The organism is Bacteroides sp. AM37-9 (assembly GCF_003603455.1).
Taxonomy (GTDB): domain Bacteria; phylum Bacteroidota; class Bacteroidia; order Bacteroidales; family Bacteroidaceae; genus Bacteroides; species Bacteroides xylanisolvens.
In genome coordinates, this window is the sequence record NZ_QTNF01000031.1 from 3,143 (window position 1) to 60,813 (window position 57,671).

Annotated in this window: 53 protein-coding genes, 4 tRNA genes, 3 pseudogenes and 1 riboswitch (1 of these 61 cut by a window edge); of the genes and pseudogenes, 24 read left to right on the plus strand and 36 right to left on the minus strand. The window is 43.4% G+C overall.

Going from position 1 to position 57,671, the window contains the following annotated elements; translation table 11 throughout:
* Position 1: 1 nt before the first annotated feature.
* The 5 genes from DW862_RS18815 to nspC form a co-directional block, all read right to left on the minus strand.
* Positions 2-74, minus strand: a tRNA-Gly gene (locus DW862_RS18815).
* Positions 75-93: 19 nt separating this feature from the next.
* A tRNA-Leu gene (locus DW862_RS18820) sits at positions 94-177 on the minus strand.
* Positions 178-200: 23 nt separating this feature from the next.
* Positions 201-282 (minus strand) — tRNA-Leu (locus DW862_RS18825).
* A 34-nt stretch (positions 283-316) separates the two neighbouring features.
* Positions 317-389 (minus strand) — tRNA-Gly (locus DW862_RS18830).
* A 118-nt stretch (positions 390-507) separates the two neighbouring features.
* The gene (nspC, locus tag DW862_RS18835) at positions 508-1,647 is read right to left on the minus strand and encodes a carboxynorspermidine decarboxylase (RefSeq protein WP_087318729.1); all 1,140 of its coding nucleotides are present in this window, start codon (positions 1,645-1,647) and stop codon (positions 508-510) included.
* 176 nt (positions 1,648-1,823) lie between these two features.
* Between nspC and DW862_RS18840 the strand changes: the two genes are divergently transcribed.
* Positions 1,824-2,381 carry an NAD(P)H-dependent oxidoreductase gene (locus DW862_RS18840; protein WP_120069887.1) on the plus strand — a complete coding sequence of 186 codons (558 nt, stop codon included), beginning with the start codon at positions 1,824-1,826 and terminating at the stop codon, positions 2,379-2,381.
* Between the two features lie 270 nt (positions 2,382-2,651).
* Here the strand turns inward: DW862_RS18840 and DW862_RS18845 are convergent, their stop codons facing one another.
* Positions 2,652-3,344 carry a glycine zipper family protein gene (locus tag DW862_RS18845; RefSeq protein ID WP_120069891.1) on the minus strand — a complete coding sequence of 231 codons (693 nt, stop codon included), beginning with the start codon at positions 3,342-3,344 and terminating at the stop codon, positions 2,652-2,654.
* 25 nt (positions 3,345-3,369) lie between these two features.
* Entirely contained in the window at positions 3,370-5,748 is a 2,379-nt protein-coding gene (locus DW862_RS18850) for an ATP-dependent helicase (RefSeq protein WP_120069896.1), read from the minus strand.
* Between the two features lie 146 nt (positions 5,749-5,894).
* Here DW862_RS18850 and DW862_RS18855 point away from each other — a divergent pair, with 146 nt between their 5' ends.
* The 10 genes from DW862_RS18855 (at position 5,895) to DW862_RS18900 (ending at position 16,711) form a co-directional block, all read left to right on the plus strand.
* The gene (locus tag DW862_RS18855) at positions 5,895-7,634 is read left to right on the plus strand and encodes an RHS repeat protein (RefSeq protein ID WP_120069899.1); all 1,740 of its coding nucleotides are present in this window, start codon (positions 5,895-5,897) and stop codon (positions 7,632-7,634) included.
* 75 nt (positions 7,635-7,709) lie between these two features.
* Positions 7,710-8,327 (plus strand): superoxide dismutase, encoded by a 618-nt coding sequence (locus tag DW862_RS18860; RefSeq protein WP_120069903.1) that lies wholly within the window; start codon positions 7,710-7,712, stop codon positions 8,325-8,327.
* A 148-nt stretch (positions 8,328-8,475) separates the two neighbouring features.
* Positions 8,476-10,479 (plus strand): ATP-binding protein, encoded by a 2,004-nt coding sequence (locus DW862_RS18865; RefSeq protein ID WP_120069906.1) that lies wholly within the window; start codon positions 8,476-8,478, stop codon positions 10,477-10,479.
* Positions 10,480-10,514: 35 nt separating this feature from the next.
* Positions 10,515-10,608: riboswitch (TPP riboswitch) on the plus strand.
* A 60-nt stretch (positions 10,609-10,668) separates the two neighbouring features.
* Positions 10,669-10,869, plus strand: a complete 201-nt coding sequence (gene thiS / locus DW862_RS18870; protein WP_008017057.1) for a sulfur carrier protein ThiS — start codon at positions 10,669-10,671, stop codon at positions 10,867-10,869.
* 4 nt (positions 10,870-10,873) lie between these two features.
* Positions 10,874-11,494: a thiamine phosphate synthase gene (locus DW862_RS18875; RefSeq protein WP_008022656.1), complete on the plus strand. Its 621-nt coding sequence runs from the start codon at positions 10,874-10,876 to the stop codon at positions 11,492-11,494.
* Positions 11,495-11,647: 153 nt separating this feature from the next.
* Positions 11,648-12,421 carry a thiazole synthase gene (locus DW862_RS18880; RefSeq protein ID WP_120069909.1) on the plus strand — a complete coding sequence of 258 codons (774 nt, stop codon included), beginning with the start codon at positions 11,648-11,650 and terminating at the stop codon, positions 12,419-12,421.
* Between the two features lie 12 nt (positions 12,422-12,433).
* Entirely contained in the window at positions 12,434-14,131 is a 1,698-nt protein-coding gene (thiC, locus tag DW862_RS18885) for a phosphomethylpyrimidine synthase ThiC (RefSeq protein ID WP_117809620.1), read from the plus strand.
* Positions 14,132-14,218: 87 nt separating this feature from the next.
* Positions 14,219-15,343 (plus strand): 2-iminoacetate synthase ThiH, encoded by a 1,125-nt coding sequence (gene thiH / locus DW862_RS18890; RefSeq protein ID WP_004313167.1) that lies wholly within the window; start codon positions 14,219-14,221, stop codon positions 15,341-15,343.
* 4 nt (positions 15,344-15,347) lie between these two features.
* Positions 15,348-16,040, plus strand: coding sequence for a HesA/MoeB/ThiF family protein (locus tag DW862_RS18895; protein ID WP_118419474.1), 693 nt, complete (start codon positions 15,348-15,350; stop codon positions 16,038-16,040).
* A gap of 62 nt (positions 16,041-16,102) precedes the next feature.
* Positions 16,103-16,711 carry a thiamine phosphate synthase gene (locus DW862_RS18900; RefSeq protein ID WP_004313169.1) on the plus strand — a complete coding sequence of 203 codons (609 nt, stop codon included), beginning with the start codon at positions 16,103-16,105 and terminating at the stop codon, positions 16,709-16,711.
* Positions 16,712-16,854: 143 nt separating this feature from the next.
* Here the strand turns inward: DW862_RS18900 and DW862_RS18905 are convergent, their stop codons facing one another.
* Both DW862_RS18905 and DW862_RS18910 read right to left on the minus strand, forming a co-directional pair.
* Entirely contained in the window at positions 16,855-17,424 is a 570-nt protein-coding gene (locus DW862_RS18905) for a porin family protein (RefSeq protein WP_004313170.1), read from the minus strand.
* A gap of 196 nt (positions 17,425-17,620) precedes the next feature.
* The gene (locus DW862_RS18910; protein WP_004313171.1) at positions 17,621-18,136 is read right to left on the minus strand and encodes an outer membrane beta-barrel protein; all 516 of its coding nucleotides are present in this window, start codon (positions 18,134-18,136) and stop codon (positions 17,621-17,623) included.
* Positions 18,137-18,542: 406 nt separating this feature from the next.
* Between DW862_RS18910 and DW862_RS18915 the strand changes: the two genes are divergently transcribed.
* Positions 18,543-19,106 carry a YdeI family protein gene (locus tag DW862_RS18915; RefSeq protein WP_120069912.1) on the plus strand — a complete coding sequence of 188 codons (564 nt, stop codon included), beginning with the start codon at positions 18,543-18,545 and terminating at the stop codon, positions 19,104-19,106.
* A gap of 108 nt (positions 19,107-19,214) precedes the next feature.
* Here the strand turns inward: DW862_RS18915 and ppdK are convergent, their stop codons facing one another.
* Entirely contained in the window at positions 19,215-21,935 is a 2,721-nt protein-coding gene (ppdK, locus tag DW862_RS18920) for a pyruvate, phosphate dikinase (RefSeq protein WP_015531005.1), read from the minus strand.
* Between the two features lie 247 nt (positions 21,936-22,182).
* On the opposite strand from ppdK, the gene rlmD reads away from it, so the two are divergent.
* Complete coding sequence (rlmD, locus tag DW862_RS18930; protein WP_256371926.1) at positions 22,183-23,553, plus strand: 23S rRNA (uracil(1939)-C(5))-methyltransferase RlmD; 1,371 nt, start codon at positions 22,183-22,185, stop codon at positions 23,551-23,553.
* 112 nt (positions 23,554-23,665) lie between these two features.
* On the plus strand, positions 23,666-24,586 hold the full coding sequence (locus tag DW862_RS18935; protein WP_117683500.1) for an RluA family pseudouridine synthase: 921 nt from the start codon (positions 23,666-23,668) through the stop codon (positions 24,584-24,586).
* A 71-nt stretch (positions 24,587-24,657) separates the two neighbouring features.
* Here DW862_RS18935 and DW862_RS18940 read toward each other — a convergent pair whose 3' ends face one another.
* Positions 24,658-25,071, minus strand: a complete 414-nt coding sequence (locus DW862_RS18940) for a hypothetical protein (protein WP_008643698.1) — start codon at positions 25,069-25,071, stop codon at positions 24,658-24,660.
* Between the two features lie 111 nt (positions 25,072-25,182).
* Between DW862_RS18940 and DW862_RS18945 the strand changes: the two genes are divergently transcribed.
* The 4 genes and pseudogenes from DW862_RS18945 to DW862_RS18960 all read left to right on the plus strand — a co-directional run bounded on the left by DW862_RS18945 (position 25,183) and on the right by DW862_RS18960 (position 29,284).
* Positions 25,183-26,823: a B12-binding domain-containing radical SAM protein gene (locus DW862_RS18945; RefSeq protein WP_120069916.1), complete on the plus strand. Its 1,641-nt coding sequence runs from the start codon at positions 25,183-25,185 to the stop codon at positions 26,821-26,823.
* A 111-nt stretch (positions 26,824-26,934) separates the two neighbouring features.
* Positions 26,935-27,024: pseudogene (locus DW862_RS26440) on the plus strand (DUF4858 domain-containing protein); the annotation flags it as partial.
* Positions 27,025-27,194: 170 nt separating this feature from the next.
* A complete protein-coding gene (gene map / locus DW862_RS18955; RefSeq protein WP_087317699.1) occupies positions 27,195-28,049 on the plus strand; it encodes a type I methionyl aminopeptidase in 855 nt (284 codons plus the stop codon).
* On the plus strand, positions 28,049-29,284 hold the full coding sequence (locus DW862_RS18960) for a DNA recombination protein RmuC (protein WP_074909194.1): 1,236 nt from the start codon (positions 28,049-28,051) through the stop codon (positions 29,282-29,284). The genes map and DW862_RS18960 overlap by 1 nt, the downstream gene beginning before the upstream one ends.
* Here the strand turns inward: DW862_RS18960 and nhaA are convergent.
* From nhaA to DW862_RS18985, 5 genes are all read right to left on the minus strand, one after another.
* Positions 29,281-30,582, minus strand: a complete 1,302-nt coding sequence (nhaA, locus tag DW862_RS18965; RefSeq protein WP_008643706.1) for a Na+/H+ antiporter NhaA — start codon at positions 30,580-30,582, stop codon at positions 29,281-29,283. The two genes, DW862_RS18960 and nhaA, sit on opposite strands and share 4 nt — an antisense overlap.
* 45 nt (positions 30,583-30,627) lie before the next feature.
* Positions 30,628-31,806: a hypothetical protein gene (locus DW862_RS18970; RefSeq protein ID WP_008022685.1), complete on the minus strand. Its 1,179-nt coding sequence runs from the start codon at positions 31,804-31,806 to the stop codon at positions 30,628-30,630.
* Positions 31,807-31,947: 141 nt separating this feature from the next.
* Entirely contained in the window at positions 31,948-33,729 is a 1,782-nt protein-coding gene (gene lepA / locus DW862_RS18975; protein ID WP_004312779.1) for a translation elongation factor 4, read from the minus strand.
* A 128-nt stretch (positions 33,730-33,857) separates the two neighbouring features.
* The gene (locus tag DW862_RS18980) at positions 33,858-34,058 is read right to left on the minus strand and encodes a winged helix-turn-helix domain-containing protein (protein ID WP_120069922.1); all 201 of its coding nucleotides are present in this window, start codon (positions 34,056-34,058) and stop codon (positions 33,858-33,860) included.
* A 154-nt stretch (positions 34,059-34,212) separates the two neighbouring features.
* A complete protein-coding gene (locus DW862_RS18985; protein WP_009039492.1) occupies positions 34,213-34,671 on the minus strand; it encodes a C-GCAxxG-C-C family (seleno)protein in 459 nt (152 codons plus the stop codon).
* 92 nt (positions 34,672-34,763) lie between these two features.
* Here DW862_RS18985 and DW862_RS18990 point away from each other — a divergent pair, with 92 nt between their 5' ends.
* Positions 34,764-35,030 (plus strand): hypothetical protein, encoded by a 267-nt coding sequence (locus DW862_RS18990; protein ID WP_008022690.1) that lies wholly within the window; start codon positions 34,764-34,766, stop codon positions 35,028-35,030.
* Between the two features lie 13 nt (positions 35,031-35,043).
* The gene (locus DW862_RS18995) at positions 35,044-35,451 is read left to right on the plus strand and encodes a secondary thiamine-phosphate synthase enzyme YjbQ (RefSeq protein WP_008022692.1); all 408 of its coding nucleotides are present in this window, start codon (positions 35,044-35,046) and stop codon (positions 35,449-35,451) included.
* On the opposite strand, the gene DW862_RS19000 is transcribed toward DW862_RS18995, so the two are convergent.
* Together DW862_RS19000 and DW862_RS19005 are read right to left on the minus strand one after the other, a co-directional pair.
* Positions 35,446-36,207, minus strand: a complete 762-nt coding sequence (locus tag DW862_RS19000) for an exodeoxyribonuclease III (protein ID WP_032851206.1) — start codon at positions 36,205-36,207, stop codon at positions 35,446-35,448. The genes DW862_RS18995 and DW862_RS19000 overlap by 6 nt on opposite strands.
* Positions 36,208-36,236: 29 nt before the next feature.
* A complete protein-coding gene (locus DW862_RS19005; RefSeq protein WP_008022695.1) occupies positions 36,237-37,490 on the minus strand; it encodes an Nramp family divalent metal transporter in 1,254 nt (417 codons plus the stop codon).
* Here DW862_RS19005 and DW862_RS26780 point away from each other — a divergent pair.
* Positions 37,469-37,540, plus strand: a pseudogene (locus DW862_RS26780) (hypothetical protein); the annotation flags it as partial. The gene DW862_RS19005 and the pseudogene DW862_RS26780 overlap by 22 nt on opposite strands.
* A 209-nt stretch (positions 37,541-37,749) precedes the next feature.
* Here the strand turns inward: DW862_RS26780 and DW862_RS19010 are convergent.
* The 4 genes from DW862_RS19010 to dnaB form a co-directional block, all read right to left on the minus strand.
* Positions 37,750-37,995, minus strand: coding sequence for a TIGR03905 family TSCPD domain-containing protein (locus DW862_RS19010; protein WP_008022698.1), 246 nt, complete (start codon positions 37,993-37,995; stop codon positions 37,750-37,752).
* Between the two features lie 8 nt (positions 37,996-38,003).
* Entirely contained in the window at positions 38,004-38,744 is a 741-nt protein-coding gene (locus tag DW862_RS19015) for a YebC/PmpR family DNA-binding transcriptional regulator (RefSeq protein WP_008022700.1), read from the minus strand.
* 33 nt (positions 38,745-38,777) lie between these two features.
* Positions 38,778-41,240, minus strand: a complete 2,463-nt coding sequence (gene pheT / locus DW862_RS19020) for a phenylalanine--tRNA ligase subunit beta (protein WP_120069926.1) — start codon at positions 41,238-41,240, stop codon at positions 38,778-38,780.
* A gap of 111 nt (positions 41,241-41,351) precedes the next feature.
* The gene (dnaB, locus tag DW862_RS19025) at positions 41,352-42,911 is read right to left on the minus strand and encodes a replicative DNA helicase (RefSeq protein WP_009039489.1); all 1,560 of its coding nucleotides are present in this window, start codon (positions 42,909-42,911) and stop codon (positions 41,352-41,354) included.
* Positions 42,912-43,145: 234 nt separating this feature from the next.
* Here dnaB and ispE point away from each other — a divergent pair, with 234 nt between their 5' ends.
* Positions 43,146-43,976, plus strand: a complete 831-nt coding sequence (gene ispE, locus DW862_RS19030; protein WP_120069929.1) for a 4-(cytidine 5'-diphospho)-2-C-methyl-D-erythritol kinase — start codon at positions 43,146-43,148, stop codon at positions 43,974-43,976.
* 32 nt (positions 43,977-44,008) lie between these two features.
* On the opposite strand, the gene DW862_RS19035 is transcribed toward ispE, so the two are convergent.
* The 14 genes and pseudogenes from DW862_RS19035 to DW862_RS26015 form a co-directional block, all read right to left on the minus strand.
* Positions 44,009-44,371, minus strand: coding sequence for a type II toxin-antitoxin system HigA family antitoxin (locus tag DW862_RS19035; protein WP_008022706.1), 363 nt, complete (start codon positions 44,369-44,371; stop codon positions 44,009-44,011).
* Between the two features lie 10 nt (positions 44,372-44,381).
* Positions 44,382-44,681: a type II toxin-antitoxin system HigB family toxin gene (locus DW862_RS19040; protein ID WP_008022707.1), complete on the minus strand. Its 300-nt coding sequence runs from the start codon at positions 44,679-44,681 to the stop codon at positions 44,382-44,384.
* 322 nt (positions 44,682-45,003) lie between these two features.
* The gene (gene galE, locus DW862_RS19045) at positions 45,004-46,038 is read right to left on the minus strand and encodes a UDP-glucose 4-epimerase GalE (RefSeq protein WP_004312756.1); all 1,035 of its coding nucleotides are present in this window, start codon (positions 46,036-46,038) and stop codon (positions 45,004-45,006) included.
* A gap of 223 nt (positions 46,039-46,261) precedes the next feature.
* A complete protein-coding gene (rsxA, locus tag DW862_RS19050; protein WP_004303570.1) occupies positions 46,262-46,834 on the minus strand; it encodes an electron transport complex subunit RsxA in 573 nt (190 codons plus the stop codon).
* Positions 46,835-46,856: 22 nt separating this feature from the next.
* Complete coding sequence (gene rsxE, locus DW862_RS19055) at positions 46,857-47,441, minus strand: electron transport complex subunit RsxE (RefSeq protein WP_004295586.1); 585 nt, start codon at positions 47,439-47,441, stop codon at positions 46,857-46,859.
* A 15-nt stretch (positions 47,442-47,456) separates the two neighbouring features.
* A complete protein-coding gene (locus DW862_RS19060; RefSeq protein WP_120069932.1) occupies positions 47,457-48,188 on the minus strand; it encodes an RnfABCDGE type electron transport complex subunit G in 732 nt (243 codons plus the stop codon).
* Complete coding sequence (locus tag DW862_RS19065; RefSeq protein ID WP_120069935.1) at positions 48,185-49,177, minus strand: RnfABCDGE type electron transport complex subunit D; 993 nt, start codon at positions 49,175-49,177, stop codon at positions 48,185-48,187. The genes DW862_RS19060 and DW862_RS19065 overlap by 4 nt, the downstream gene beginning before the upstream one ends.
* A 5-nt stretch (positions 49,178-49,182) precedes the next feature.
* On the minus strand, positions 49,183-50,520 hold the full coding sequence (rsxC, locus tag DW862_RS19070) for an electron transport complex subunit RsxC (RefSeq protein ID WP_004309220.1): 1,338 nt from the start codon (positions 50,518-50,520) through the stop codon (positions 49,183-49,185).
* Positions 50,521-50,544: 24 nt separating this feature from the next.
* On the minus strand, positions 50,545-51,459 hold the full coding sequence (locus tag DW862_RS19075; protein ID WP_087317701.1) for a Fe-S cluster domain-containing protein: 915 nt from the start codon (positions 51,457-51,459) through the stop codon (positions 50,545-50,547).
* Positions 51,460-51,466: 7 nt separating this feature from the next.
* A complete protein-coding gene (locus DW862_RS19080) occupies positions 51,467-51,892 on the minus strand; it encodes a SoxR reducing system RseC family protein (RefSeq protein WP_004317952.1) in 426 nt (141 codons plus the stop codon).
* Between the two features lie 287 nt (positions 51,893-52,179).
* A pseudogene (locus DW862_RS19085) lies at positions 52,180-53,343 on the minus strand (AAA family ATPase); the annotation flags it as partial.
* Between the two features lie 32 nt (positions 53,344-53,375).
* Positions 53,376-54,950: an ATP-binding protein gene (locus tag DW862_RS19090; protein ID WP_120069977.1), complete on the minus strand. Its 1,575-nt coding sequence runs from the start codon at positions 54,948-54,950 to the stop codon at positions 53,376-53,378.
* A 98-nt stretch (positions 54,951-55,048) separates the two neighbouring features.
* Positions 55,049-55,186 carry a hypothetical protein gene (locus DW862_RS26010; protein ID WP_153882629.1) on the minus strand — a complete coding sequence of 46 codons (138 nt, stop codon included), beginning with the start codon at positions 55,184-55,186 and terminating at the stop codon, positions 55,049-55,051.
* Positions 55,183-55,335, minus strand: coding sequence for a hypothetical protein (locus DW862_RS26015; RefSeq protein WP_004317950.1), 153 nt, complete (start codon positions 55,333-55,335; stop codon positions 55,183-55,185). Before DW862_RS26015 ends, DW862_RS26010 begins: the two co-directional genes overlap by 4 nt.
* A gap of 167 nt (positions 55,336-55,502) precedes the next feature.
* Here DW862_RS26015 and DW862_RS19095 point away from each other — a divergent pair, with 167 nt between their 5' ends.
* Together DW862_RS19095 and DW862_RS19100 are read left to right on the plus strand one after the other, a co-directional pair.
* Complete coding sequence (locus tag DW862_RS19095; RefSeq protein ID WP_004317949.1) at positions 55,503-56,132, plus strand: BT4734/BF3469 family protein; 630 nt, start codon at positions 55,503-55,505, stop codon at positions 56,130-56,132.
* A 27-nt stretch (positions 56,133-56,159) separates the two neighbouring features.
* On the plus strand, positions 56,160-57,671 hold the 5' portion of the coding sequence (locus DW862_RS19100; RefSeq protein ID WP_120069938.1) for a DUF3987 domain-containing protein. It continues 330 nt past the right edge of the window; 1,512 of the gene's 1,842 nt are visible here — the first part of the coding sequence; its start codon is at positions 56,160-56,162; its stop codon lies beyond the right edge, outside the window.

Sequence of the window (57,671 nt, forward strand, 5' to 3'; positions counted from 1 at the left end):
GAGCGGAAAACGAGACTCGAACTCGCGACCCTAACCTTGGCAAGGTTATGCTCTACCAACTGAGCTATTTCCGCAAATCACTTTCATAAACTGTGAAGAGAAGGAGACTCGAACTCCCACGACATAACTGTCACTACCCCCTCAAAGTAGCGCGTCTACCAATTCCGCCACCTCTCCATAATTTTAAAGTTTAACCTTTGTGCCCAGAACAGGACTCGAACCTGCATGCCTCTCGACACACGCACCTGAAACGTGCGCGTCTACCAATTCCGCCACCTGGGCAAAGATTATTGTTCCAACATTTCAAAGAAACATGAGCGGAAAACGAGACTCGAACTCGCGACCCTAACCTTGGCAAGGTTATGCTCTACCAACTGAGCTATTTCCGCATTTTTTCGTTTGCGGTTGCAAAGGTAGGGATTTTCCGTAAACCTGCAAACATTCTGCCTACTTTTTTCACAGAAATCTGTTCACTTTGCATCGACCGCAAAACAATCATTTTGATTATCAACTCATTCGGCCACGATAATCTTCATAAGAAAATTGCTTGTATATTTCAGCTTTCCCCTCTTTGGTCCAGATAGCAATGGCAGGATGGTGAATTCCGTTAAACATATTTGTCTTGACCATCGTATAATGAATCATATCTTCGAACACAATACGTTCTCCGATTTGCAAAGGATGATCGAAACTCCACAATCCCATATAGTCACCACTCAAACAGGAATTTCCTCCGAGACGATAAATATATTTTCCTTCGTTTCCCATTTCGGCACCACGCACGGCAGGCTGATAGGGCATTTCCAAACAATCAGGCATGTGGCAAGTGAAACTGACATTCAAAATAGCCGTCTTGATTCCACGACTTTCCACAATATCCACTACTTCGGAAGTCAGCACTCCCGTCTGCCATGTAAAAGCCGAACCGGGTTCCAGGATAATTCGCAGATGAGGATGGCGTGCTTTTAATCCTTGCAATAGTGTTATCAAATGTTCGGTATCATAGTCTTTACGGGTCATCAGATGTCCACCACCGAGATTCAACCACTTTATCTGTGGAAAACAACGGGAAAATTTGGCTTCGAGATGTTCCAATGTACGTTCCAACTCATACGAAGAAGATTCACAATGACAATGACAATGAAAACCTTCAATGCCTTGCGGTAATACATCGGGCAACAAATCGGCTGTTATCCCAAAACGTGTACCGGGTGCACATGGATTATAAAGTTCTGTTTCCACTTCCGAGTATTCGGGATTTACACGAATACCACAAGAAATACCACTTCCTTCTGCCACCACCATCGGATAAAAACGCTCGAACTGCTGCATCGAGTTGAAAGTGATATGACTGCTGCAACGCATTATTTCAGGAAAATCCTGTTCCGTATAAGCTGGAGAATATGTATGTGCCTTACTGCCGAATTCTTCCAGTGCCAAACGGGCTTCATACACCGAACTTGCCGTAGAATGGTCTATATATTCACGGAATATAGGGAAAGAACGCCACATGGCAAACGACTTGAAAGCAAGAATAATCTCCACTCCCGCCCTGTCGGCTACGTTTTTTATCAAACACAGGTTCTTTCTTAAAAGTTCTTCTTCCATGATATAACAAGGAGAAGGAAACTGATTAAAATCTATCATATATAAAATTATTATCTAAATTGACGCCTTACGAACGTGGATGCAAAAATACAAATTCAAAAGCAAAGAGGGATTGTTTTATTTTTAATTAAGATATTGGTTTTCGCGAACTTTTTCTTATTTTTACACCTTATATATTATAGTAAGTATTGTATCATCCTAAATACCCGATTAAAATGAATAAAGATTTAAGAAAAGTAGTGATTCTACTGGCACATCCTAACATCAAAGAATCACAAGCAAACAAAGCATTAGTTGATGCTGTCAGTGACATAGAAGGAGTGGCGGTTTTCAATCTTTACGAGCTATCGCAGGAAATCGCTTTCAATATAGATGAATGGAGTAAAATCATTTCCGATGCCTCGGCTGTCATCTATCAATTTCCTTTCTATTGGATGTCTGCACCGTCATTACTAAAGAAATGGCAGGATGAAGTCTTTACTTTTCTATCCAAGACTCCGGCTGTCGCCGGCAAACCGCTGACAGTAGTAACGACCACGGGATCCGAATACGAAGCTTATCGCAGTGGAGGCAGAAACCGTTTCACTACGGACGAATTATTACGTCCTTATCAGGTAAGTGCCATTCATTCGGGAATGTCATGGCAAACCCCTATTGTGGTTTACGGAATGGGAACAGCAGACGCCGGCAAGAATATCGCTGAAGGGGCAAATCTGTATAAACAACGTGTGGAGATGCTTATCGGTAACAGTAATGCAGGGAACAATTGGTAAGATTTATAAAGCGTAGCTTTAGATAGGATAAAGCTACGCTTTACAGATGCTAAAGCATAGCTTTAGGTTTCACCAAACACTTGTATGCCCCGCCCTGAAATAGAGGTTACTTCTAATCATGACTTCAAACATTGGCTGTGCAAACAAAATGATTATATAAGATAGTGACGCTATCCCACCAACATAGTGACGGTATATGCTTAGGATAGCGTCACTATCCAAGGCATATACCGTCACTATATTTAAACCGGGTATTTCGGGCTTTTAACTCTAGTTTCCGCGCTGTGTAGGCAAGGTAAATTCCTGCGAATCACAAATCACCCCATTCTCGTCCGCCACTGCGACACGGAATGTCACTTCACCATCTTTCAACCTTTCACCTGCATGAATCGAAGCCGTATAACGGATGCCCTCACCCGGAAGAATTTCCTCAATCATCACCGAAGGAGAGATGCCGAGATGCTTCACCTTTTCTACCGTTTCCACCACAGGAACCACATTATAGACAGGCTTTCTCCCTTCATTCATAATCTCAAAGATAATCTTGCTATTTTCTCCCGCATCAATCACATGACTACGATTATCATCAATGAAACGGATTTTGCGCAACTTCAGTTGAGAAATGGGCGGCTGCACTTGCGGCTGCTTCTTATACTTTTGCACACGTACTTCCCGTACTTCAGGAATATACGCATCCTCCTCTATCTGCTCTTGTCTCGGTGCCGTCAATGCGTTTCCAATAGCCGCACCGGCAATGGTTCCTACAATATTTCCAATAGCAGAGCCACGATAACCGCCCCTCCAGCCATGATTATTATCTCCGATAAGTCCGCCTATCGAACTTCCCAGACTACCTCCGATAGAAGCACCCGCCATGATAGCTCCCGGATTTCCCATACGCCCCGACGCACATCCACTCAAAAGCAAAGCGGAAAGCAAAATTACTGTTAGTTGTTTCTTCATGAGCCTCTCTATTTAGTGTTATTATTTATTCTACCACTTTAAAACGAGCGAAACGCAACAATAGTTGTTTGTCTCCCGCATTTTTAAAATGAATAGTGGCTTTCGCATTGTCTCCCGTTCCTTCCACTTTCAGCACTTCGCCCAATCCGAAACGTTCGTGCTCTATCATCTGTCCGACTTGTACTCCTGCTACCGATGCTGAACCGGAAGACGCCATCTGCGCACTGCTACTTCCACCAACAGCACTTACCTTCTTCAAATTTCTCGGTACACTGGGAGCAATAATCTGTGCTTTCGGACGTTCACGCTGCTCGGAAGAATTACTACCGAAAGGCGCACGCGACGGAGAAGCAGAACGGGCAAATCCCCCTTCAATCTCCCTGCGAAAACGTCCCGCTCCTTCATCCACAGCACGGCTCACTCCTGCTTCATGCGGCAACCGCAAATAATCAACATCAATATCACGCAGGAAACGACTGGGACTTCCAAACTCCATCTTTCCGTAACGGAAACGGGTTTTGGCAAAAGACAGATAGCAATGTTCTTCCGCACGGGTAATAGCTACATAGAACAAGCGACGTTCTTCTTCCAGCGCCCGGGGAGAATCTCCGACCATCCCACTGGGAAACAGATTTTCTTCCAGACCGACTACAAATACATTCTTAAACTCCAATCCTTTCGCCGAATGGACGGTCATCAACGTTATCTTTTCCCCATCATCCGCCTTGTCGGAGTCCTGATCGGTGAGCAACGCAATTTCCGAAAGGAAATCAGTAAGAGACACATTCGGATTGCCTTCCTCCTGCCGCAAAGCGCAGAAGTCATTCATACCATTCACCAACTCTTCTATGTTCTCCTTACGACTTAGATTCTCGGGGGATGTGTCCTGACAAACATCATTGATAATACCGGACTGACGGATAATATCCGTTCCTATTTCATAAGCGTTCTTATCCGCCTGATCGGCAATAAAACCTTCTATCAGTTCACGAAAGCCCTGCAGTTTTGCATGAGTTCCTTTGTTTATATCCAGTCCGTAACTCAATGGTTCGCAGACTGCCGCCCAAAGACTTACGCCATGATTGGTAGCCGCTGATATAATCTTCCCGACCGTGGTATCTCCAATGCCACGAGCCGGATAATTGATGATTCGTTTAAACGCTTCTTCATCATTCGGATTCACCACCAAACGGAAATAAGCAATCACATCTTTTATCTCTTTCCGCTGATAGAACGAGAGTCCCCCGTAAATCTTATAAGGCATACTCCGTTTCCGAAGAGCCTCTTCGAAAATACGGCTTTGCGCATTCGTACGATATAGAATGGCAAATTCAGCATATCCGTAGTGATATTCCCGACGCAGCTCCGCAATCTTATTAGCCACAATATCACCCTCTTCCACATCACTATACGCCTGAAACACACCGATGGGTTCCCCTTTTTCTTTCTCCGAGAACACGGCTTTCCGGATCTGACGTTCGTTCTTTTCAATCAGACTATTGGCAGCACAAACAATGGTTTGCGTAGAACGGTAATTCTGTTCCAGTTTAAAGACTTTCGTGTTGGGATAGATTTTCGTAAAATAGAGAATATTATCAATATCCGCCCCACGGAAAGAATAGATACTTTGCGCATCATCTCCCACCACACAGACACGTTGATTCTCCTTTGTCAGTTGCAGAACAATGCTATGCTGCGCATAATTCGTATCCTGATACTCATCCACCAACACATAACGGAACTGATCGCGATAACGTGCCAGCACTTCCGGAAAGTCACGAAACAGAATATAGGTATATACCAATAAATCATCAAAATCCATCGCTCCCGCCTGACGGCATCTGTCCCAATAACGGGTATAGATGTCACGAATAGCAGGCATCTTGGCAGCCATATTTCCTTCGTAAGCCTCTTTATTGGCAGCGTACCCCGTAGGAGTGACCAAATGGTTTTTTGCATTGGAGATGCGTGCCTGCACTACTCCCGGCTTATAAGTTTTCTCGTCCAACCCCATCTCTTTGATGATGGAACGGAGCAGGCTCTTACTATCAGCCGTATCATAAATGGTAAACTGGGAAGTAAATCCGATATATTGTGCTTCGGCACGAAGAATACGTGAGAAAATGGAATGGAAAGTACCCATCCACAAATAACGTGCCCGTTCCATACCTACCTGCCGGGCAATACGCTCTTTCATCTCGCGCGCAGCCTTATTAGTAAAGGTCAGCGCAAGGATATTCCACGGATTATACCCGTTCTCCTGCTCCAGCAAGTAAGCGATTTTATAAGTCAACACGCGCGTCTTCCCCGAACCCGCACCGGCTATCACCAGCGAAGGACCGTCATTATAAGTCACTGCTGCACACTGACTCTCGTTCAATTCATCTATATAATTGGTATTCATAACAGCATTATAAAAACAATGTGGATTTTTAACAAACCCTTGGCACTCAAATTTGTTCTCAATACAAAAGTATAATATTCATTCGAGAATGAAGGTATTTTTATGAATTTTCATCACTAACTATTTTAACCTAACCCCAAAAAGCAATGAAAAGGAGTATATTTTTATCAATTATTTTAAGTTTGTTTCTGGTTGCCTGCATTCCACAGGCAATGGCACAAAAACAGAGCCGCTTGGAAAAGCTGCTAAGGTATCTGAACGATAATGACGCCGACAAATGGCAGAAAAACCGTGATAAGATAGATGACGAGACGCAAACCTATTATGCCGAAGAACTGGCATTGTTGGACGTTCTCAACGAATTGTGGAACAAACAAAGTGAGCAAGCCGCCACCAACTATTTCGGCTGCTACGAACAAGCTACGAAAGCTTATTTTCCGAATATCTGCGAAGAAGAGAAAATACAGCTTTCCAACGTACAAGACAAAGCGGAACAGGCTGTTATCTCCATCTTAGAAGCATCGAAAGAGCAGATTCCCTTTAGCAAGACATTGATGGACAGCATCCAGTCAAGCGGCTATCCGGCAGACTCCGCCCTCTTGCAAAAGGTGCGGGACATCCGCGAACTGGCCCTACTGGAAGGGATGCTGAAAACACCTGCGCTGAACATCTATCAAACGTATATCTCGGAATATCCGAACGGCAAGTTTATCTCTCAAATCAACACTGCGGAAAACAAACGGCTTTATCAGATCGTAAAGAGTAATCCGACCTCTGCGAATTTTAAAGCATTCTTTGATAATGCCGCCATGCAGAAATTCTTCACTGATAAAGATACACGTCCCTTCCTTTCGGAAGTCCGCACATTATACGACGATTTTCTGTTTCAAGGAATTGACAGCCTCCGGGAGAAAGGAAATGCAACAGCTATCCGACAGATCATTGACGACTATAAGCAATCACCTTACCTGACTTCCACAGCACGTACGCACCTGGATGACCTTGAATATCTTAGTGAAAAAGCTGATTTTGAGCTTTTAAAACCTGCCATTGTCAGTTCCGAATCGTTAAGTATGTTGCAGGATTTTCTTTGCACACACAGATACAAGGAATTTCGCGACCAGGCCAACGCACTGCGGGCACCTTTTATTCTGCAAACAATCATATCCACCCCTACTTCCGTGAAATACTATAATGGAGGGCGATTGATAAAGTCTGCGGAAAACGACAGTACAGGAACCACCTCGACCACTTATTCGTATGACGATAAAGGACAGCTCGTCTCCACCCTGGCACTTACCATGAAGAACGGGCAGCCAAGTAATGAAATACAGACGAATAGATTATACGACCCGCAAGGTCACTGCATCTTTGAGGTACAAACGAATCCGAAAACCAAAACGGATCTCTACCGGCGGACACGCCGCATCGGTACCGATGGAAGTATTGAGAGTGATTCGCTCAAGTATGCAGACGGAAGAGTCGTCATAAGCTCCTACAATAAACAGGGATTATTGACCGAAACCAAAGAATATAATAAGAACGGAGAACTTCAGGCATACACCGCCAACAAATATGATGATAAAGGAAGATTGGTTTCATCCCAACATCAAAACTTGCTTTTTGCCAATTCTCCAGATCAGGTTATTTCACAAAAAGATGCTTATGAATACGATAAATACGGTTATCTGTCGCAGATTGTCTACCAACGGATTTTGGGTAATAACCAAAAAACGTCCGGATGCCTGACTTGCCTGTATGATAAATACGGGAACCGGATTGACGGCAATTCTTATTATGAATATGACAATACGGGCCAATGGATCTGCCGGACCAACCGCGATCACCCGAAAGAGGTGGAACGTATACAGTACATTTACAAATAAAGTAAGATGCTGTGAACATTTTGCAGAAGGCTTCTGTTATTATAGTATAACAAGCCAATTAAAACTTGTAACATTATGAATACTATATTAATGTCTTTAATTATGATGACCATGACTTACGAAATGCCTAAACTTCCTTACGCAAACAATGCGTTGGAACCTGTAATCAGTCAGCAAACAATAGATTTCCATTACGGAAAACATCTACAAACGTATGTAAATAATCTGAATAGCCTCGTACCCGGAACAGAATATGAAGGTAAAACGGTAGAAGAAATCGTTGCAACCGCACCGGACGGAGCTATATTCAATAACGCCGGACAAGTATTGAATCACAATCTGTACTTCCTGCAATTTGCCCCGAAACCCTCAAAGAAGGAACCGTCAGGCAAACTGGGAGAAGCCATCAAACGTGACTTCGGTGGCTTTGAAAACTTCAAGAAAGAATTCAACGCAGCAGCAGTCGGATTGTTCGGTTCAGGATGGGCCTGGCTATCCGTTGGGAAAGACGGTAAACTGAAAATCACGAAAGAAGCCAACGGCAGCAATCCGGTACGTGCCGGTTTGAAACCGCTTCTCGGATTTGACGTTTGGGAACACTCCTATTATCTGGATTATCAGAACCGCCGCGCCGACCACGTAAATGCCCTGTGGGACATCATCGACTGGGATGTGGTTGAAAAAAGAATGTAACCGGATTTACTAGCAAAGCTATACTTATGAAAAAGGTCGTTGTGTTTTCACAGCGACCTTTTTTACAGACTAAAAAAACAAACTTTTATTGTATATCAAACGCATTAGTTGTATTTTTGCAACCCATAAACTAGCATAACAAACAATTATGGTACTATATAAAAGAAAAGAGATACGATTTATTGTCTCCATTGCCGTTCTTCTTTTCTTCCCCCTTTTCTGCAACGCTGCCGCCACAGAAGAACCAGAGGAAGAGATCCTGTTCATTACCTCATACAATTCTGACACTAAATATACCTACGATAACATCAGCACATTTATAGAAACCTACACCCAATTGGGAGGAAGATACTCGACCATTGTAGAAAACATGAATGCGACGGATTTAACGCAGGCGCACCAATGGAAAAAAACATTAACCGATATTTTAGACAAACATCCGAAAGCTAAATTAGTGATTCTTTTGGGTGGTGAAGCATGGAGCAGTTTCCTTCATCTTGAAGATGAGAAATATAAGCAGCTTCCTGTTTTCTGCGCAATGGCATCACGCAACGGCATCCGTATTCCGGAGGATTCAATCGATATGCGGAACTATAATCCTGTAAGTATCAACTTAACGGAACGAATGAAGGAGTACAACGTAAAATACTGTGATACATACGAATATAACATCAGCAAAGATATCGAAATGATACAGGATTTCTACCCGGACACAGAGCACCTGGTATTTGTATCGGATAATACCTATAACGGACTTGCCGAACTGGCATGGTTCAAGAAAAACCTGCAACATTTCCCGCAGTTATCCATCACCTATATTGACGGTCGCATCCACACACTCGATATGGCTGCCAATCAATTGCGCAATCTTCCCAGAAACACAGCAATGCTTCTTGGTATCTGGAGAATTGACAGCCGGGGGATCACTTACATGAACAACTCCGTTTATGCTTTTTCCAAAGCCAATCCTCTCCTGCCTGTGTTCAGTATGACTTCCACCGCAATAGGCTATTGGGCCATCGGAGGATATGTCCCGCAATATGAAGGAGTGGGAAAAAATATGGGAGAATATGCTTACCGCTTTTTAGACCAGAAGGAAACGGGTATCAGCAGCATCAATATCTTACCCAACCGATATAAATTTGACGCGAAGAAACTAAAGGAATGGGGATTTGAAAACAAGAAGTTGCCTGTCAACTCAATGGTTATCAATCAGCCTATCCCCTTCTTTGTAGCCTACAAGACAGAAGTGCAATTTATCCTGATTATCTTCCTCGTATTAGTAGGAAGTCTGATGATTTCCCTGTATTACTATTACCGGACGAAAATCCTGAAAAATCACCTTGAAAGAACCACGCAACAATTGCGGGAAGATAAAAAGAAACTGGAAGAGTCTGAAATCGAATTACGCGACGCCAAAGAGCGCGCCGAAGAAGCTAATCAATTAAAAAGTGCTTTTGTCTCGAATATGAGCCATGAGATACGGACACCTTTAAACGCAATTGTCGGTTTCTCCAGCCTGATTATCGGTTCGGTAGAGCAGAATGATGAACTGAAAGAATACGCCGATATCGTCCAGACTAATTCCAATTTATTGCTCCAACTGATTAGCGATGTACTGGATATATCACGCCTGGAATCAGGAAAGCTGCAATTCAACTATGAATGGTGCGAGCTGGTGAACCATTGCCAGAATATGATTACTCTCACCAACCGGAACAAGACAGTGGATGTAGACATCAAACTCCAAATGCCTAAGGAGCCTTACATGCTCTACACGGACCCGTTGCGTCTGCAACAGATTATTATCAACCTGCTGAATAATGCCTTGAAATTCACTCCTGCCGGAGGAAGTATCACGCTGGATTATGAAGTGGACGAAGAAAAGCAATGTATGCTGTTCTCGGTGACAGATACCGGCACGGGAATCCCCGAAGATAAACAGGAACTCGTATTCCAACGTTTCGAAAAGCTGAATGAATTCGTGCAAGGTACAGGGTTGGGACTGGCTATCTGCAAACTGACCATCCAATATATGGGAGGTGATATATGGATTGACAAGAGCTACAAAAATGGCGCCCGATTTATCTTTTCTCATCCCATCAAAAAACAGGAATCAACAGAAAAAATGAAAAAAAATCGACTGATTTAGTGTTTTTCTGTTTCTTTTTCGCTTACTTTGCTCCCGTAAAGACAAAGGGGTGCCCCATGAGGGGCTGAGATTATACCCTAGGAACCTGAGGCAGTTAATACTGACGTAGGGATTGTGTTTCTTCTTATCGCCTTTCCATTTAAGCACGCTCTTTGTATTTACTTTCAACTTATTTATTCTGATAGGACAATGAAAGTACAAGTGAACAACAAAGAGGTGGAAATGACTCCTGCTTCTACCCTTACGCAACTGACAGCACAGCTCGAACTTCCGGTTCAAGGCATTGCTATCGCCGTAAACAACAAAATGATTCCCCGTATCGAATGGGAGTGTTTCATTCTACACGAGAACGATAACCTGGTGATTATCAAAGCGGCTTGCGGAGGATAAGGAGATGATTAGTCTACAATTTATCACGCATCAGACCGAACGGTATTCGTACCTCGAATCGGCACGTATGGCACTCGAAGGCGGATGCAAATGGATCCAGCTACGTATGAAAGACGCTCCTCTCGAAGAAGTGGAAGCAGTAGCCCTGCAACTGAAGCCGCTTTGCAAAGAGCACGAAGCAATCCTGATTCTGGATGACCACGTCGAACTGGCCAAAAAGCTGGAAGTGGACGGTGTACATCTAGGCAAAAAGGATATGCCTATCGACCAGGCCCGCCAAATACTTGGTGAAGCCTTTATTATCGGCGGCACTGCAAACACTTTCGAAGATGTCGTACAGCACTATCGTGCCGGAGCCGATTATCTCGGCATCGGTCCTTTCCGGTTTACTACCACTAAAAAGAATCTAAGCCCTGTACTGGGTTTGGAGGGCTATTCTTCTATTCTTTCACAGATGAAGGAAGCGAATATCGAAATCCCCGTTGTAGCTATCGGAGGAATCACTTTTGAAGATATTCCTGCCATACTTCATACAGGAGTAAATGGAATAGCCCTGTCAGGAACTATTCTCGGAGCAGATAATCCGGTAGAAGAAACACGTAGAATCATTGAAAGTGATCTATAATTTGTCAAATGATAAATGGAATTTTGATTCAGACAGAAGAACAAAAGAACATAAAAGCTGCACTTAGATAATTATTTCTACTGTTTTATTTTTGTTCTTATGTTCTTCTGTCTCAAAAAATCAGCATTTAAATAATCAACTAAAATATATAGAATGGAAAAGTTAGTAATTGCGGGACGCGAATTTAACTCCCGTCTTTTTCTAGGAACAGGAAAATTCAATTCCAATGAAGTAATGGAACAAGCTATTCTGGCTTCGGGTACGGAAATGGTAACTGTTGCCATGAAACGAATCGACATGGATAACAAAGAGGACGACATGATGAAACATATCATTCATCCGAATATTCAGTTATTGCCCAACACCTCCGGTGTACGTAACGCGGAAGAGGCTGTTTTCGCCGCGCAACTGGCTCGCGAAGCCTTTGGAACAAACTGGCTGAAACTGGAAATTCATCCGGACCCGCGCTATCTGCTCCCCGACTCTATCGAAACACTGAAAGCTACGGAAGAACTGGTGAAACTGGGCTTTATCGTGTTTCCTTATTGCCAGGCTGACCCTGTACTCTGCAAACGGCTGGAAGAAGCAGGCACAGCTACCGTTATGCCGCTCGGTGCCCCCATCGGTACGAACAAAGGATTGCAGACAAAAGAATTCCTGCAAATCATTATCGAACAGGCAGGTATCCCGGTGGTAGTGGATGCCGGTATCGGCGCGCCAAGCCATGCTGCCGAAGCAATGGAACTGGGAGCTTCCGCTGTATTAGTGAATACTGCAATAGCCGTTGCCGGAAATCCGGTAGAAATGGCTAAAGCATTCAAAGCAGCTACAGAAGCCGGAAGACAGGCTTACGAAGCAGGATTAGGATTACAAGCCATCGACTTCGTAGCAGAAGCAAGTTCACCTCTTACGGCTTTTCTTGATTAAAACAAATAAACTATGGAACAAAAAATAAAATTCCCCCGCTCGCAGAAAGTCTATTTACCGGGTAAACTTTATCCGAATATCCGCGTTGCCATGCGGAAAGTGGAGCAAGTACCCAGTGTCAGCTTTGAAGGCGAAGAAAAGATAGCAACACCGAATCCGGAAATATATGTATATGATACCAGCGGACCGTTCAGTGATGCAGAAATGAACATTGACCTCAAAAAAGGACTGCCCCGCATGCGTGAAGAATGGATCGTGAGTCGTGGTGACGTGGAACAGTTGCCTGAAATTACTTCGGAATACGGACAAATGAGAAGAGATGATAAAAGTCTCGATCACTTACGTTTCGAACACATCGCCCTGCCCTATCGTGCTAAAAAAGGAGAAGCAATCACCCAAATGGCGTATGCCAAAAGAGGAATTATCACTCCTGAAATGGAATACGTATCGATCCGCGAAAATATGAATTGTGAGGAACTGGGAATTAAAACTCACATTACCCCCGAATTTGTTCGTCAGGAGATTGCGGAGGGACGTGCTGTACTACCGGCCAACATCAACCACCCGGAAGCTGAACCGATGATTATCGGACGTAACTTCCTTGTAAAAATCAATACGAACATCGGAAATTCGGCTACTACCTCCAGCATTGATGAAGAAGTGGAGAAAGCACTGTGGAGCTGTAAATGGGGTGGAGACACGTTGATGGATCTTTCCACAGGAGAAAACATCCATGAAACACGTGAATGGATTATCCGCAATTGTCCCGTACCGGTAGGCACTGTTCCTATTTATCAGGCACTTGAAAAAGTGAATGGCATAGTGGAAGACCTCACCTGGGAAATCTACCGGGACACATTGATTGAACAATGTGAACAAGGGGTCGATTACTTTACCATCCATGCAGGGATTCGCCGTCATAATGTTCATCTTGCCGATAATCGCTTGTGCGGCATTGTCAGCCGTGGAGGAAGTATTATGAGTAAATGGTGCCTCGTACACGATCAGGAAAGTTTCTTATACGATCATTTTGACGATATCTGTGATATTCTGGCACAATATGACGTAGCCGTGTCATTAGGTGACGGACTTCGTCCGGGTTCTATCTACGACGCAAACGATGAAGCGCAGTTTGCCGAACTCGATACCATGGGAGAACTGGTGCTCCGTGCCTGGGATAAGAATGTTCAGGCATTTATTGAAGGTCCCGGACACGTTCCGATGCATAAAATTAAAGAGAACATGGAACGTCAGATTGAAAAATGCCATGACGCCCCTTTCTACACGCTCGGCCCGTTGGTGACGGATATTGCTCCCGGATACGACCATATCACTTCTGCTATCGGTGCCGCACAAATCGGATGGTTGGGTACGGCTATGCTTTGTTATGTCACCCCGAAAGAACACCTTGCCTTACCTGATAAAGAAGACGTACGCGTAGGAGTTATTACCTACAAGATAGCCGCTCATGCCGCCGATTTGGCAAAAGGACACCCGAGTGCACAGGTACGCGACAACGCATTGAGTAAAGCTCGCTATGAGTTCCGCTGGAAAGACCAGTTCGACCTATCTCTCGATCCGGAACGGGCGCAGACCTATTTCCGTGCAGGACACCATATCGATGGAGAATATTGTACGATGTGCGGACCTAATTTCTGTGCAATGAGATTGTCACGCGATTTAAAGAAAAGTGCCAAAGGCAATAAATAATGAGTGGGGAGAAACAAAACGTCGGGCCACTGACCTACCTCTCTCCCCTCATTTTAATTTTCAATTTTTAATTTATAATTGAATAAAATGTTCTCAGACGAATTAGAAAAAATATCCTGGGAAGAGACGACAAAAGCCATCTATTCCAAAACAGATGCTGACGTACGCCGTGCGTTGGGTAAAAAAGAGCATCTGGATGTCAACGACTTTATGGCGCTGATTTCACCTGCCGCCACTCCTTATCTGGAAGTGATGGCACGCCTTAGTCAGAAATATACAATGGAACGGTTCGGTAAGACAATCTCTATGTTTGTACCGCTCTACCTGACTAATTCATGTACCAATTCCTGTGTCTATTGCGGTTTTCACATCAGCAATCCGATGAAGAGAACGATATTGACAGAGGAAGAGATTGTCAATGAATACAAAGCCATCAAACGGTTGGCTCCTTTTGAGAATCTACTGCTTGTAACCGGTGAAAACCCGGCCGCAGCAGGTGTCCCATACATTGCCCGGGCGTTGGATTTGGCAAAGCCTTATTTCAGCAACCTGCAAATTGAAGTAATGCCTCTTAAAGCGGAAGAATACAAGGAGCTAACCAATCATGGCCTGAACGGAGTGATCTGTTTTCAAGAGACTTACCATAAAGCAAATTACAAAACGTATCATCCAAGAGGCATGAAGTCAAAATTCGAATGGCGTGTAAACGGCTTCGACCGCATGGGACAGGCAGGTGTACACAAGATTGGTATGGGTGTCCTGATCGGCCTGGAGGAATGGCGAACCGACGTAACGATGATGGCTTATCATCTGCGTTATTTACAGAAACATTACTGGAAAACGAAATACAGCGTAAACTTCCCGCGTATGCGCCCGTCTGAAAACGGCGGATTCCAGCCGAATGTAGTCATGAATGACCGGGAACTCGCCCAACTTACATTCGCCATGCGAATCTTCGACCATGATGTAGATATCTCTTATTCTACCCGTGAGAGCGCAGAAATCCGAAACCACATGGCAACACTTGGCGTAACCACCATGAGTGCGGAAAGTAAAACTGAACCGGGAGGATATTTCAGTTATCCTCAAACCCTGGAACAATTTCACGTAAGTGATGAGCGAAAGGCGGTTGAAGTGGAACGTGATTTGAAAAAACTGGGTCGTGAACCCGTCTGGAAAGATTGGGATCAGTCTTTTGATTTTAAAAGATAAACAGATGCGATACGACAGACAAATTATACTTCCCGAAGTCGGAGAAGAAGGTCAGAAGAAACTGCAGGAAGCCAAAGTGCTTATTGTAGGCGTGGGAGGGCTGGGCTCTCCCATCGCTCTCTACCTGGCAGGTGCTGGTGTGGGATGCCTGGGGCTGGTAGATGATGACTTAGTAAGCGTCACCAACCTGCAACGACAAGTGCTCTATTCCGAAAAGGGGTTAGGTAAACCCAAAGCTATCTGTGCTGCGGAACGGCTCTCCGCTCTTAACAGTGAGATCGAAATACACCCCTACGCTGCCCGGCTGACGAAAGACAATGCGTATGATATCATTCAGGAATATGATATAGTGGTGGATGGCTGCGACAACTTTGCCACCCGCTACCTGATTAACGACATTTGCATTGCACAGAAAAAGCCCTACGTATATGGTGCTATCTGCGGTTTTGAAGGACAGGTTTCTGTGTTCAACTACGGAAATCAAAAGAAAAACTACCGGGATCTTTATCCCGATGAAGAAGAAATGCAACGGATGCCTCCTCCACCCAAAGGAGTGATGGGGGTTACTCCTGCCATTGTAGGGAGCATTGAAGCTACGGAAGTACTGAAAATAATCTGTGGTTTTGGTGATGTTTTAGCCGGCGAACTATGGACAATTGACCTGCGGACACTGCAATCTAACAAATTTTCACTATAAAGGTTGGTTTCTGACATAGTTAATTAGTAACTTTGCTAAACAATCCAATTTTAACAAAAGAAATGAAACTAATTGTAGTTACCACCCCTACTTTCTTCGTCGAAGAAGATAAGATTATTACCGCTCTTTTCGAAGAGGGGCTGGATGTCCTACATCTTAGGAAGCCGGAGACTCCGGCTATGTATTCGGAACGGCTATTGACACTTATTCCGGATAAATATCACCGTCGCATCGTTACACATGAGCATTTTTATCTGAAAGAAGAATTCAACCTGATGGGAATCCACCTGAATGCACGTAACCCCAAAGAACCGCATGATTATTATGGTCATATCAGTTGTTCCTGCCATTCAGTGGAGGAGGTAAAAAACAGAAAGCACTTTTACGACTATGTTTTTATGAGCCCTATCTATGACAGTATCTCTAAAGTGAATTACTATTCAACATACACTGCCGAAGAGTTACGCGAAGCACAAAGAGCCAAGATTATCGACTCGAAAGTGATGGCATTGGGAGGTATCAATGAAGACAATTTATTGGAGATTAAGGATTTCGGTTTCGGAGGGGCTGTTGTCTTAGGAGATCTCTGGAATAGATTCGACGCTTGTCAGGACCAAAATTATTTAGCCGTAATCGAGCATTTCAAAAAGCTGAAGAAACTATCAGATTAATAAATATAACCGATCATAAAACTAACTGGTTATGCTTCCTCATTTTATCCAATAAGAGAAGTGTTTTTCCCAATCATGAAATATTAAAAAGCCGTTGCGAATTACCTTCTGCAACGGCTCTCTATTTTTTCAGTGTTTTCTTATCAGAACTTATATCCTACAACAATAGAAAAGTTCATGTTTTTAGGATTACCAACTTTTTGTACGTCAACTAAACCGAACTGACCTTCCAAGCCTGCAATGATTTTACCAAATTCCAATGCAACTCCTACACCAAGACCTGCATCAAAACGCTTCAAAGCATCGTCACCAAACGTATCTTCCTTATACTCTACATTACCCATATCCATTTTCGATTTTCCTGCAATTCCACATGCCAAATAAGGACCTGCATTAACCACAAGATTAGTATTGTCTGCAACATTAAAACGAGCAGCAGCCATTACAGGTAATTCCAAATAATAAGCGTTGATAGTCAATTCATCTTTTTTGGCACCTTTGCTAGTCAGGTATAATGAAGGCTGCAATGACCATGTATCATTAAAAGCATATTCAAAACCTCCACCAAGTTTGAAACCAATCTTAGCATTCATATCAGTATCTCCAGTGTAATTACTGATGTTCATACCTACCTTGGCATTCCAACCTGTAATTTGAGAAAAACCTGCTACTGAAATCAGCGCAAATAAAACAAACAAAACACTCTTCTTCATAATTTTAAAGTTTTAAATTAATACTAAAGGTTTTTATTGACCTTATTGTTTAACAATGCAAATGTATAATTGTAATTTGTATTAAACAACTTTTTCGTTAACAAGTGCGTAATTTATAGAGATTATACATAAAAAAAGGGAATTCCCTATTTTTGAGAACTCCCTTTCCTATTTTGTTGAATTACTTTTCTTCTTATCAGAATGCGTAGTGGAAACCAATTGAAAGGTCTTCGCTAGTAAGTTGAAGACCAAAAGAATCTCCAAGAGTGTTTATATTTCTACGATATCCCAGGAAACCATACTTGGCAATAAAAGAGAAGTGATCATTCAATTTAACAGCAATACCCGGTCTAAGTCCCACTTGTCCTGCTTTGCTAGTGTCTCCGTCTTTAACTTTCACGAAACCAACAGCAGCAGTTCCGTCCAAGAACAAACGAACAGCACCTGTTTCGCAGTAAGACCAACGAATGTACGGAGCTACAAATACTGAATTTTTAGTCACTCCTCCATCATAATTGTGTGAATAGTCTAATTCAGCACCCAGCGCCCATGTTTCATTAAAGTTGTATCCGATTTCCGGAGCAATTTTAAAAGAAGTAGTGTTGCCTGTGCTGTTACGCCAAACGTTCAAAGATCCGCCTACGTAAATGTCCTGTGCTTTTACAGCGATAGTTGCTAACATCACAACTACCAATAATAAACCCTTTTTCATTTTCTTTGTTTTTTTAATTAAACGTTAGACCCCAATTCGGTCGATTGATTTCTGGGTGCAAATGTAAAGCAGTTTTTATGAACAAACAAGCATTTAGTTAGTTTTTTATAATAAACACCAAATAAATGTTTAACGGAGACTCTGTACATCATATTATATGGCAACACAAAATTCTAGCTATCGATTCTTATTCAAATATATTGCATGTAGTGAGTGTTGTCATACCATAATAAGCCAAAGGATTTAAGAAGTAATGAGGACTGTTTCTTTAAGATTTAGTATCTTTGACGGGTGGTAAGCCTTTCAGCCATCAGACACAGACGCGCTTGACTGACATTGTATAGTGTAAAATGCTTCGTTATTATGAAAGTAAAGGCAATAAAACAGTTAGTTTAAACGATTGGTTATGTCAATAGAAATAAAGTATTTCGAGAACAGAAAAGATTGGCGAAAGTGGTTGAATGACAACTTTGAGACTGCCAATGAAGTTTGGTTTGTATTTCCCAGCAAGTCTTCAGGCGAAAAAAGTATCACATACAACGACGCTGTTGAAGAAGCCCTTTGTTTCGAGTGGATTGACAGTACAATAAAATCGCTCGACAAAGAACATAAAATTCAGCATTTCACACCCAGAAACCCTAAAAGTACCTATTCACAAGCTAACAAAGAAAGACTTAAGTGGCTATTGGAAAATAAAATGATACACCCCAAATTTGAAGATAAAATACGAAATGTATTGTCTGATCCTTTCATTTTCCCCAATGATATAATTGAAAGATTGAAGGAAGATAAGACAATATGGGAAAATTATCTCCATTTTTCCGACGCATATAAACGTATCCGAATTGCATACATTGAAGCAGCCAGAAAACGACCTGAAGAATTTGAGAAGCGATTAAACAACTTTATCAATAAAACGAAAGAAAATAAAAAAATCAGAGGATTTGGTGGAATTGAGAAATACTATTAATCCCAACTAAAAATCAATGATAATCTAAAATAAAATAGACTGCAAATACTTTCGCAAGTATTTACAGTCTATTTATCAGATAGTTAAGTACCTAACCAGCGTATTTGACTATCCTTCTATCGCTGCCTGCGCCGCCGCCAGTCTGGCAATCGGCACTCTAAATGGAGAACAACTAACGTAGTTCAAACCTACCCGGTGACAGAACTTCACAGAAGAAGGCTCACCACCATGTTCACCACAGATACCACATTTCAAATCCGGACGGATAGCACGGCCTTTTTCTGTCGCCATACGTACCAGCTGTCCCACACCATTCTGGTCGAGAACCTGGAACGGGTCTACTTTCAAAATCTTCTTTTCCAGATAAACAGGAAGGAAAGAAGCTATATCATCACGAGAATAACCGAAGGTCATCTGCGTCAAGTCATTTGTACCGAATGAGAAGAACTCGGCAGAAGAAGCAATACGGTCGGCAGTCAAAGCAGCACGCGGGATCTCGATCATTGTACCTACTTTGAAGTCAATACTATCTCCTACTTCCTCAAACAATTTCTTAGCTTCCGAGCGAATCACATTTTCCTGCTCCTTGAATTCATACAAGATACCGGTTAACGGAACCATGATTTCCGGATGAGTTTCCACTCCTTCTTTCTTCAGTTCCAATGCAGCACCCAAAATTGCACGTGTCTGCATCTGTGTAATTTCAGGATAAGTATTTCCTAAACGGCAACCACGGTGACCCAACATCGGGTTATGTTCACACAGTGATTCTACACGTTGCTGGATATATTGCAGGCTTACACCCATCGTATCCGCCATTTCTTGCTGTCCCTTCAAATCGTGAGGAACGAACTCATGCAAAGGAGGATCAAGCAAACGAACGGTTACCGGGCAACCAGCCATTGCTTTAAAGATACCTTTGAAGTCTTCTTGTTGATATGGAAGAATCTTAGCCAATGCTTTCCGACGTCCTTCTGCATTTTCCGCCAGGATCATTTCACGCATTGCTTTGATCTTTTCGCCTTCGAAGAACATGTGTTCTGTACGGCAAAGGCCGATACCTACTGCACCGAAGTTACGTGCAACTTCCGCATCATGAGGAGTGTCCGCATTGGTACGTACCTGCAAACGAGTATATTTATCAGCCAGTGTCATCAATTCGGCAAAGTCGCCGGAAAGCTCTGCAGCTTTCGTTTCTACCTTACCATTATATACTACACCTGTACTTCCGTTCAAAGAGATATAGTCACCTTCTTTCAGCAACACACCATCAATCTCTACCGTACGGTTTTTATAATCAATGTTCAATGCACCTGCACCCGATACGCAGCATTTACCCATACCACGAGCCACAACAGCCGCGTGAGAAGTCATACCTCCACGAGCCGTAAGAATACCTTCGGCCACTGCCATACCGGCCAAGTCTTCTGGAGAAGTTTCGATACGCACCATCACCACACGTTTACCGGCAGCATGCCATTCGGCAGCGTCATCAGCAAAGAATACGATCTGACCGGTTGCAGCACCCGGAGAAGCCGGAAGACCACGGGTCAACACTTTGGCTTTCTTCAAAGCATCCTTATCGAATACAGGGTGGAGCAATTCATCAAGTTTATTCGGTTCCACGCGCATCAAAGCAGTCTTTTCGTCAATCATACCCTGACGGAGCAAGTCCATAGCAATCTTTACCATGGCAGCACCTGTACGCTTACCGTTACGTGTCTGGAGGAACCAGAGTTTACCTTCCTGTACGGTGAACTCCATGTCCTGCATATCTTTATAATGATTTTCCAGTTTAGTCTGAAGAGCATCCAGTTCTTTATAGATTTCCGGCATTGCTTCTTCCATTGAAGGGAATTTAGCAGCACGAACATCTTCGGTAATGCCAGCCAATACAGCCCAACGTTGAGAACCAATCTTAGTGATCTGCTGTGGAGTACGGATACCTGCCACTACATCTTCACCTTGTGCGTTAATCAGGTATTCACCATTGAAAAGATCTTCGCCTGTACCGGCATCTCGTGAGAAACAAACACCTGTAGCCGATGTATCACCCATATTACCGAACACCATAGCCTGTACATTGACAGCTGTACCCCATTCATCAGGTATACCTTCCATCTTACGATAAAGAATAGCGCGTTCATTCATCCATGAATCAAATACAGCACAGATAGCTCCCCAAAGTTGTTCGTATGCACAAGTCGGGAAATCTTTTCCGGTCTGTTCTTTTACAGCGGCCTTGAATTTCTTTACGAGTTCCTGCAAGTCTTCCACTTTCAACTCGTTATCCAGTTCTACCCCTTTCGCTTTCTTCACCTCTTCGATGATAGCTTCGAACGGGTCAATATCATCTTTATTGGTAGGCTTCATGCCCAACACAACGTCACCGTACATCTGTACAAAACGACGATAAGAGTCCCATGCAAAACGTGCATTACCCGTTTTACGGATAATACCTTCCACCACTTCATCATTCAATCCGAGGTTCAGGATCGTATCCATCATACCCGGCATAGATGCGCGTGCACCGGAACGTACAGATACCAACAAAGGATTTTCAACATCACCGAATTTAGATTTCATCAACGCTTCCACATGAGCGATCGCTTTTACAACTTCATCTTTCAGCAACTCAACCACTTTATCACGTCCTAACGTATTGTATTCCGTACAAACATCTGTAGTTATTGTGAATCCGGGAGGGACAGGAATTCCGATTAAATTCATTTCAGCAAGGTTGGCTCCCTTACCACCGAGCAAATTCTTCATGTCAGCCTTTCCTTCTGCCTGACCATTACCAAAGGTATAAACTCTTTTTTTATCCATAATATTGTGTTTAAAGTTACATTATGATTTTTTTCTGTTCGCAAATCTAAGGATATTTCGCAAACTTGAAAACTTTTTGCGAAAAAACTTTCTATCAAAATGCAATTTCGACATTACAATCCGGAATATTTCTGTATACCCGAATTTTTTCCAAAAAAAATACCTACTTTTGCAAAGTAATTATTAGACTGGTGTAAAAGTGGCAAGAAAGAAAAAAGAGCTTCCCTTATTGGAGAAGGTAACAATCATGGATGTGGCTGCCGAAGGAAAAGCCATAGCAAAAGTAGACGACCTGGTGATTTTTGTTCCCTATGTAGTGCCGGGTGATGTTGTAGACCTGCAAATCAAGCGTAAAAAGAATAAATATGCCGAAGCTGAAGCGGTGAAGTTTCACGAGCTGTCGCCCAATCGCGCTGTTCCTTTCTGCCAACATTATGGCGTATGCGGTGGCTGCAAGTGGCAAGTGCTCCCCTATTCAGAGCAAATCAGATATAAGCAAAAGCAAGTGGAAGATAATTTGAGACGTATCGGAAAGATCGAACTTCCCGAGATTTCTCCGATTCTCGGTTCTGACAAAACGGAGTTTTACAGGAACAAACTGGAATTCACCTTTTCAAATAAGCGCTGGTTGACAAACGAGGAAGTTCGTCAGGACGTGAAATACGATCAGATGAATGCGGTAGGTTTCCACATTCCGGGAGCATTCGACAAAGTACTGGCTATTGAGAAATGCTGGTTGCAGGATGATATATCCAACCGCATCCGGAACGCAGTACGTGACTACGCTTACGAACACGATTATTCTTTCATCAATCTGCGCACACAGGAAGGTATGCTGCGGAATATGATTATACGCACATCTTCCACAGGAGAACTGATGGTAATCGTCATTTGCAAGATTACGGAAGATCACGAAATGGAACTGTTCAAGCAATTACTCCAATTCATAGCGGACTCTTTCCCCGAAATCACTTCTCTTCTATACATTATTAATAATAAGTGCAACGATACCATCAACGATTTAGACGTTCACGTATTTAAAGGGAAAGATCACATCTTTGAAGAGATGGAAGGACTACGTTTCAAGGTCGGCCCGAAATCATTCTATCAGACTAACTCGGAACAGGCTTATAATTTATATAAGATAGCCCGTAACTTTGCCGGATTAACAGGAAACGAACTGGTATATGACCTTTATACAGGAACAGGAACAATTGCCAATTTCGTTTCACGCCAAGCCCGTCAGGTGATTGGTATCGAATACGTGCCGGAAGCTATTGAAGACGCAAAGGTGAATGCAGAAATCAATGATATCAAGAACGCAATTTTTTATGCCGGTGACATGAAAGATATGCTGACGCAGGATTTCATCAATCAGCATGGGCGCCCCGACGTAATCATCACAGACCCTCCCCGTGCCGGTATGCACCAGGATGTGATTGATGTCATTTTGTTTGCGGAACCGAAACGAATTGTATATGTAAGTTGTAATCCTGCTACTCAAGCGCGGGATCTGCAATTACTGGATGAAAAGTATAAGGTGAAGGCCGTTCAACCCGTAGATATGTTCCCTCACACTCACCACGTAGAAAATGTGGTGTTGCTGGAACTTCGATAAAGAGTTCACCACAGATTACACAGATTAACACAGATTATAATAATCAGTAATAAAAATCTGTGCTAATCTGTGTAATCTGTGGTGAAAAATAAATTCTCAAAAGAAAAAAGAAATGGAAAAAAGACCTAGAAGAACTCCTGCCGAAAAAGCACGTGCTCAATATACCAATTATGCAGTCAAAGAACCCATGGAATTAATGGAGTTCCTGGCTGCCAAGATGCCGGATGCAAGTCGCACGAAATTAAAATCGTTGTTAAGCAAGCGGGTCGTGTTTGTTGATAATGTGATAACCACGCAATTCAACTTCCCCCTTGAAGCGGGCATGAAAGTGCAAATCAGCAAGCAAAAGGGAAAGAAAGAATTTAATAACAGATTACTGAAGATTGTATATGAAGACGCCTATATCATTGTCGTCGAAAAGATGCAAGGGCTTCTATCCGTCAATACAGAGCGTCAGAAAGAGCGCACTGCCTACACGATACTGAATGAATATGTGCAACGCTCCGGACGTCAATTCCGTGTGTTTATCGTTCACCGCTTAGATAGAGATACTTCCGGTCTGATGATGTTTGCCAAAGATGAAAAAACGCAGCGGACGCTACGCGACAACTGGCATGAGATAGTGACCGACCGCCGATATGTAGCCGTAGTGGAAGGTAGTATGGAAAAAGATTATGATACAGTCGTTTCCTGGCTGACTGATAAAACACTTTACGTAAGTTCCAGTGAATACGATGACGGTGGATCAAAATCTATTACCCACTATAAGACAATCAAACGCGCTAACGGATATTCTCTGTTGGAACTCGATTTGGAAACTGGCCGAAAGAATCAGATTCGTGTACACATGCAGGATTTAGGCCATCCTATTATTGGCGACGGAAGATATGGAAGAGAAGATTCTCCCAACCCTATCGGACGCCTAGCACTCCATGCCTTCAAACTTTGTTTCTATCATCCGGTAACGGGAGATTTAATGGAGTTCGAGACGCCTTACCCAGCGGAATTTAAGAAGTTGTTTTTGAAAAAATAAATTCCTATATTCAAAAAACAAAGCCAGAATCATGATTGACTCTGGCTTTATTTTTAATCTTTATCACTGTTTTATTGACGACGCATATAGAATGGCTGTCCATCTATTCTATCCCTAAAATCCCGCCAATTATTATACCATGTTCCACTAAAGGTTCTATCGGTAGCTTCCGCACCCCAAATATAGGCATAAGTGCCATCACCATAAAAATATAATTCCATTGAATTATATCCTCCATCAATCCATCTCCACTCAAAAACCAAATAATTCGGATCACCGGCAGAACCAATTGTTCCTTGATTTCTCGCGTTAAAAGTCATAAGCGTACCTCTTCCCCAGGTATATGCCCCGAAATCAATTTCTTCATTCGTATACCACTCACCAGGCAGATTAAATTCTGTCTCGTCCTCACTTTCACACGAAGTAAAGCCAACCAATAAAGTCAGCATCATCAAGATACCCGCATATTTCTTTATCATTTCCATAATTCTCTAGTTTATTGCGTTTATTAATACAAAATTAGCGTTTTTTATTTACTATACATCACAAGCCACAAGTTTTTTGTACCTTTGCGAAGATAATATTAAAATTTCCGCATGAAACTTCTTTGGCTTGATTTAAATAGTTCGTACGCTCATTCTTCGTTGGCATTACCTGCCTTACATGCCCAAATAGCAAATAATACAGACATTGAATGGTGTACGGTTTCCGCCACGATCAATGAAAACACCGGCAGTGTCGTCAATCAAATCTACCGCCATCAACCGGATATCATTGCAGCTACCAATTGGCTATTCAATCATGAGCAACTCCTGCACATCGTTTCACGCGCAAAAGCATTACTACCTCACTGCTGTGTTATACTCGGAGGTCCCGAGTTTTTAGGAGATAATGAAGCTTTCTTATATAAGAACAAATTTGTAAGCGGAGTGTTTCGCGGAGAAGGCGAAGAAGTATTTCCATTATGGTTAAAAGTGTGGAATCAGCCAAGAAAGGAATGGAAATCAATCACAGGACTTTGTTACCTGAATGAATCAGGAGAATATCAGGACAACGGACTTGCCCGTGTCATGAACTTTTCTGAATTGGTTCCTCCCGAAAAAAGCCGTTTCTTCAATTGGAGCAAACCATTTGTGCAGTTAGAAACTACCCGGGGATGTTTTAACACCTGTGCTTTTTGTGTCAGTGGAGGTGAAAAGCCGGTTCGTACCTTATCTCTCGAAGCAATCAAAGAACGTCTCGACGTGATACACGAACACGGAATCAAAAACGTGCGAGTACTGGATCGTACTTTCAATTACAATAATAAACGGGCAAAAGAGCTATTAAACTTATTCCGTGAATACCCGGACATCTGTTTCCATCTGGAAATTCATCCGGCACTACTTTCCGATGAACTCAAACAGGAATTAGCCACTCTGCCTAAAGGTCTGCTGCACCTGGAAGCCGGTATCCAAAGCCTTCGGGAAAACGTGCTTGAACAAAGTCGAAGAATAGGAAAACTCTCCGATGCTTTGGCCGGACTCCACTATCTATGTTCACTTGAAAACATGGAAACTCATGCCGACTTGATAGCCGGACTCCCACTCTACCATCTATCAGAGATTTTCGATGACGTCCGTACCTTAACCGAGTATGGCGCAAGAGAAATCCAACTGGAATCTCTGAAATTACTTCCGGGCACCGAAATGCGAAGAAGAGCGGATGAATTAGGTATACAGTATTCTCCACTTCCTCCATACGAAGTACTTCAAACCCGTGAAATCACGGTAGATGAGTTACAAACAGCCCATTATCTGTCACGCCTGTTAGACGGTTTCTATAACACTCCTACCTGGCGAAATATCACCCGTATACTAATTTTGGAGAACCCCCATTTCATACATGACCTACTCGACCATCTGGTCCGGACAGATGTCATCGACACTCCTCTTAGTCTGGAAAGAAGAGGATTAATCCTTTATGATTTCTGCAAGAATCATTATCCCGACTACCTGACACAAGTCAGTATTGCATGGATAGAAGCAGGTATGTCATTAAAAAAAGCTCCGGCAGAAAAAGTAAGAACCAAAAGACAGTTACCTCCTGAAAGTTGGGAAGTAGTATACGGTGCATACCGCGAAAATCTACGACTATGTTTCCTCCCTGTCGATGAAGAAGGACATGGCTACTGGTTTGGCTTTGAATCGGAAATTCAGAAGATACAACCCGTTTTCAAAGCTAGAAAACTATCATAAACAAAAGAAAAGTATTCCCATATTATGTGAAATAATTACTATTCACTAATCGTTCAAAGCAGCATATCCTGTTTTTCACCGTCCATACAATAAACTTTACTAGCATAGTGTATGGACATTCGGAAATATCAATTGAATATTCTTTATTTATTATTGTTCCCCTTATCCGCAGCAGGGCAAGAATGGAGCAAACACGACTCACAATATAATACTATACGAAAAAGATAGGAATGGGTACCTCAAATCAGTATTTCATACGAATGGTAGATTCTATCGAGATAACCAACGATATAAGAAAGTTTTAGAAAACAAGAAAGCATATTTTCCATTTATTCTCGTACCTTTGTCATACGATTAAATATGCTATCATAATGAAGAACTTTATCAAGGGATTCCGGTTTACCCCCTCTAATTATCCGGCAGAAATAGAAGCAAAAATACAGAAATACAGGAAACAAGGTTACAAACTTCCTCCCCGTAAAGTACTCCGTACTCCCGAACAACTGGAAGGTATTCGGGAAAGTGCCAAAATCAATACTGCACTGTTGGACTATATTTCAGAAAATATTCGCGAAGGAATGTCTACTGAAGAGATTGATGTATTGGTATATGATTTCACCACCAGCCACGGTGCTATCCCTGCCCCACTCAACTACGAAGGATTTCCTAAAAGTGTATGCACAAGCATTAACGACGTGGTTTGTCACGGTATTCCCAACAAAAATGAGATTCTGAAAAGCGGAGACATTATCAATGTGGACGTTTCTACCATTTATAAAGGATATTTCTCCGATGCATCCCGTATGTTTATGATTGGCGATGTCAATCCTGACATGCAAAGATTAGTACAAGTCACCAAAGAGTGTATGGAAATAGGTATTGCCGCCGCACAACCCTGGAAACAACTGGGTGATGTAGGCGCCGCCATCCAGGAACATGCAGAAAAGAACGGTTTCAGCGTAGTTCGTGATCTCTGCGGACATGGCGTAGGGATGCAATTCCATGAGGAACCGGACGTAGAACATTTCGGCCGACGGGGTACGGGCATGATGATCGTACCGGGAATGACCTTTACCATCGAACCCATGATTAACATGGGAACCTACGAAGTCTTTATAGATGATGCCGACGGATGGACTGTCTGCACCGACGACGGCCTCCCCTCCGCCCAATGGGAAAACATGATTCTGATTACTGAAAACGGAAACGAAATTCTTACTTATTAATGGAATTAATTTTACTTATCGTTGTTGCCGCATTAGTGATAGTCTTACTAATACTGTCACTTACAAAAGGTAATAATCAAACGCAAGCGGAACAACTGCAAACAGCTTTGCGCCAACAAATGCAGGAGAACCGCGAAGAACTGAATCGCAGCATCCGGGAACTCCGCCTGGAGATGACTCAAACGCTGAATCAGAATATGCAGCAATTGCAAGACGTATTGCACAAAAATATGTTGACTAACGGAGAGCTGCAGCGTCAGAAATTCGATATGATGGCCCGTCAACAGGAATCATTGATTAAATCGACCGAAAAGAGGTTGGATGACATGAGGACAATGGTGGAAGAAAAATTGCAAAAGACATTGAACGAACGCATTGGCCAATCATTTGAAATTGTCCGCTCACAACTTGAGAATGTGCAGAAAGGACTAGGCGAAATGAAATCTCTGGCTCAAGACGTAGGCGGATTAAAGAAGGTGTTGAGCAATGTAAAAATGCGTGGCACATTCGGTGAAGTTCAGTTAGGAGCATTATTAGAGCAGATGATGAGTCCGGAACAATACGACGCTAATGTGAAAACCAAGAAAAGCGGAACCGAATTCGTTGAATTCGCAATCAAACTTCCGGGAAAGGATGATGCGAACAGCACCGTCTATCTGCCTATCGACGCTAAATTTCCCAAAGATGTATACGAACAATATTATGATGCTTTTGAAGCAGGAGATACTGCATTGATAGAATCGTCCGGCAAGCAATTGGAAACAACCATCAAAAAAATGGCGAAAGACATTCACGACAAATATGTAGATCCTCCTTTTACCACAGACTTCGCCATTATGTTTCTGCCTTTTGAAAGCATTTATGCCGAAGTAATCCGAAGAACAAGCCTGGTAGAAACTCTGCAAAAAGATTACAAAATAGTTGTCACAGGACCTACTACACTAGGGGCTATCCTAAATAGCCTGCAAATGGGATTCCGCACGTTAGCTATTCAAAAGCGAACGGGAGAGGTTTGGACGGTATTAGGAGCTGTAAAAACAGAATTCAGCAAATTCGGAGGACTACTCGAAAAAGTACAGAAAAACCTTCAAAATGCCGGCGACCAACTAGAAGAAGTAATGGGTAAGCGGACTCGCGCTATCGAACGAAAACTCCGCCAAGTTGAACAATTGCCACATGAAGAAAGCATGAAAATTCTTCCGATAGATGATGGAGACGATGAATCGACAGATTAAAGCGAAATCCGAAGTACGACATATCCCAGTAAGCCGGAAAGTACGGTTCCGGTCAATACACCAAATTTGGCCTGATTCAATAATACAGGATAGTCTACCCCAAAAGAAAGATTAGCGATAAAGAGTGATACAGTAAAGCCAATACCTCCCAACAATGCAACTCCGGAAAGATTCTTCCAGGTCATCCCTAAAGGCATGGGAGTCAATCTTATTTTTATAGCCAGCCAGGTAAAGAAATATATTCCAATAAATTTTCCCAGTAACAGACCGGCAGCAACAGCAATACTGACAGCTCCCACTAATTCGCCTCCCCCACTAAACACAACGCCGGCATTGACAAATGCAAAAAGAGGAAGAATCAAATAATTGACTGTTCCATGCAAATTATCTTCTAATGACTGCAACGGACTAATTACACGGTCGGAAGCCGATTCGACCTCTTTCAACTTGGCTATTTGCTCATTAGTCAGCACAATGCTTTCAGATTGCATTGCCGGAAAACCGGCAATGGTATGACGAATTTTTTCGATGTACTTCCCTACATTCAGACGAGGTTTAGCGGGAATAACAAAAGCAAGAATAACTCCCGAAATAGTGCTATGAATACCGGATTGCAAAAATAAATACCAGATAATCACCCCAATCACCAAGAAGAATACCTTATTTGTCGTTCCATACTTGCCTATAAAATAAAGTAAAATATAAAAGAGTATAGCTACCAAAAGATAGCCATAGGCAACATGTGAACTATAAAAAAGAGCGATCACCAAAATTCCCCCAATATCATCGACTACCGCAAAAGCAGTCAAAAAAATCTTCAAACTCAACGGCACACGGCTGCCTAATAAGCTCAACACCCCCAATGAAAAAGCAATATCCGTAGCCATAGGAATGGCGAGTCCATGTCCGCCTTCACTACCCGGAACACAAATAAGCGAATAGATCATCACAGGCAACAACATCCCACCACAAGCGGCAATGAAAGGCAACGCCGCCTTACGAAAAGAGGAAAGCTCACCTACCAATAACTCACGTTTGATTTCCAGTCCAACCAATAAAAAGAAAATCGTCATCAAACCATCATTGATAAACTCAATCATTCGCAGATTTTCCCCACCATGCGAAAGCAAATTAAAATTTCCTATCTGTAAATGAAGTTCATGCGACAAAAATTCCTGATATACCGGAGCCACAGAAGAGTTCGCAATAATGGCTGCCGAGATAGCAGCCAGGAATAAAAGAATACTCGCCGTGATATTCATAGACGAGAAGTTCCGCATAGTCCGCAAAATAGTCATAACGAAATGTTTTTATAATATTAGTTTTGCAATATACAGAATTTTCTAATTAGTATAACTCCTTAAAGCAAGATTTTTGACCCAAAGTACAAAAATTCCTGTCAAAATCAGATTCAGTACCAAGGTAAGAACAGAAATTACCAATGCCGGACCACCCAAGTTATAGCCCAATGCAATGAAAATGATTCCGGCTCCTACCTCACCACGGGTAAACATACCGATAGAAAGAGCCAGTCGCTCGCTTAATTTCCGGTCACGGTAAAAGAACATCGGGCAAAGCTTTCCTATATTCGACAATAAAGAGACAATCACTACATGAAACATAATCATCCCCCACGACATCATCTCCTGCGAACCGGTGACGGAATAAGCACCTGCATGAGTCTCCGCAAAGTTCACTCCAATAAAATGCGGCATACTCATCCCCACCAGGAACATGAAGAAAAATGAAATTCCGGTAGAAACCTTTCGTTCCACGGGCGTATCATGTTCCTTATGTTTCATAATCATACCCAGCACAAATGCAGGCAGCAGGACTTCAATATGAATACTTCCCTCCTCCCCATACAATTCCTTACTACCGAGATAAAGAATTTGAGTAGTCAAAAATATGATTATTGAATAAAAGAGGATAGCCTTCCAATCCTGACGCCAATCGTACTTATTCAGCCTTTGCCAGCCGATCGATAATAACAGGAACACAATCACCACCACAATAATCAACTGCCAGCGCAGCCCGATCATCATAATCTGAAGAGGAATCATCAAAAGAATCGTATCCAAATCATCGAAAATAGCCAACACCTGTATCTTCTTATAAATCCAACTGGACTTTAGCCCGATAGCCGCCAACATTGTAAACAAAATACCGGCTGATGTCGGTGCGGCAAAACGGCTCAACAGCAAATTCTCCTTCCAGGCTTCCCAACTATTCCAAAAATCGGGTGGAAGCAATACAAACACATAATAGATGGCAATCATAAACCACGGCAAAGCAGCCGTAGCCATGGCAATAAAATAATCCTGGGCGTAACTTTTCCACCGTGTCTTATCAAGAACAAATTCACGCCCTACATTAATCATTATAAAACTAAGGCATACATAGAGCAATACATTCGATATGGATTTAACAGCTCCATAGCCATCCCCTGCCATCATCGGCAAGAATTGCGAAACGACGAGCCCCAGCATCAGGAAGCCCGAAAAAGACAGAACTTTTCTCATATTTATAGTTGTTTGTTCCTAAAAAGTGATTGCCAAGGAAAGCTCTGCAGACAGAAGGCAATCACCTGGTGTATTAAAAACTAACCGCAAGTCAATTTGTTCAGAACATATCTCTGAAAAATTGCTTGCGGCAGTGTTTTTTTAATCCAGCTTCAGTACGGCGAGGAAGGCTTTCTGCGGCACTTCCACGTTACCGATTTGTTTCATTCGTTTTTTACCTCTTTTCTGTTTTTCAAGCAGTTTACGTTTACGGCTCACGTCGCCACCATAACACTTCGCGGTCACATCCTTACGAACTGCCTTAATGGTTTCACGAGAAATAATCTTCGCTCCGATAGCTGCCTGAATGGCAATATCAAACTGTTGACGCGGAATAAGTTCCTTCAACTTCTCACACATCCGGCGTCCCATATCGTAAGCATTGTCAATATGCGTCAAAGTGGAAAGCGCATCCACAGGCTCACCGTTCAAGAGGATATCCAACTTCACCAGTTTAGAAGTACGGAAACCATTCGGATGATAATCAAACGAAGCATACCCTTTGGAAATACTCTTCAACTTATCATAAAAGTCAATCACAATTTCTCCCAAAGGCATATTATAATAGATTTCCACCCGGTTACCGGAGATATATTCCTGTTTAATCAATTCACCACGTTTACCCAGACAAAGCGTCATGATAGGACCGATATAATCGGTAGTAGTAATAATAGATGCTTTGATATACGGCTCTTCGATATGGTCAATCATGGTCGGGTCAGGCATACCACCGGGGTTGTGCACTTCCTTCATATTACCTTGTTTATCATATATATGGTAAGAAACGTTCGGCACCGTAGTAATCACATTCATATCAAACTCACGGTCCAAGCGCTCCTGCACAATCTCCATGTGGAGCAATCCGAGGAAACCACAACGGAAGCCAAAACCCAAAGCCAACGAAGATTCCGGCTGGAAAGTCAAAGACGCGTCATTCAACTGCAACTTCTCCAAAGACGCACGGAGATCTTCAAAATCCTCCGCTTCAATCGGATAAACTCCGGCAAACACCATCGGCTTCACTTCCTCAAAACCGGCAATAGCCTTTTCACACGGACGGGCAATATGCGTAATGGTATCTCCCACTTTCACCTCTTTGGAAGTCTTGATACCGGAAATAATATATCCTACATCTCCCGTACGAAGTTCGTTACGAGGCACCATATCCATTTTCAACACCCCTACTTCATCGGCGTCATACTCTTTTCCCGTATTGAAGAACTTCACCTTGTCTCCCTTGCGAATCATACCGTTTTCGATCTTGAAATAGGCTATAATTCCGCGGAAAGAATTAAATACAGAGTCGAAAATCAAAGCCTGCAACGGAGCCTCTTCATCTCCTTCCGGATGAGGAATCCGCTCAATCACAGCCGCCAGTATCTCTTCCACTCCCATCCCCGTTTTGCCGGACGCACGGATTACTTCCTCCCGTTTGCAGCCCAACAATTCAACGATCTCATCTTCCACTTCTTCGGGATTGGCGCTCGCCATGTCACATTTATTAATCACCGGAATAATCTCAAGGTCATGTTCAATGGCCATATACAGATTTGAAATCGTCTGCGCCTGCACTCCCTGGGAAGCATCGACAATCAGCAACGCACCTTCACACGCAGCAATAGAACGCGATACCTCATACGAAAAGTCCACATGTCCCGGGGTGTCAATCAAGTTAAGGATATACTTTTCACCCTGATAAGTATATTCCATCTGGATAGCATGGCTCTTGATAGTGATCCCTCTTTCCTTCTCCAGATCCATATTATCAAGCATCTGCCCGGAAGTCACCTGAATGGTATGTGTAAACTCCAACAAACGGTCAGCCAAAGTCGACTTACCGTGGTCAATATGAGCAATAATGCAAAAGTTGCGTATATTCTTCATTCTGAATTCTTATTATTTTATCTTTTTGGTGTGCAAAGATACGTAAATGGCGGAATAAAAAAAAATGCGTTGATAACATTATGATTATGTACCAACGCATTTTTTTATTGCTTAAGTGAGTTACTCGCTTAGATCAATTTGATGAAGAGTTCACCTTCAACTTCTTCCACAGAGACTTTGTCTTCTCTCAATAACCAGCCAAGGCCGAGAAACAGATCTTTGTCAACCAATTTAGTTGCTTTTTTAAGCTGCTTGGCAGTCATTCCTTCTGTTTCGTTCAGTGTATTCCAGATAGTACCTGCAATTACACCAGCTTTTTCTTTCAACATTTGCTTTGCAATTTTAGTTAGACATGCTTAAAATCTTTCCAGCCAAAAGACTTTCAGATTTTATTTCGGAGGCAAAGATAGTTATTTTTATGTTATATAACACTTTATTGAGCACTTTTTTACCGTTTTTGTAATAAAAAAGCATTTTAGGAGCTCATTTTGGATGCTTTTCGAGATATTCAGACCAAATTCTTGCCGCTTCTTCAACCATTTTTGCACAGGGACGCTTGCTATAATATTGAGCAGTACGCTCTTCCGGAATAGTGGAGACGGGCTCTTTTTTCTTTAATCCCAACAATTCGCCACAAATCAGCGAGCCGTTACGCTTCTTAAATTCAGCCGCCAGTTCTTGCACTACCGCATAATTGGCAGCTTTTCCTTCCCGGTCAGTTGCTTCCGTAGCACCGGTTTCCAAGCCTGCCACCAGAAACATGCCGCAGGCAGCTCCACACGTTTCACGCATCCGTCCGATGCCCCCGCCAAAAGAAGCACTCATACGCAATGCCTGTTCCTGTGTAAATCCATACATGTCCGCAAAAGCCGCTACCACCGACTGTGAGCAGTTATATCCACTCCTAAAAAGCTCCACTGCTTTCTGTATTCTATCTTCCATAAACTATTTTGCATTTTTATTTTGTGCAAAAGTATAAAAAAGTATCTTTGTACCGGATAGGGCGTAAAGATTAAAATCAAAAAAAAGAAAATATGAACAAAACTATTTCATATAAAGAATCAACAGCCATTGCCATCCAAGCTATGATGAGCGCAGCCAGAAAGGATGAATATGCCGATAGGAAAAGAAAAAGTAATTTCCCTCAAAACAGAAAGAAACGTGATGTCACTCTTAAGGACATACGTGAATGGAACAAAAGAAGGAATTACAAAGAAGATACAGGAATTACAATCAATGCGATGATGGAATCAGCCATCAAAGATCCGTATGTTGATCTGAATCCACCATCCAAATTTTAAAAGACGGAAATTTATGGCTACAACATTTGATATTCAACTACCTCATTATTCGCGCGGATTTCACCTAATCACGCGCGATATTGTCTCACAGCTACCCGCACTTCCTGAAAGCGGCCTGCTGGTAGTCTTTATCAAACACACTTCTGCCGGACTGACCATCAACGAAAATGCAGACCCGGACGTACGGCATGACTTTCAGACGTTTTTTAATAAACTTGTCCCCGACGGTGCTCCCTACTTCATCCATACCCTTGAAGGCCCTGACGATATGAGTGCCCATATAAAAGCCTCCCTGATAGGAAGCTCGGTCACCATCCCCATCAAAAACCACCGTTTGAACTTAGGTACATGGCAAGGCGTCTACCTCGGCGAGTTTCGCGACGGAGGAGACACCCGTAAATTGAGTATTACCATTCTATAATATCTCCAGAGCCATCGGACAATGGTCGGAATGTACGGCCTCATTCAGGATATACGCCCGTTTCAACAGCGGGCGTACCGGTTCGCTGACCATACAATAATCAATTCTCCAGCCTTTATTCTTGGCACGCGAATTAAAACGATAGCTCCACCAGGTATATTCCTGTTTCTCCGGACAAAGCGTACGGAAAGAGTCCACATATCCCGCAGACAGGAAACGCGTCATCCATTCCCGTTCTTCAGGAAGGAAACCGCTGTTGGTCGCGTTCCGGACAGGGTCATGAATATCAATCGGCTCGTGACAGATATTATAATCACCGCAAAGAATCAAGTTGGGACGAGACTTCTGCAACTCCATCACATATTTCTGGAAATCTTCCAACCACCCCATTTTAAAGGCCTGGCGTTCATCCCCGCTTGTTCCCGAAGGGTGATAAACACTGACTACCGACAAGTCTCCGAAGTCCGCACGGATGAAACGTCCTTCATTATCGTATGCTTCCATTCCCATCCCATATTCCACATGGTCCGGTTCCCGCTTGGTAAGTATAGCCACTCCACTGTATCCCTTCTTCTGCGCCGAGTACAAATAAGACTTGTAGCCCAATGCTTCAAACACTTCTCCCGGATATTGGTCCGGTTGCAGTTTCGTCTCTTGCAGACAAAGAATATCAGGATTCTCCTGTGCCAGCCATTCCGGTAACCCTTTAGATACGGCTGCACGTAGTCCGTTCACGTTATAAGTAATAATTTTCATCATTCTATATTTATAAGTTCATGTTCATTTTATGAAAACAAAAGCATAATGTTCAGTACCGAAACGATAATAGCAATCGAGTACAACACGAACGTACTCCAACGACTATTGACATAATCGCCCATCACCTTTCGGGAAGACGTCAGTCCCACCTGTAAGAACACGGTGAAAGGCAATTGAATACTAAGTACCATCTGCGAAATAATCAATCCTTTAAAAGGATCTCCAATAAAGAAAATCAGCAATAAGGCAATTCCCAAAGATAAGAGAACTCCCACCTGCGAGTGACTGTCCTTGATATGATAAGACTCGCCGAAAATACCTGCAAAAATAGAACCTGCCGCCATTCCGCTCGTAATAGTTGACGAAATGCCCGCCATCAGCAATGCCAATGCAAATACAATTGCCGCATTACTTCCCAATAAAGGTTCGAGCAAAGACTTAGCCTGTTGCAGTTCCTCTACCTGAATACCGCTCTTAAAGAAAGTGGCGGCCGCCAGCAGAATCATGGCACTGTTAATCGCCCAACCTACAATCATTGAGAAAAGAGTGTCAAACAACTCATATTTCAATACCTTCTTAATAGAAGCATCATCTTTCTTATTGTACTCGTGACTCTGTATCACCTCCGAATGAAGGAACAGATTGTGAGGCATCACTACCGCTCCCAACACACTCATGATAATCAGCATACTACCTTTCGGGAAAGAAGGAGTCACCCACCCCGCCGTTGCAGCCGGCCAGTCTATTTCCACCAGAAACAATTCATAAATAAATGAAAGCCCGATAACAGAAACGAACGCAATGATGGAACGTTCTATCTTTTTATACGAATTAGTGAAAAGCATGATGGAGACAAAAAGCGTAGTCAATACAGCTCCCCATATAATAGGAATATCCAATAACATTTCCAACGCGATGGCACCTCCCAGAATTTCCGCCAGGGAAGTAGAGATCGACGCCAGTACTGCTGTGCCAAGAATAGGTCGTGACACCCATTTAGGGGTGTACTTAGTGGCCGCCTCCGAAAGGCAAAGTCCGGTAACGATTCCCAAGTGAGCAACGTTGTGCTGAAGGACAATCAGCATGATAGTAGACAAGGTAACCACCCAAAGCAAGGAATAGCCGAATTCGGAACCGGCGGCGAAATTAGAAGCCCAGTTTCCCGGATCAATAAATCCTACAGTAACCAGTAGCCCCGGACCAATATATTTAAAAACATCCAGTCCACCCAGATAGCGTTTATGATCTTTCCGTCTTAAGTCTTGAAAAATATTCTTCATTTTTGCATAATAGTTTATCCAGTACAAATATACTTATAAATAACGAGTGAGAATCAATTTTAGTTCAAAATACCGACCAATAAGTAGATGACCTATGGACACAGATGATACACTAATTATGAGGACATTATTATAAAAGGGTTGAGTAAGGACTACTCGAGAAAAAGAAATAAGGACTTTCTGCTAAAAAAATGACCTCCGACAAACCAATTGCCAGAGGCCACAAATCAATATATAATTTACATAAATGAAAAATCAATCAATATCCCATCTCATGCAATGCACGACATAATTGATCGGGACATGAAGTCGGTCTGCCACCACAACGCACTCCTTCAAGTTTTGTGATCACATCCGCTACCTTCATCCCTCTCACAAGGCGGGAAAGACCTTGAAGGTTACCATTACATCCTCCCCAGAAAGCAACTTCCTTCACCACTCCATCTTCCACATTCAGTTCGATATTCGTGCTGCAAGTCCCCTGGGTCTTATAAACATATTCCATAACCTGTCTTACTCCTCTTCCCCTTCTTCCGGTTGCATATTGGTATAGACAGTCTGCACGTCATCAAATTCTTCCAGACGTTCGATCATCTTATCCAATGTTTCGCGTTGTTCCGGAGTAACCTCTTTCAAGTCGTTCGGGATATAAGTGAAGTCTCCACCGACATCTTCAAAGCCACATTCTTCCAGATGCTTCTGAATAGCGGCGTAGCTCTTAGGATTACCATAGATAGTAATTGTTCCCTCTTCATCATCTTCTTCATATTCATCTTCCACGTCATAGTCGATCAGATCGAGAATCAGTTCTTCCATATCCAATCCGTCTTTCTTCTTGAAAGTGAACACACATTTGTGGTCGAAAAGGAACGCAAGAGAACCCATTGTACCCAGATTGCCACCGAACTTATTGAATACCGAACGAACATCAGCCACCGTACGAGTTGTGTTGTCTGTCAATGTATCTACAAACACAGCAATACCGTGAGGGCCGTATCCTTCATAAGTCATACTCTTGTAGTCGCTCTGGTCTTTACCCATTGCGTTTTTGATAGCACGTTCAATGTTATCTTTCGGCATGTTTTCACGCTTACAAGTAGCGATCACCGAACGCAGCGTCGGGTTGTTTTCAGGTTCCGGACCGCCTGCCTTTACAGCGATAGCGATTTGTTTACCCAGTCTTGTAAAAGTTTTAGCCATGTGACCCCATCTTTTCAGTTTAGCGGCCTTTCTATATTCAAATGCTCTTCCCATTGGTTTATATTTTTAATAATGACAATTTTAAGTTTATCTAAGTTTGGCACCCAGTTTATCTTCCAGGTTCTTCACCAGTTTCGACATGATCTTATCAATCATCTTATCATTCAAAGTCTGGTTTTCATCTTGAAGCAGGAAGCTCACCGCATACGACTTCTTACCCGCTTCGAGGTTCTTACCTTCATATACATCAAAAAGCTCCACCTCTTTCAACAGCTTCTTCTCTGTTTCGTATGCAATCTTTTCGATTTCGGCAAATTGTATATTCTTATCAAGCAACAATGCCAAGTCGCGTTTCACAGCAGGGAATTTGGAGATTTCCTTGTAGCTGATCTTCACAGAACGGATGGCTTTCATCAATTCCTTCCAGTTCAAGTCGGCGTAATATACTTCATTGTCGATATCAAATGCTTTCAACAGCTTCTTAGTTACAATACCGAAAGAAGCAAGACGTTTTCCGCCCTTCGTGTTGACAGAGAGTGCGGCAGCAAAAACATCGTCTGTCAGATTACCTACAACCAGATTGTGCAAATCCAGTCCCAGACGCTTCAATATATTTTCTACATAAGCCTTCAATTCATACACCGAACTGTTCTCATCCGCATGCGCCCATGAATTGGAAACCTTCTTACCGGTTACCCACAAGCCCAAGTGATAATCTTCCGAATAAGGAGCCAGTACCTTCTCTTCGTTCTTCTTGTCAGCATTGAAATAATAACAGTTACCGAATTCGAAGAATTTCAAATCAGCGTTCTTACGATTGGCATTATGAGCAATGCTTTCCAGTCCGCCGAACAGCAAGGTCTGACGCATAGCGTTCAGATCAGCACTCAACGGATTGAGCAACATCACCAGGTGATTGGACGGATAAGCCTCCAACCCATCATAATAAGCAGCACGAGTCAGTGAGTTGTTCAGAATTTCATTGAATCCACAACCCACCAGTTGTTCTGCAATCAGATTCTGCAATTTATTCGACTTGTCGTGCTCACCCTTTGTAGTCAGACTGGAGTTCAACGTAGTCGGAATTTCCACATTATTATATCCATAGATACGAAGAATATCTTCAATCACATCGCAATCACGCTGCACGTCTACACGATAAGGAGGAACAGCCAATGTCAGTCCTTCTGCCGTTTCATTGGTAATCTTCATTTCCAAGCTAGTCACAATGCTCTTGATTGTCTCTACCGGAATCACTTTACCTACCAAAGAATGTACTTTTTCGTAAGCAAGATCGACAATAAAATCCTGTGCAGGAGTAGTGAATACATCTTTTATTTCAGAAGAAATCGTACCGCCAGCCAGTTCTTTCACCATCAAAGCAGCCAGTTTCAGGCAATAAATCACGCCGTTCGGATCGATACCACGTTCGAAACGGAAAGAAGCATCCGTATTCAAGCCATGACGACGAGCCGTCTTACGCACCCATGTAGGATGGAAATAAGCACTTTCGATGAATACGTCTGTCGTGGCTTCCGTAGAACCGGAGTCCAGTCCGCCGAATACGCCGGCAATACACATGGCCTCTTCCTTGTTGCAAATCATCAGGTCGCGTTCGTTCAACTTACGCTCCACTTCATCCAACGTAACGAACGGAGTACCTTCGGGCATTGTTTTCACAATCACTTCATTGCCTTTAATCTTTCCGGCATCGAAGCAATGCAACGGCTGACCGAAAGCATGAACGATATAGTTCGTAATATCCACTACATTATTAATAGGGCGCACACCGATCAGGCGCAATTTGTTTTGCAGCCATTCCGGACTCTCCTTCACCGTTACACCTTTCACGGTAACACCGGCATAATGCGGACAAGCTTCGCTGTTTTCAATCTTCACTTCGATATTCAAGTCATGGTTTTCCACTTTAAAGCCATCCACTGACGGGCGCTGTAAAGTTGCCTGACGACCGTTCTGAATCAGATAAGCATACAGGTCACGAGCTACCCCATAGTGAGAGCAGGCATCCGCACGGTTAGGCGTGATGTCCACTTCCAGTACATAATCGCTCTTGATATTATAATAATCCTTGGCAAGCGTACCCGGAACAGCAGTTTCCGGCAATACGATGATACCTGCATGATCCGTACCGATCCCGATTTCGTCTTCAGCACAAATCATACCTGTAGATTCTACCCCACGGATTTTTGATTTCTTGATGGTAAAACATTCGTCACCGTCATAAAGTTTCGTACCTAAAGTAGCTACCACCACTTTCTGTCCGGCAGCCACATTCGGGGCACCACAAACAATCTGTACCGGTTCACCGTCTCCCAGATTAACAGTAGTAATATGCAAATGGTCAGAATTAGGATGTTCCGTGCAGGTCAGCACTTCACCGATCACAAGTCCTTCCAAACCACCTTTAATGGTTTGCACTTCTTCTACACCACCTGTTTCCAAGCCGATAGAAGTCAACGCAGCAGCCGTTTCATCGGGCGTCAGGTCGAAGTTGACATACTCTTTCAGCCAGTTATAAGAGATATTCATATACTTAATTTTTTATTGTTTCTCAAAAAGATTCGCAAAGTTAATAAGATTTTTCGGTTGACCGAGAAGGTTTGATAAAAAATTGCGCGTTATTTCACCACAGGGACGCAACTAGAACGGCAAAGGTCCATCCCCCGGTGCTCCGAACGGATTCGCTGTCTGCGGTGCAAAATCAGGCGCGGGAGGAGGTACGGAACCTGCATTACCTGTATTCATTTTCGATCCTAACATAGCCCCGGCAGGCTCACCCGGCATCGGGATAACCATATCGTCCTCCGGATTGGAGAAACGGGTAAATTCTCCCTTAAACCGGAGCAACACCTCGCCTACCGCACCATTACGATGCTTGGCGATGACAATCTCCGCCATACCACGCAGGTCATTACCACGATCATCCTGATAAATCTTATAGTATTCCGGACGGTGGATAAAGCACACCATATCGGCATCCTGCTCGATGGCTCCCGATTCACGAAGGTCACTCAACTGCGGACGTTTACCATCAATACCTTCACGACTTTCCACACCACGATTCAACTGCGACAGTGCGATAATCGGAATATTCAACTCTTTCGCCAGTCCTTTCAACGAACGGGAAATGGTACTAACCTCTTCCTGACGGCTACCAAACGCCATACCGCTCGCATTCATCAACTGAAGGTAGTCAATAATAATGATTCTCACCCCATGTTCACGTACCAGACGACGCGCTTTCGTTCGAAGTTCAAATACAGACAGAGACGGAGTATCATCCACGTAAAGCGGTGCATCCATCAGATTCTTCAGTTTATAGTCCAATTGCTGCCATTCATAATTTGCCAACTGTCCACTTTTGATCTTCTCACTCGGAATCTCACAGACATTCGCAATCAAACGGTTCACCAACTGAACGTTACTCATTTCAAGCGAGAACAACGCCACCGGGTTCCGATAATCGACAGCAATATTCTTAGCCATAGAAAGGACAAAGGCGGTCTTACCCATCGCAGGACGTGCAGCGATAATGATAAGGTCGGAATTCTGCCAACCGGAAGTCATCTTGTCTAGCTTTGTAAAACCACTCTCAAGACCACTCAAACCGTCGGTTCGCGCCGCAGCCTTCTGAATCAGCTTATAGGCTTCGTCAATCACCGGATTGATCTGCGTATAATCCTTTTTCATGTTCTGCTGCGAAATCTCAAAAAGTTTACCTTCCGCTTCCTGCATCAAGTCGTCCACATCCAGCGTTTCATCAAACGCTTTACTCTGGATATTGCTCGTAAACGTAATCAACTCACGCGCCAGAGATTTCTGTGCAATAATACGGGCGTGATACTCAATATGCGCGGATGAAGCCACCTTACTACTCAATTGAGTAATATAGAACGGGCCTCCCACCTCTTCCAATTCTCCGCGTTTGCTAAGTTGTTCCTTTACAGTCAGAATATCCACCGGTTTCTGATTCACCGCAAGATCGGTGATAGCAGAATAAATCAACTGATGTCGGTGTTCGTAAAAAGATTCGGGACGAAGAATCTCACTCACCAATGAGTAAGCATCCTTTTCAATCATCAAAGCTCCCAGAACTGCTTCTTCCAGTTCAGGTGCCTGCGGCTGAATACGTCCATAATCATTTACCGGTTGTACCTTAGTAGACTTTGTATTGCGGGTATTTCTTTTCTGTTCGGCCATCGAGGTATTTACTATTTTACAATTTACTATTTACTATTTTGCGACCGGACAGACTCCTTTATAACAGAGTTTTTCCAGTCGGGACGACAAAGATAGAATATAATCATGAAGAATGGATAAGGAAAAATGAAGATTTTACTAACTTTGCTCCCGAATTACATTCAACACATGATTAATTGTCATGTGCGGCACTGCAAATAGTAAATCGTAAATTGTAAAATAGTAAATAACCTTATGCTCGCTTTTCCTAATATCAAAATAAACCTGGGACTTTCCATCACGGAAAAACGCCCGGACGGATATCACAATCTGGAAACCGTTTTCTATCCGGTAGCCCTCGAGGACGCTCTCGAAATCCGTACTTCTTCTGAAACAGAAAAGAAGATTACCCTCCACCAGTATGGCATGGAGATAGCCGGCAATCCGGAAGACAACCTGGTGGCAAAGGCCTATTCATTGCTGGATAAGGAGTTTCATCTTCCCCCTGTCGAAATTCATTTATATAAGCATATTCCCTCGGGAGCCGGACTGGGGGGCGGTTCATCCGATGCCGCTTTTATGCTGAAGTTGCTCAACGATCATTTTCAGCTGGAATTATCTGAAGAACAGCTGGAGGTATATGCCGCCACTTTGGGAGCGGACTGTGCTTTCTTTATTAAAAACAAGCCGACCTATGCCGAAGGGATCGGAAACCTGTTCTCACCAATCGAGCTTTCATTAAGCGGTTACCAAATCATGATTGTCAAACCGAACGTTTTCGTTTCTACCCGGGAAGCCTTTTCAAATATCCACCCGCACCGTCCGGAATATCCGGTCAAAGAGGCAATCCTGCGTCCAGTTGCAGAATGGAAGGATATCCTAATCAATGATTTTGAAGCAAGTGTATTCCCGCAACATCCCGTTATTGGGGAAATTAAAAGAGAACTCTATCATCAAGGAGCGATCTACGCATCCATGAGCGGCTCCGGCTCATCCGTATTCGGGCTGTTTGCTCCCGGATCTACTCTACCGGAAATTGATTGGGGAACTGATGCGTTCTGTTTTAAAGGAACATTAAACAAATAAGTCTTACCAACAATATGCAGTTGAACATTTTATCAAAATCCCAACATGGCAGCGGGATGTATATTGAGTACCCGGCAAAGCAAGCGAGCTATTTTTAAAGTAGGTTCCGAGCGCCCCGAAATATAATCATTCACACGTGAAGGGCTAACCCCTATTTCACTAGCAAGTTGTTTTTGTGTCATGCCCTTCTCTTCAAGAGATAGCTCTATTAATTCTGCTACGGTTGGTTTTTCTATAGGAAAATGTTCCTTCTCATACGCAATCACTATATCAGACACAACAGAAAGCTCCACCATTCTCTTGTCATTTACAGGAGTACTGTTGTCAACCAAAGGTAGAAGTTCTTCAATTCTTGCCAATGCAAATTCGTATTGTTCTTTCGTTATTTTAGTCATATCTATTATATTATATAGTTGAACAATCTATTTTATCATAATCCTTATGAGAACCCACCCAACGGACAAAGATGTATCCCACCGTAAATTTAACAACCACTACCAGCCGATAGTTGTTCCCTCTGATATTAAAAACATAGTGTTGATTGCCTACATAATCAGTCGATAGAAAATCCGCTTTTATATCAGACAAATTCCGCCATTCTGCTTTTTCCGCTATATCATACCAACGTTCTAAAGCAACACGTGAATCTTCACACCCTTTCGTCTCGTAGAAATCTTTCAATTTCTTATGTGATACTACTCTCATATCTTATTTATTTGATGCAAAATTACAAAAAAAATTTTGGATAACAAAAGAATAATAGCAAAATATTTTATAAATCAAAATATCATTCCGGGCGAACAAAAAACGGTACCACGACTCACGTCGTAGTACCGTCACAACACAAACACAAAATAAAACACGACAAAACTACTATGCAATCTTTCCTGTCTATGCCGGGGAGGCATAAGTACTATTTACGTATATTCGCATACTCATAAACAGCTTCAGGTCGATTAGCATCAAATAAACAAATCGCATGCACGATTTGTTTAATCTTTTATGTTTATTTTAAAACAAATCTCTTTTATTGAATCCCTCTTTCACGGAGTTTCAGCTGCCAGTTCCATGCAGAACGTAAAGTATCTTCCAAAGTTTCTACAGCCTTCCAACCCAGTTCCTGATTCGCGAAATCCGGATTCGCCCAAACTTTTTCAATGTCGCCTGCACGACGTCCGACAATCTGATAATTCAATTTTACGCCGGTGGCTTTTTCAAAGCCATTTATTAATTCCAATACAGAAACACCACGTCCTGTACCGATATTGAATACTTCCACTTTTTCTTTTTGTGTCTTTTCCAAGATACGACGGATAGCGATCACGTGGGCTTTAGCCAAGTCAACAACATTGATAAAGTCACGGATACAAGAACCGTCCGGTGTATCATAATCATCACCAAACACACTTAGTTTCTCACGGATGCCGATGGCGGTTTGGGTCAGATATGGAATCAGGTTTTGAGGAACCCCATTAGGCAGTTCACCCAACAATGCCGTAGGATGCGCACCAATCGGATTGAAATAGCGCAGCATAATCGCATTGATCGGAGCACCTGAAGCTACCGTATCACGAATAATCTCTTCATTGATCTGTTTCGTATTTCCGTATGGCGATTCCGCTTTCTTAATCGGAGCCTTTTCTGTCACCGGCAATTCATCCGGCTGGCCATATACCGTACAGGAAGAAGAGAACACAATACCTTCTACTCCATGTTTTGGCATCAGTTCGAGAAGGTTAATCAAAGAAACCAGGTTATTACGGTAGTAAAGCAACGGTTTCTGTACCGATTCTCCTACTGCTTTGCTCGCTGCAAAGTGAATGATCGCCTTAATTCCTTTATATTTTGTAAATACTGCATCAAGACCAGCAAAGTCCAGGCAATCCAGCTTTTCAAAAACTGGGCGAATACCGGAAACTTTCTCTATATTGTCAACAACATCAGCACTTGAATTTGATAAATTATCGATGATGATTACTTCATATCCACTGTTTTGTAGTTCTACAACAGTATGAGACCCTATGTATCCTGTCCCGCCTGTTACTAAAATTCTTTCTTTCATATACTTTATAAAAATGGTTAGTTTCTCGGCTTATCATTGTTTGAGTTACAAATGTATGGAAATAAAATGGAATAGCAATAATTTGCCACAATTTTATTTGCTGAAAAGTAATTTAGGTACGATTGGGTGGCAATCAGGTATAAAAAAGAATTGGAAACTCAAAGCTGTATGTCGCCATACAGCAGAGCTTCCAATCCCCTATTTAATTATCAACTGTAAATCCTTACACCACGCCGGAGAATCCCATGAATGCCATAGCAAGCAAACCGGCGGTAATCAAGGCAATCGGAGTGCCTTGCATTCCTTTAGGTACTTTCACAAGGCTCATCTGTTCGCGCAATCCGGCAAAAAGCACCAGTGCCAGACCGAAACCGATGGCCGTAGAAAACGCGTACACAACACCTGTCAGCAGGTCGTAGTCTTTCTGAATCACCAGGATAGCCACACCAAGAATACAACAGTTGGTTGTAATCAAAGGCAAGAACACGCCCAAAGCCTGATACAGAGCAGGCGATACTTTTTTCAGAATGATTTCCACCATCTGCACCAATCCGGCAATGACCAGAATGAACGTAATCGTCTGCAAATATCCCAGCCCGAAAACATCCAATACAAACTTCTGAATCAGGAAGGTAACGATGGTAGCGATGGTCAACACGAAAGCAACCGCAGCGCTCATACCCATCGCAGTCTCTACTTTCTTGGATACGCCCAGGAACGGACAGATACCCAAGAACTGCGACAACACGATGTTGTTTACAAAGATTGCCGAAATAAATATCAATATATATTCCATATTCTTTTCTTATTTAATTGAATTAGGCTTTCTTGAAACTGTTAATCAGCGCAATGAGGTATCCCAAAGCGATGAAAGCACCCGGAGCCAATACAAATACCAACATTCCATATTCTTCCGGCATGATGGTCAGATCGAAAATCTTACCGGTTCCCAGAAATTCACGGACAGCACCCAGCAATGTCAGGGCAATGGTGAAACCAAGTCCCATGCCGATACCGTCGAACATAGAAGCAACTGCGTTATTCTTGGCGGCGAATGCTTCGGCACGTCCCAACACAATACAGTTCACTACAATCAACGGGATGAAAAGTCCGAGCGTAGCGTACAGTCCCGGCACGTATGCCTGCATCACCATTTGAAGCAAGGTTACGAAAGACGCGATCACCACGATAAACGACGGGATACGCACCATATCCGGAATCAGGTTCTTGATTAAAGAGATCACCACATTCGAGCAGATCAATACGAACATGGTAGCCAGTCCCATACCCATACCATTGATGGCCGACGAAGTCGTACCCAATGTAGGACACATACCGAGCAGGAGTACAAACGTAGGATTCTCTTTGATAATCCCGTTCATCATTACTTTAAAGTTATTCATTATCTGTCTCCTTTCTTATTTAGCACTGACCGAATCAGTAAGTTCAACTTTTATTGTGGCTCCCGTAGCTGCGTCTGCGTCTGTAGCCTTTTGAGATGCACCGCTGACACCGTTCACTTCACCACCTTTGGCTTTATAGGCTTGATAGGCAGCATTCACCGCATTCAGGAAAGCACGTGAAGTAATGGTAGAAGCTGTAATGGCATCCACCGTTCCCCCATCTTTGCTGACGGTCAGCGGAGTTTCACCCGGATTCATCCCCAAAATAGATTTCGTACTCGCTTCGTGAGATACAGCCTGTTCTCCCTTGGCCGGGTCGTATGCTCCGAACCATTTGTCGGCTTTAGAGCCCAGTCCCGGAGTTTCCGCGTGAGCGAGCAACGAGTAATTATAGATTTTACCTTCGGCGTTAAAACCGACCAGTACTTTCAGTTCGCCGCCAAATCCCATTGATTTAGCTTCGACAGCCGTTCCTACAAGTTCTTCGCCGTTCTTGGCGGGATAAACGATGAAGTCAACGTTCTTCTTTCCGTCTTTCTCGCTGAAGATCGTATCGCTTTCCGCTACCGGATTATTGGTAAATTCGGGAAGAACCTTTTTCAAGGCCTCGTTCAGCGTCTTCGCGTTCGCTTCGGCAATGGGGCCTTTTGTCAGTTCGTTTACATAAGCCAGCAACGCTACGGAGACAGCCGTCACACCCGTAAGCACCAGCAACATATTCTTTAAAGATGATTGTAACTTTTTCATTTCTTCTTCGCTACCTCCCCAAAGCGTTTAGGTTTACAATAGGTGTTAATCAGCGGAGTGAACGCATTCATAATCAGGATGGCGAACGACATACCTTCGGGATAGGCACCGAACAGACGGATGACAACCGTCAGCAGACCGATACATACACCATAAATCAACATTCCTTTTTTGCTCATCGGAGAAGTCACATAGTCGGTTGCCATAAAGACAGCACCCAGCATCAGACCGCCGGAGAGCAATTGCAATACCGGAGAAACGTATTTTTCAGGATCTGCCAGGTGCATGATACCTGCAAAGATAAACACGGTAGCCAGGATAGACACAGGAATATGCCAGGTGATGATTTTCTTCCAGAGCATATAAACGAGTCCGATCAGCAGGGCCAGTGCACTCACCTCACCCAAGCATCCGCCATTCTGTCCGATCAGCAAGGTCAATGCGTCCGGAATCTGGCTTAAAGCGGCAGTGTCACCGTAGATGGCTTGCTTCATCAATGCCAGCGGAGTGGCACCGGTGGTAGCATCCGTATAAGCGGTCAACTGTCCGACTACCGGCCAGCTGGTCATCTGCACCGGAAAAGAAAGCAACAGGAACACACGTCCTGCCAGTGCCGGATTAAAAGGATTGCAGCCTAATCCACCGAAAGACATTTTGCCTACACCGATAGCAAACAGTGCACCCAGAATGATAATCCAGATAGGGAGATTAGACGGTAAGTTGAATGCCAGCAACACACCTGTGATGATGGCAGAGCCGTCGCAGATGGTAGTGGTAGGTTTCTTCATTAAATATTTCCCGATCGCCCATTCGAAGAACAAACAAGCTGCAACGGAAGTAGCCGTGACAATCAGGGCACCCAGTCCGAAGAAATAGAGAGACACCAGAAAAGCCGGAATCAGTGCGATCAGCACGCCATACATATTTTTCTGTACGCTGTCTCCGCCATGAACGTGGGGTGATAGTGATACGATTAATTTATTTTCCATATTCGTTATTTTTTAGCTTGACGTGCACGAATCATAGCACCTACTTTGCCTTTGCCCAGACGACAGTAGTCGAGCAACGGACGGTTGGCAGGACAAGTGAACTGGCAAGAGCCGCACTCGATACAATCCATGATTCTTTCTTTTTCCATTGTTTCAAAATCTCCGTTTTCGGACAAAGCTCCGAGCAAGTACGGTTCCAGTCCCATCGGACAGGCACTCACGCACTTCGCGCAACGGATACAAGTCTGCGCCTCACCACGTTTGGCTTCCTTCTGATTCATAATCAGGATACCGGAACTGCCCTTCGCAGTAGGAACCTCGATATTTACGAGCGCCTTACCCATCATCGGACCGCCACCGATCACCTTACCCGTATCTTCGGGCAGACCACCGCAAGCGTCAATCAACTGTTTCATCGGTGTACCGATACGAGCCAGGAAGTTGGAAGGTTTCGCAACCGACTTTCCTGTCACGGTAATCACACGTTCGAACAACGGCTTATTTTTCTGTACAGCTTCATAAACGGCAAATGCTGTTCCCACGTTCTGAACGACTGCTCCCGTAGAGATAGGCAATGCGCCGCTCGCCACCTGACGTTTGGTGATTGCGTCAATCAATTGCTTTTCACCTCCTTGCGGATATTTCACCTTCAAGGGCACTACTTCGATACCTGCATAGCTGGAAGCCACTTTAGTCATCAGTTCGATAGCATCAGGCTTATTATTTTCGATTCCGATAAATGCCTTGTTCACTTTCACCGCTTTCATCAAGATAGAAACACCCACCATGATTTCTTCCGCGTGTTCCAGCATCAGCTGATGGTCGGCAGTCAGGTAAGGTTCGCACTCTACGGCATTGATAATCACACATTCAGCCTTGAAAGAAGGAGGAGGACAAAGTTTTACCTGCGTAGGGAAACAAGCACCGCCCAGACCTACGATTCCGGCATCGGCAATCTTCTTCACGATCTCTTCTGCGGAAAGTTCACACTCTTTCACCAGTGTGGTGCTACGGTCGATTGTTTCTTCCCATTCGTCGCCTTCCACATCAATGAAGATGGCAGGTTTCGCATAACCGCTGGCATCGACTATGGTATCAATCTTCGCCACTTTACCACTGACCGAAGAGTGAATTGCTGCCGAAACAAAGCCGGCAGGTTCGGCAATCCGTGTGCCTACCTTTACCACATCCCCTTTCGCTACAACCGGTTTTGCAGGCGCACCGATGTGCTGCCCCAGCAAAATAACAGCCTTTGCAGGAACTTCCGCTGTGATAATAGGTTGATGTGCCGACAATTTATTTTCGTGTGGATGAACTCCACCAATTGAAAATGTCTTTAACATACAGTTCTGTATTTTATTCTGTTATTATTCTGTTACTTTCGGAGCTTCTGTAGCCTTTGCAGCAGGAGTTTCCACTTTTGCAGCCGGTTTCGGAGCAGCCGGAGCTTCTTCTTTCGGTTTCCGCGGCGGGAAATTCAACTCGATAATGCTATTCTGCGGACAAACTTCCACACATTTCCGGCAAGATTTACACTTGTTCGGATCGATGTAAGCCAAATTGTTTTCCAGCGTAATAGCCTCGAACGGACAAGTCTTCACACACTTGCCACAGCCGATACAGCTCACTGTACAAGCCTTACGTGCCACAGCTCCCTTGTCTTTATTCACACAAGAGATATACACGCGGCGTGACTTCTTTCCTTGCGGACGGATTTCGATGATCGCTTTCGGGCAAGCCTTCACACAGGCGCCACAAGCGGTACATTTCGCTTCATCCACTTCCGGAAGCCCCGTTTCAGGATTCATGTGGATGGCATCGAACTGACAAGCAGCCACACAGTCGCCACACCCCAGACATCCGTAACTACATCCCGTTTCCCCACCATACAGCGAAGCGGCAATAGCACAACTCTTCGCACCATCATATTGGTTGGTACGCGGACGATTGGCACACGTTCCGTTACATCTTACCACTGCTACCATCGGTTCAGCTTCACCGGCTGCAAGTCCGAGGATATCAGCAATTTGTGCCATGACAGGTTGTCCACCTACGGGGCAGAATTTACCATCCAGCGAACCGGCTTTGACGCAAGCGTCGGCAAATCCGCTACAACCGGGATAGCCACATCCACCACAATTAGCCTGGGGAAGCACTTCTCCCACCTGAGCAATCCGCGGGTCTTCATACACGGCAAATTTCTTGGAAGCCACATAAAGAATAGCGGCCAGCACGAGCGCTATAGCTCCCAATGAAATCACTGCAATCAGAATCAAATTCATAATGTTTTTAGTTATTTATTGGTTTTATAGTAAATGAAAATTGTTGTTTGAGTCGCGTTTTATTGAGCCACAAAACGAAATAATAAGGTATAAGGACAGCCAGAGAAAGAAGTGCTGCATACAACTCATTCTCTATCCACGCCATCAAAAGAAACAATGAAAATATAAGAAGTACGAAAGGAAGTACGAAAGCCAATACCACTGCCATCATGCCCATCGACGTTTCGCCGACCACCATCACCTTCTCTCCCACCTGATAGGAAGAAGCCGCGGTATCTATAATATCTATGATTTTGTCCTTACTATCCGCCGAGGAACAATGCCCCTTTGCGCTACAAGCCGCGCAAGCCGATGTCTGGACAATCCTCACCGACAGATGAGAACCTTGGATGTTTTCCACAATACCTAGATGCTTTATAGTATTATTCGTCATTTTGCAAACTCCGCATTACAAATCGCGGCAAATTTAATCATTATTTGTGAACTACGAAGCATTCCCCCAACTTTTTCTACATAATAAATTGTTATTTTTTGCGTTTTCGTTATCGCACACGGAAAAGATATAGCTACCATTTGATATTTTTCAAGAATGGCAAATAGACATCCTAAACAAAAAATCCCAGCCGTTTTATTTCTTCAGCCGGGATTTTCCATCAATTATTTCACAGATTACTCCACTATCCATTTCTCAATATTACGCATTTTCGCGTTAAAGTTCTATATTTCAAACTCCGACTCTACCGCATTGGTGTTCGCATAAAAGGGAAGCAAAAATTTAATAAATCCTTCCTCTACTTCGCGATTAGGGAAGCCTAAACTATAAATTCCAAATTCTTCGTCATACCCTTTGATAGTGAGATAACCGCTCTGATAAATGACCGGAATGGGATTGTCCGATGTTGAATCAATACTGTTCAATACAGCGGCACTCGTTTCCTCATGCGCCATACGTTCCAAGTCATAATGATGTTTTTTCAGCAACTCCACTAGATAAGTAGGAGTTCCCGTTTCAAACCAATAACTACCGAACTCTCTATATTTAAAAGTATTAAGCAAGCTGAACGGATTATATATTCCGATAGAATTGTATGTAAAATGATAGCCATCATAGTACTCCCTCAATCTATTGCACAGTTCACCATAAGTCAGCTCCTTTGCATCCGCCAGTTCATGCAGTTCAATTTCCAAATTATCATGCAATTCTTTTTCAGAAACTCCGCAAATATCCACGTATTGCTTCCGCATTGAGATGTCATCGAGATTATTTAAATCGCTGAACACGCTTACCTTACCGAATTTCGTCACTCCCGTCAGAAAAGCAAACTGAATGCAACCGTCCATAGTCTTCAGCACACTATAAAAAGCTTTCATGGTATTACGGAATTCCTTCTGAAGCTCCTCGTTACCTATTGCTTGTAACATGGGCTTATCATATTCATCTATCAGAATGACCACACGCTGCCCGGTTTGCTCATAAGCCCGTTCAATAAGGCCGCGAAAACGCAATGCAAAAGTTGTTTCCGACGGGGCGGTGCCATATTGCTGTTCCCATTTCTCCAATGTGAAATTCAATATGCTGTCCAGGCTCTCCCGCGTATCATACTTCTCCGTATTAAGATCGATATGAAAAATGGGATATGTAATCCAATCCTTTTCCAGCTTTTCCATGGCCAAGCCCTCAAAAAGTTCTTTCTTGCCCAAGAAATACGCTTCAAGCGTAGATATCAACAGACTTTTTCCAAAACGACGGGGACGGCTCAAGAAATAATAACTGCCTGTCTTCACCATCTGATAAATCAAAGCAGTCTTATCAATATAGAAATAACCGTCTTTCCGGATTTTTTCAAAGTTCTGTATGCCAATGGGGTATATCTTGCTACTCATACGCTTTTAAAATTATTTAAATTATAATACAACTATGCATACGTTCCTCTTGAAATCACCCAATCAGCAATTGTCCGAGTCTCCGCACTAAAATTTATTGCAACCTTTACCACCGGAAGCCCGCAAAGAGCAAAACGATCTGCATATTGCTGCAAATCAATTTGCTTCATGGCAATCTCTGCATTTTGATTCAATTTCAGTTCTACCAGATAGAGAGTAGTCCTCGTGCGAAGCACCATATCCACACGTCCTTTCAGCGTGTGCACCTCCACATCGGTATAAATGCCCAGCAATGAGAATATCACATATAGCATCTGCTGGTAATGTCCCTCATAATCCGTGTTGTCGCAATAAGGCACAGTGGAAAGAAAAGCCTGAAGCAGCTTCAAAGCCTCGTCCATATCTCCCCGCACAATGTTACGCGCCAAATTACGCACCACACTGTTCACCTCATGACTGTCACTCGTCACATAAGAGGGAATCAGGCTTTTCATCAGACCGACACGCACCTCTTTGTTTGGAATATCAAGCATATATGCGTCAAATTCCAAATCCGCACCCTTTATCGTAAGGTAACCGGCCTGATAAAGCAACGGCATATAATTAGTCGCTAACTCCAAAGGCACGTTAAAATCACTGGGAGACGCTTCCTCGCCACCAATTTCTGATGGCAACACAGCATATTTACGCAGCATCTCTATGATATAAGTGGGCGTGCCACTCTCAAACCAATAAGAGCCGATCTCTCCCAAAGCCATCGCCTTCAGCAAACTGAAAGGATTGAAAACGTCGGGCGACGGCCACGAAAAATGATAACCGTCATAATTTTCCTTCAGTTTGTCCAACATCTCCTCTGCAGTAATTCCCAACCGGGTAGCCAGATGCTTTACATCGGGAGCCATTTGAGTACGGAGTTCTTCAGCAGTGATACCGCAAATGGCAGCATAATCAGGCAGCATACTCACATTGGTGATATTATTAAGTTCACTGAACACGCTAAGTTGCGAAAACTTGGTTATACCCGTAAGAAAAACAAAGCGCAGATAAGGATCACACGCCTTTAACGGACTGTAAAAATTACGCATCACATTACGTAACTGTGGCAAATTCTTTTCTTCATGAACCACATCGAGCAGAGGAGCGTCATATTCGTCTATCAAGACAACCACTTTTTTACCTGTCTGCTTGTAAGCACGTTTTATAAGTCCCTCCAGACGCTGATTCACATACAGTTCCTCTTCTACACGTCCATAAATCTCCTCGTATGCCATGAGTTTCAATTCCAGTTCCGCGTTCAGTTGTTCCTTGTCCACATGTTTAGCGGTACTCATGTCGAAGTGCAACACCGGGTGTTGTATCCATTCCTTCTCCAATGTCTCCATGGCCAGTCCCTCAAACAAATCCTTCCGTCCCTCGAAATAACAGTGAAGGGTACTGGTAAGCAAAGATTTTCCAAAACGTCGGGGACGGCTTAGAAACAGATAGCTGGAAGCCGAATGCGTCATCCGGTACACATATTCCGTCTTGTCAATATAGAGAAAATTCCCCTCACGTATCTTAAAGAAAGTCTGTATCCCGATAGGATATAATCTTTGCAAATCTTCCATATCAATCTTATTTTTCACAAAGCTACAAAAAAATCCATTCATAAAGACCACAGGCGGGAAACTTTTTCCCGCCTGCCACTTTTACCTTATCTGTTTTTTCACCGTTCTCCTCTCTCCTCCTCTTTTCTTCTTCTGTATCGAAAATACATTCTCCTCCATTCATCCCAGATAACTCCGGCTTCCTCTTCATTGAAGGCATCCAGACAGCACTCCACCACTTTTACGTAATCACTCAATGGGCGTTTTGCCCCTTTTTTAAATCATTAAAAGTAGAGTGGCCGATGTGTACGCTCTTCCGTATTTCGTCATTTTTCAAATCCGCACGCTTTTGCAACTCTCCTATGTAAACTCCTAAAGCTACATATAAACCTTTTTCATTTTCCATTCTTTTTTATTGTTAAAATTACACCGTAACGGTTAATTATTTTCACTTTCATCCCAACATGTCGGGACGATGTCTATTTTGCATTTACTAATTTTACGCCGTGTTTTGAAACACACTCATATTTTTTTGCAAAAATAAATATTTTAACTTGAAACAAAAAGAAAATGATGCCAAACAACTACAGAATGTCCTATTTCATGCCACCTATCGCTCCTATCAAAGACAAACAAGGCCGACTGATGACTCCTCCCACGCTTATCCCCTTCTGCGAAGTCTCCATCGAACAAGTTTTCCAAATGATTACTTGCAACGAGAATCTCAAAGCCCTGACCGAACAAGTGCGCAACTCCGAAGATATACGAACCGCCAAAGCGTCATTACTACCGTATGTGACCCCCTGCGGCACATTCACCCGCCGTAGCAGTAAGGATTTCGTCTCCCCGTCTCACCTGGTGATAGTAGATGTGGACGGTCTCCACTCTTATCAGGAAGCAGTGGAAATGCGACGTATGCTCTATGACGATCCTCTCCTACAACCTGTACTCACCTTTGTCAGCCCCAGCGGACTGGGTGTAAAGGCATTTGTTCCCTGCCATTATTCCTCCACGACAAATGACATCCAAAATATCACAGACAACATGAGTTGGGCGATGCGGTACGTAGAGACGGCATACAATACGGTAACAGCAGTTTCTTCCGAAACAAAATCCAAAGTAGATTTCTCCGGCAAAGACCTCGTGAGAGCCTGTTTCCTTAGTTACGACCCGGAAGCATTGTTCAGAACCACCAACAAATAAATCATAAATCAAAAATCATAAATCAAAATGACCGATATTGAATCTTTACGCCGTCTCACCGAAGCAGTCGAAACGGCAAGAGCGGACATTGCTCCCACTTATCTTGAATACGTACAATTGTCATTCGCCATCGCAACGGATTGCGGCGAAGCAGGACGTGAGTTTTTTCACCGCCTGTGCCGGGTGTCTCCCAAGTATCAGCGCGAACATGCCGAACGGGTATTCTCCAACGCACTCCACACCCAACGTGGAGAAGTGCACCTGGGCACCGCTTTCCACCTTGCCGAAGCGACGGGAGTAAGCATCTGCATAGAAGAAATGCCCAAACATCCCACAGGTACAAAAGGTACAGCAGGTACAGCACGCAAATTTCCCCCACACACGGGCGCGCATAATAAGGTGGGAAATGACAATATCTCCGATGATAGAGAAGGGGAAGAAGAACTATTACCAGGCAGTGAACCACAACATCAATTGCCCACTTTCCCGGAAAACGACTGGCCGGAATTTTTGCAACGTATCATAAAAGCCGGGAGCAGCCCAATACAACACGACATCATGTTATTGGGAGCGCTCACTGCCCTGGGTGCTTGTATGTCGCGCCACGTGCGATGCCTATATGGCGGCAAATACCATCACCCCAGCCTCCAATGTTTCGTAGTGGCTCCTTCGGCTTCCGGCAAAGGTATCCTTTCCTACATCCGCTTACTCGTGGAACCTATCCACGACGAGATCCGCAAAGAAGTGGCCATACAGATGAAAGCATACAAAAAAGAGAAAGCCGAGTATGATGCAATGGGAAAAGAACGAACCAAAAAGGAGGCTCCACAAATGCCCCCTAACAGGATGTTCCTCATTTCGGGCAACAACACCGGTACGGGTATCCTACAAAACATCATGGACTCCGACGGAACCGGACTTATCTGCGAAGCGGAAGCGGACACTCTTTCCACCGCCATCGGATCGGACCACGGTCATTGGAGCGATACCCTGCGCAAAGCGTTCGACCACGACCGCTTGTCCTACAACCGCCGCACCGACCAGGAATACCGGGAAGTGAAGAAAAGCTATCTTTCCGTCCTGATTTCGGGTACGCCGTCGCAGGTGCAAACTTTCATTCCGACGGCAGAAGACGGATCATACTCCCGCCAATTATATTATTACATGTGCGGAATCAGTAAATGGATCAGCCAATTTATGGGCAACGAGATAGATTGGGAGGAGATATTCACCGCTATGGGACTGGAATGGAAAGAAAAGTTGAGCGTGATAAAATCGCACGGCATTCATACCCTGCAACTCACGGATGAACAAAAAGAAGAAATCGACACCGTCTTTTCCGACTTATTTGAACGCTCCAGTGTAGCTAATGGAAGGGAAATGTATAGCTTTGTGGCACGTCTGGCTGTCAATCTATGCAGAATCATGTCGGAAATAGCCGTATTGCGTGCCCTCGAAAGCCCGCAGCCCTACGACTTCAAGACCTCTCCCACCTCTCCTTTCACACCGGACAAGGAGATTCCTGCAGACAACCGCAAA

Coding starts and splice junctions, on each gene's coding strand:
- DW862_RS19090 (WP_120069977.1), bottom strand. CDS start 54,950: ATGGAAGATTTGCAAAGATTATATCCTATCGGGATACAGACTTTCTTT.
- DW862_RS18850 (WP_120069896.1), bottom strand. CDS start 5,748: ATGAATACCAATTATATAGATGAATTGAACGAGAGTCAGTGTGCAGCA.
- DW862_RS18945 (WP_120069916.1), top strand. CDS start 25,183: ATGAAACTTCTTTGGCTTGATTTAAATAGTTCGTACGCTCATTCTTCG.
- DW862_RS18905 (WP_004313170.1), bottom strand. CDS start 17,424: ATGAAGAAGAGTGTTTTGTTTGTTTTATTTGCGCTGATTTCAGTAGCA.
- map (WP_087317699.1), top strand. CDS start 27,195: ATGAAGAACTTTATCAAGGGATTCCGGTTTACCCCCTCTAATTATCCG.
- thiS (WP_008017057.1), top strand. CDS start 10,669: ATGAAAGTACAAGTGAACAACAAAGAGGTGGAAATGACTCCTGCTTCT.
- DW862_RS19040 (WP_008022707.1), bottom strand. CDS start 44,681: ATGAGAGTAGTATCACATAAGAAATTGAAAGATTTCTACGAGACGAAA.
- dnaB (WP_009039489.1), bottom strand. CDS start 42,911: ATGGCCGAACAGAAAAGAAATACCCGCAATACAAAGTCTACTAAGGTA.
- DW862_RS18845 (WP_120069891.1), bottom strand. CDS start 3,344: ATGAAGAAACAACTAACAGTAATTTTGCTTTCCGCTTTGCTTTTGAGT.
- DW862_RS19015 (WP_008022700.1), bottom strand. CDS start 38,744: ATGGGAAGAGCATTTGAATATAGAAAGGCCGCTAAACTGAAAAGATGG.
- lepA (WP_004312779.1), bottom strand. CDS start 33,729: ATGAAGAATATACGCAACTTTTGCATTATTGCTCATATTGACCACGGT.
- DW862_RS18990 (WP_008022690.1), top strand. CDS start 34,764: ATGAACAAAACTATTTCATATAAAGAATCAACAGCCATTGCCATCCAA.
- rlmD (WP_256371926.1), top strand. CDS start 22,183: ATGGATGTGGCTGCCGAAGGAAAAGCCATAGCAAAAGTAGACGACCTG.
- DW862_RS19005 (WP_008022695.1), bottom strand. CDS start 37,490: ATGAAGAATATTTTTCAAGACTTAAGACGGAAAGATCATAAACGCTAT.
- DW862_RS18985 (WP_009039492.1), bottom strand. CDS start 34,671: ATGGAAGATAGAATACAGAAAGCAGTGGAGCTTTTTAGGAGTGGATAT.
- DW862_RS18970 (WP_008022685.1), bottom strand. CDS start 31,806: ATGAGAAAAGTTCTGTCTTTTTCGGGCTTCCTGATGCTGGGGCTCGTC.
- DW862_RS19095 (WP_004317949.1), top strand. CDS start 55,503: ATGCCAAACAACTACAGAATGTCCTATTTCATGCCACCTATCGCTCCT.
- pheT (WP_120069926.1), bottom strand. CDS start 41,240: ATGAATATCTCTTATAACTGGCTGAAAGAGTATGTCAACTTCGACCTG.
- DW862_RS19010 (WP_008022698.1), bottom strand. CDS start 37,995: ATGGAATATGTTTATAAGACCCAGGGGACTTGCAGCACGAATATCGAA.
- DW862_RS18960 (WP_074909194.1), top strand. CDS start 28,049: ATGGAATTAATTTTACTTATCGTTGTTGCCGCATTAGTGATAGTCTTA.
- DW862_RS19080 (WP_004317952.1), bottom strand. CDS start 51,892: ATGACGAATAATACTATAAAGCATCTAGGTATTGTGGAAAACATCCAA.
- DW862_RS19035 (WP_008022706.1), bottom strand. CDS start 44,371: ATGACTAAAATAACGAAAGAACAATACGAATTTGCATTGGCAAGAATT.
- DW862_RS19000 (WP_032851206.1), bottom strand. CDS start 36,207: ATGAAAATTATTACTTATAACGTGAACGGACTACGTGCAGCCGTATCT.
- DW862_RS18980 (WP_120069922.1), bottom strand. CDS start 34,058: ATGTTGAAAGAAAAAGCTGGTGTAATTGCAGGTACTATCTGGAATACA.
- rsxE (WP_004295586.1), bottom strand. CDS start 47,441: ATGAATAACTTTAAAGTAATGATGAACGGGATTATCAAAGAGAATCCT.
- ispE (WP_120069929.1), top strand. CDS start 43,146: ATGCTCGCTTTTCCTAATATCAAAATAAACCTGGGACTTTCCATCACG.
- galE (WP_004312756.1), bottom strand. CDS start 46,038: ATGAAAGAAAGAATTTTAGTAACAGGCGGGACAGGATACATAGGGTCT.
- thiC (WP_117809620.1), top strand. CDS start 12,434: ATGGAACAAAAAATAAAATTCCCCCGCTCGCAGAAAGTCTATTTACCG.
- nhaA (WP_008643706.1), bottom strand. CDS start 30,582: ATGACTATTTTGCGGACTATGCGGAACTTCTCGTCTATGAATATCACG.
- ppdK (WP_015531005.1), bottom strand. CDS start 21,935: ATGGATAAAAAAAGAGTTTATACCTTTGGTAATGGTCAGGCAGAAGGA.
- DW862_RS19065 (WP_120069935.1), bottom strand. CDS start 49,177: ATGGAAAATAAATTAATCGTATCACTATCACCCCACGTTCATGGCGGA.
- DW862_RS18935 (WP_117683500.1), top strand. CDS start 23,666: ATGGAAAAAAGACCTAGAAGAACTCCTGCCGAAAAAGCACGTGCTCAA.
- nspC (WP_087318729.1), bottom strand. CDS start 1,647: ATGATAGATTTTAATCAGTTTCCTTCTCCTTGTTATATCATGGAAGAA.
- DW862_RS18940 (WP_008643698.1), bottom strand. CDS start 25,071: ATGGAAATGATAAAGAAATATGCGGGTATCTTGATGATGCTGACTTTA.
- DW862_RS18910 (WP_004313171.1), bottom strand. CDS start 18,136: ATGAAAAAGGGTTTATTATTGGTAGTTGTGATGTTAGCAACTATCGCT.
- DW862_RS18875 (WP_008022656.1), top strand. CDS start 10,874: ATGATTAGTCTACAATTTATCACGCATCAGACCGAACGGTATTCGTAC.
- DW862_RS26015 (WP_004317950.1), bottom strand. CDS start 55,335: ATGGAAAATGAAAAAGGTTTATATGTAGCTTTAGGAGTTTACATAGGA.
- DW862_RS19060 (WP_120069932.1), bottom strand. CDS start 48,188: ATGAAAAAGTTACAATCATCTTTAAAGAATATGTTGCTGGTGCTTACG.
- DW862_RS18840 (WP_120069887.1), top strand. CDS start 1,824: ATGAATAAAGATTTAAGAAAAGTAGTGATTCTACTGGCACATCCTAAC.
- DW862_RS18900 (WP_004313169.1), top strand. CDS start 16,103: ATGAAACTAATTGTAGTTACCACCCCTACTTTCTTCGTCGAAGAAGAT.
- rsxC (WP_004309220.1), bottom strand. CDS start 50,520: ATGTTAAAGACATTTTCAATTGGTGGAGTTCATCCACACGAAAATAAA.
- rsxA (WP_004303570.1), bottom strand. CDS start 46,834: ATGGAATATATATTGATATTTATTTCGGCAATCTTTGTAAACAACATC.
- DW862_RS18855 (WP_120069899.1), top strand. CDS start 5,895: ATGAAAAGGAGTATATTTTTATCAATTATTTTAAGTTTGTTTCTGGTT.
- DW862_RS18860 (WP_120069903.1), top strand. CDS start 7,710: ATGAATACTATATTAATGTCTTTAATTATGATGACCATGACTTACGAA.
- DW862_RS18915 (WP_120069912.1), top strand. CDS start 18,543: ATGTCAATAGAAATAAAGTATTTCGAGAACAGAAAAGATTGGCGAAAG.
- DW862_RS18880 (WP_120069909.1), top strand. CDS start 11,648: ATGGAAAAGTTAGTAATTGCGGGACGCGAATTTAACTCCCGTCTTTTT.
- thiH (WP_004313167.1), top strand. CDS start 14,219: ATGTTCTCAGACGAATTAGAAAAAATATCCTGGGAAGAGACGACAAAA.
- DW862_RS18995 (WP_008022692.1), top strand. CDS start 35,044: ATGGCTACAACATTTGATATTCAACTACCTCATTATTCGCGCGGATTT.
- DW862_RS18895 (WP_118419474.1), top strand. CDS start 15,348: ATGCGATACGACAGACAAATTATACTTCCCGAAGTCGGAGAAGAAGGT.
- DW862_RS19075 (WP_087317701.1), bottom strand. CDS start 51,459: ATGAATTTGATTCTGATTGCAGTGATTTCATTGGGAGCTATAGCGCTC.
- DW862_RS18865 (WP_120069906.1), top strand. CDS start 8,476: ATGGTACTATATAAAAGAAAAGAGATACGATTTATTGTCTCCATTGCC.